The organism is Streptomyces sp. NPDC087263 (genome assembly GCF_044744645.1).
Lineage (GTDB): Bacteria > Actinomycetota > Actinomycetes > Streptomycetales > Streptomycetaceae > Streptomyces.
The window spans coordinates 1-56,985 of the sequence record NZ_JBIUYT010000004.1; the positions used below are offsets into that span (position 1 = coordinate 1).

The 56,985-nt window shown below is 68.9% G+C and carries 51 protein-coding genes, 3 tRNA genes and 2 pseudogenes (1 of these 56 only partly in view); 30 read left to right on the forward strand and 26 right to left on the reverse strand.

The annotated features are described in order from the left end of the window. Positions 1–95: 95 nt before the first annotated feature. The 3 genes and pseudogenes from ACIPC1_RS13285 to ACIPC1_RS13295 all read right to left on the reverse strand — a co-directional run. Positions 96–356: pseudogene (locus ACIPC1_RS13285) on the reverse strand (DDE-type integrase/transposase/recombinase); the annotation flags it as partial. 36 nt (positions 357–392) lie between these two features. Continuing rightward, positions 393–1,199 (reverse strand): RNA polymerase sigma factor WhiG, encoded by an 807-nt coding sequence (gene whiG / locus ACIPC1_RS13290; protein WP_402517603.1) that lies wholly within the window; start codon positions 1,197–1,199, stop codon positions 393–395. 256 nt (positions 1,200–1,455) lie between these two features. Continuing rightward, complete coding sequence (locus ACIPC1_RS13295; RefSeq protein WP_402516336.1) at positions 1,456–2,220, reverse strand: hypothetical protein; 765 nt, start codon at positions 2,218–2,220, stop codon at positions 1,456–1,458. 171 nt (positions 2,221–2,391) lie between these two features. Between ACIPC1_RS13295 and ACIPC1_RS13300 the strand changes: the two genes are divergently transcribed. The 9 genes from ACIPC1_RS13300 to ACIPC1_RS13340 all read left to right on the forward strand — a co-directional run bounded on the left by ACIPC1_RS13300 (position 2,392) and on the right by ACIPC1_RS13340 (position 12,409). Then, entirely contained in the window at positions 2,392–2,601 is a 210-nt protein-coding gene (locus ACIPC1_RS13300) for a hypothetical protein (RefSeq protein ID WP_402516338.1), read from the forward strand. Between the two features lie 97 nt (positions 2,602–2,698). Then, positions 2,699–2,974, forward strand: a complete 276-nt coding sequence (locus ACIPC1_RS13305; protein ID WP_402516340.1) for a hypothetical protein — start codon at positions 2,699–2,701, stop codon at positions 2,972–2,974. 471 nt (positions 2,975–3,445) lie between these two features. Further along, a complete protein-coding gene (locus tag ACIPC1_RS13310) occupies positions 3,446–3,811 on the forward strand; it encodes a trypco2 family protein (protein WP_402516342.1) in 366 nt (121 codons plus the stop codon). Positions 3,812–3,824: 13 nt separating this feature from the next. After that, positions 3,825–7,967 (forward strand): tetratricopeptide repeat protein, encoded by a 4,143-nt coding sequence (locus tag ACIPC1_RS13315; RefSeq protein ID WP_402516344.1) that lies wholly within the window; start codon positions 3,825–3,827, stop codon positions 7,965–7,967. 770 nt (positions 7,968–8,737) lie between these two features. Continuing rightward, complete coding sequence (locus ACIPC1_RS13320) at positions 8,738–8,917, forward strand: hypothetical protein (protein ID WP_402517605.1); 180 nt, start codon at positions 8,738–8,740, stop codon at positions 8,915–8,917. Between the two features lie 29 nt (positions 8,918–8,946). Next, a complete protein-coding gene (locus ACIPC1_RS13325; protein WP_402516346.1) occupies positions 8,947–9,240 on the forward strand; it encodes a Dabb family protein in 294 nt (97 codons plus the stop codon). A gap of 213 nt (positions 9,241–9,453) precedes the next feature. Next, entirely contained in the window at positions 9,454–10,422 is a 969-nt protein-coding gene (locus tag ACIPC1_RS13330) for an RNA polymerase sigma factor SigF (protein ID WP_402516347.1), read from the forward strand. Between the two features lie 244 nt (positions 10,423–10,666). Beyond that, the gene (locus tag ACIPC1_RS13335) at positions 10,667–11,572 is read left to right on the forward strand and encodes an RNA polymerase sigma factor SigF (RefSeq protein ID WP_402516350.1); all 906 of its coding nucleotides are present in this window, start codon (positions 10,667–10,669) and stop codon (positions 11,570–11,572) included. 135 nt (positions 11,573–11,707) lie between these two features. After that, positions 11,708–12,409, forward strand: a complete 702-nt coding sequence (locus tag ACIPC1_RS13340) for a hypothetical protein (RefSeq protein WP_402516352.1) — start codon at positions 11,708–11,710, stop codon at positions 12,407–12,409. A gap of 129 nt (positions 12,410–12,538) precedes the next feature. Here ACIPC1_RS13340 and ACIPC1_RS13345 read toward each other — a convergent pair whose 3' ends face one another. Further along, complete coding sequence (locus tag ACIPC1_RS13345) at positions 12,539–12,739, reverse strand: hypothetical protein (RefSeq protein ID WP_365440558.1); 201 nt, start codon at positions 12,737–12,739, stop codon at positions 12,539–12,541. Between the two features lie 236 nt (positions 12,740–12,975). On the opposite strand from ACIPC1_RS13345, the gene ACIPC1_RS13350 reads away from it, so the two are divergent. The 4 genes from ACIPC1_RS13350 (at position 12,976) to ACIPC1_RS13365 (ending at position 17,456) form a co-directional block, all read left to right on the forward strand. After that, positions 12,976–13,482: a MarR family winged helix-turn-helix transcriptional regulator gene (locus ACIPC1_RS13350; protein WP_402516354.1), complete on the forward strand. Its 507-nt coding sequence runs from the start codon at positions 12,976–12,978 to the stop codon at positions 13,480–13,482. 29 nt (positions 13,483–13,511) lie between these two features. Beyond that, positions 13,512–16,013: an MFS transporter gene (locus tag ACIPC1_RS13355; protein ID WP_402516356.1), complete on the forward strand. Its 2,502-nt coding sequence runs from the start codon at positions 13,512–13,514 to the stop codon at positions 16,011–16,013. Positions 16,014–16,105: 92 nt separating this feature from the next. Next, complete coding sequence (locus ACIPC1_RS13360; RefSeq protein WP_402516359.1) at positions 16,106–16,927, forward strand: YceI family protein; 822 nt, start codon at positions 16,106–16,108, stop codon at positions 16,925–16,927. A gap of 49 nt (positions 16,928–16,976) precedes the next feature. After that, positions 16,977–17,456: a PPOX class F420-dependent oxidoreductase gene (locus ACIPC1_RS13365; RefSeq protein ID WP_402516361.1), complete on the forward strand. Its 480-nt coding sequence runs from the start codon at positions 16,977–16,979 to the stop codon at positions 17,454–17,456. A gap of 184 nt (positions 17,457–17,640) precedes the next feature. Here the strand turns inward: ACIPC1_RS13365 and ACIPC1_RS13370 are convergent, their stop codons facing one another. The 9 genes and pseudogenes from ACIPC1_RS13370 to ACIPC1_RS13410 form a co-directional block, all read right to left on the reverse strand. Then, on the reverse strand, positions 17,641–18,420 hold the full coding sequence (locus tag ACIPC1_RS13370) for a TetR/AcrR family transcriptional regulator (RefSeq protein ID WP_402516364.1): 780 nt from the start codon (positions 18,418–18,420) through the stop codon (positions 17,641–17,643). A gap of 140 nt (positions 18,421–18,560) precedes the next feature. Beyond that, positions 18,561–18,745 (reverse strand): annotated as a pseudogene (locus tag ACIPC1_RS13375) (MFS transporter); the annotation flags it as partial. A gap of 180 nt (positions 18,746–18,925) precedes the next feature. Beyond that, the gene (locus ACIPC1_RS13380) at positions 18,926–21,127 is read right to left on the reverse strand and encodes an ArnT family glycosyltransferase (protein WP_402516367.1); all 2,202 of its coding nucleotides are present in this window, start codon (positions 21,125–21,127) and stop codon (positions 18,926–18,928) included. Continuing rightward, positions 21,124–22,620: a glycosyltransferase gene (locus ACIPC1_RS13385; RefSeq protein WP_402516370.1), complete on the reverse strand. Its 1,497-nt coding sequence runs from the start codon at positions 22,618–22,620 to the stop codon at positions 21,124–21,126. The genes ACIPC1_RS13380 and ACIPC1_RS13385 overlap by 4 nt, the downstream gene beginning before the upstream one ends. 14 nt (positions 22,621–22,634) lie before the next feature. Next, a complete protein-coding gene (locus ACIPC1_RS13390; protein WP_402516372.1) occupies positions 22,635–24,266 on the reverse strand; it encodes an ATP-binding protein in 1,632 nt (543 codons plus the stop codon). After that, a complete protein-coding gene (locus tag ACIPC1_RS13395) occupies positions 24,263–25,003 on the reverse strand; it encodes a response regulator transcription factor (RefSeq protein WP_365440575.1) in 741 nt (246 codons plus the stop codon). The genes ACIPC1_RS13390 and ACIPC1_RS13395 overlap by 4 nt, the downstream gene beginning before the upstream one ends. 213 nt (positions 25,004–25,216) lie before the next feature. Next, positions 25,217–26,227 (reverse strand): amidohydrolase family protein, encoded by a 1,011-nt coding sequence (locus tag ACIPC1_RS13400; RefSeq protein ID WP_402516375.1) that lies wholly within the window; start codon positions 26,225–26,227, stop codon positions 25,217–25,219. Then, positions 26,224–26,622 (reverse strand): antibiotic biosynthesis monooxygenase family protein, encoded by a 399-nt coding sequence (locus tag ACIPC1_RS13405; RefSeq protein ID WP_402516377.1) that lies wholly within the window; start codon positions 26,620–26,622, stop codon positions 26,224–26,226. The genes ACIPC1_RS13400 and ACIPC1_RS13405 overlap by 4 nt, the downstream gene beginning before the upstream one ends. A gap of 91 nt (positions 26,623–26,713) precedes the next feature. Further along, a complete protein-coding gene (locus tag ACIPC1_RS13410; protein ID WP_402516379.1) occupies positions 26,714–27,730 on the reverse strand; it encodes a DUF2797 domain-containing protein in 1,017 nt (338 codons plus the stop codon). 135 nt (positions 27,731–27,865) lie between these two features. On the opposite strand from ACIPC1_RS13410, the gene ACIPC1_RS13415 reads away from it, so the two are divergent. After that, the gene (locus tag ACIPC1_RS13415; protein WP_402516381.1) at positions 27,866–28,495 is read left to right on the forward strand and encodes a DUF6461 domain-containing protein; all 630 of its coding nucleotides are present in this window, start codon (positions 27,866–27,868) and stop codon (positions 28,493–28,495) included. Between the two features lie 422 nt (positions 28,496–28,917). On the opposite strand, the gene ACIPC1_RS13420 is transcribed toward ACIPC1_RS13415, so the two are convergent. The 3 genes from ACIPC1_RS13420 to ACIPC1_RS13430 all read right to left on the reverse strand — a co-directional run bounded on the left by ACIPC1_RS13420 (position 28,918) and on the right by ACIPC1_RS13430 (position 30,590). Then, positions 28,918–29,811 carry a hypothetical protein gene (locus tag ACIPC1_RS13420; RefSeq protein WP_402516384.1) on the reverse strand — a complete coding sequence of 298 codons (894 nt, stop codon included), beginning with the start codon at positions 29,809–29,811 and terminating at the stop codon, positions 28,918–28,920. A 429-nt stretch (positions 29,812–30,240) separates the two neighbouring features. Then, a tRNA-Arg gene (locus ACIPC1_RS13425) sits at positions 30,241–30,313 on the reverse strand. A gap of 186 nt (positions 30,314–30,499) precedes the next feature. Beyond that, a tRNA-Ser gene (locus ACIPC1_RS13430) sits at positions 30,500–30,590 on the reverse strand. 283 nt (positions 30,591–30,873) lie between these two features. On the opposite strand from ACIPC1_RS13430, the gene ACIPC1_RS13435 reads away from it, so the two are divergent. Both ACIPC1_RS13435 and ACIPC1_RS13440 read left to right on the forward strand, forming a co-directional pair. Beyond that, positions 30,874–31,437 (forward strand): SSI family serine proteinase inhibitor, encoded by a 564-nt coding sequence (locus tag ACIPC1_RS13435; RefSeq protein WP_402516387.1) that lies wholly within the window; start codon positions 30,874–30,876, stop codon positions 31,435–31,437. A 290-nt stretch (positions 31,438–31,727) separates the two neighbouring features. After that, on the forward strand, positions 31,728–35,822 hold the full coding sequence (locus tag ACIPC1_RS13440; RefSeq protein WP_402516390.1) for a PAS domain-containing protein: 4,095 nt from the start codon (positions 31,728–31,730) through the stop codon (positions 35,820–35,822). Between the two features lie 177 nt (positions 35,823–35,999). On the opposite strand, the gene ACIPC1_RS13445 is transcribed toward ACIPC1_RS13440, so the two are convergent. The 8 genes from ACIPC1_RS13445 to ACIPC1_RS13480 all read right to left on the reverse strand — a co-directional run bounded on the left by ACIPC1_RS13445 (position 36,000) and on the right by ACIPC1_RS13480 (position 44,664). After that, a complete protein-coding gene (locus ACIPC1_RS13445) occupies positions 36,000–37,652 on the reverse strand; it encodes a long-chain fatty acid--CoA ligase (protein WP_402516393.1) in 1,653 nt (550 codons plus the stop codon). A 295-nt stretch (positions 37,653–37,947) separates the two neighbouring features. Beyond that, positions 37,948–38,502, reverse strand: a complete 555-nt coding sequence (locus ACIPC1_RS13450; RefSeq protein ID WP_402516396.1) for a SigE family RNA polymerase sigma factor — start codon at positions 38,500–38,502, stop codon at positions 37,948–37,950. 219 nt (positions 38,503–38,721) lie between these two features. Further along, on the reverse strand, positions 38,722–39,906 hold the full coding sequence (locus tag ACIPC1_RS13455) for a lipid-transfer protein (RefSeq protein ID WP_402516399.1): 1,185 nt from the start codon (positions 39,904–39,906) through the stop codon (positions 38,722–38,724). After that, positions 39,903–40,298, reverse strand: coding sequence for a MaoC family dehydratase (locus ACIPC1_RS13460; RefSeq protein ID WP_402517608.1), 396 nt, complete (start codon positions 40,296–40,298; stop codon positions 39,903–39,905). Before ACIPC1_RS13460 ends, ACIPC1_RS13455 begins: the two co-directional genes overlap by 4 nt. Before the next feature lie 146 nt (positions 40,299–40,444). Continuing rightward, on the reverse strand, positions 40,445–41,626 hold the full coding sequence (locus tag ACIPC1_RS13465; RefSeq protein WP_402516400.1) for an acyl-CoA dehydrogenase family protein: 1,182 nt from the start codon (positions 41,624–41,626) through the stop codon (positions 40,445–40,447). 1 nt (position 41,627) lies between these two features. Further along, positions 41,628–42,587, reverse strand: a complete 960-nt coding sequence (locus tag ACIPC1_RS13470; RefSeq protein WP_402516402.1) for a bifunctional MaoC family dehydratase N-terminal/OB-fold nucleic acid binding domain-containing protein — start codon at positions 42,585–42,587, stop codon at positions 41,628–41,630. Further along, positions 42,584–43,969, reverse strand: a complete 1,386-nt coding sequence (locus ACIPC1_RS13475) for an acyl-CoA dehydrogenase family protein (protein WP_402516403.1) — start codon at positions 43,967–43,969, stop codon at positions 42,584–42,586. The genes ACIPC1_RS13470 and ACIPC1_RS13475 overlap by 4 nt, the downstream gene beginning before the upstream one ends. A gap of 389 nt (positions 43,970–44,358) precedes the next feature. Continuing rightward, positions 44,359–44,664 carry a hypothetical protein gene (locus ACIPC1_RS13480; RefSeq protein WP_365440626.1) on the reverse strand — a complete coding sequence of 102 codons (306 nt, stop codon included), beginning with the start codon at positions 44,662–44,664 and terminating at the stop codon, positions 44,359–44,361. A gap of 397 nt (positions 44,665–45,061) precedes the next feature. Here ACIPC1_RS13480 and ACIPC1_RS13485 point away from each other — a divergent pair, with 397 nt between their 5' ends. Then, positions 45,062–45,946 carry a bifunctional DNA primase/polymerase gene (locus ACIPC1_RS13485; protein WP_402516404.1) on the forward strand — a complete coding sequence of 295 codons (885 nt, stop codon included), beginning with the start codon at positions 45,062–45,064 and terminating at the stop codon, positions 45,944–45,946. Positions 45,947–46,038: 92 nt separating this feature from the next. Here the strand turns inward: ACIPC1_RS13485 and ACIPC1_RS13490 are convergent. Continuing rightward, positions 46,039–46,125 (reverse strand) — tRNA-Ser (locus ACIPC1_RS13490). Positions 46,126–47,087: 962 nt separating this feature from the next. Continuing rightward, positions 47,088–47,906, reverse strand: a complete 819-nt coding sequence (locus ACIPC1_RS13495; protein WP_402516405.1) for a class I SAM-dependent methyltransferase — start codon at positions 47,904–47,906, stop codon at positions 47,088–47,090. A gap of 59 nt (positions 47,907–47,965) precedes the next feature. Between ACIPC1_RS13495 and ACIPC1_RS13500 the strand changes: the two genes are divergently transcribed. The 13 genes from ACIPC1_RS13500 to ACIPC1_RS13560 all read left to right on the forward strand — a co-directional run. Continuing rightward, positions 47,966–48,682, forward strand: coding sequence for a GntR family transcriptional regulator (locus ACIPC1_RS13500; protein WP_402516407.1), 717 nt, complete (start codon positions 47,966–47,968; stop codon positions 48,680–48,682). Between the two features lie 831 nt (positions 48,683–49,513). After that, positions 49,514–49,780: a DUF6284 family protein gene (locus ACIPC1_RS13505; protein WP_402516408.1), complete on the forward strand. Its 267-nt coding sequence runs from the start codon at positions 49,514–49,516 to the stop codon at positions 49,778–49,780. Then, on the forward strand, positions 49,777–49,968 hold the full coding sequence (locus ACIPC1_RS13510) for a hypothetical protein (RefSeq protein ID WP_402516409.1): 192 nt from the start codon (positions 49,777–49,779) through the stop codon (positions 49,966–49,968). Before ACIPC1_RS13505 ends, ACIPC1_RS13510 begins: the two co-directional genes overlap by 4 nt. Before the next feature lie 20 nt (positions 49,969–49,988). Next, entirely contained in the window at positions 49,989–50,216 is a 228-nt protein-coding gene (locus tag ACIPC1_RS13515) for a hypothetical protein (protein WP_402516411.1), read from the forward strand. After that, positions 50,213–51,103: a DUF2637 domain-containing protein gene (locus ACIPC1_RS13520; protein ID WP_402516412.1), complete on the forward strand. Its 891-nt coding sequence runs from the start codon at positions 50,213–50,215 to the stop codon at positions 51,101–51,103. The genes ACIPC1_RS13515 and ACIPC1_RS13520 overlap by 4 nt, the downstream gene beginning before the upstream one ends. After that, positions 51,103–51,492 (forward strand): RRQRL motif-containing zinc-binding protein, encoded by a 390-nt coding sequence (locus ACIPC1_RS13525; protein ID WP_402516413.1) that lies wholly within the window; start codon positions 51,103–51,105, stop codon positions 51,490–51,492. Before ACIPC1_RS13520 ends, ACIPC1_RS13525 begins: the two co-directional genes overlap by 1 nt. Positions 51,493–51,504: 12 nt before the next feature. Continuing rightward, positions 51,505–51,822 carry a hypothetical protein gene (locus ACIPC1_RS13530; RefSeq protein WP_402516414.1) on the forward strand — a complete coding sequence of 106 codons (318 nt, stop codon included), beginning with the start codon at positions 51,505–51,507 and terminating at the stop codon, positions 51,820–51,822. A 2-nt stretch (positions 51,823–51,824) separates the two neighbouring features. Next, positions 51,825–52,124 carry a hypothetical protein gene (locus ACIPC1_RS13535; RefSeq protein WP_402516415.1) on the forward strand — a complete coding sequence of 100 codons (300 nt, stop codon included), beginning with the start codon at positions 51,825–51,827 and terminating at the stop codon, positions 52,122–52,124. Between the two features lie 97 nt (positions 52,125–52,221). Beyond that, the gene (locus ACIPC1_RS13540) at positions 52,222–54,333 is read left to right on the forward strand and encodes an FtsK/SpoIIIE domain-containing protein (protein WP_402516417.1); all 2,112 of its coding nucleotides are present in this window, start codon (positions 52,222–52,224) and stop codon (positions 54,331–54,333) included. Positions 54,334–54,539: 206 nt separating this feature from the next. Then, positions 54,540–55,004, forward strand: coding sequence for a hypothetical protein (locus ACIPC1_RS13545; RefSeq protein WP_402516420.1), 465 nt, complete (start codon positions 54,540–54,542; stop codon positions 55,002–55,004). A gap of 90 nt (positions 55,005–55,094) precedes the next feature. After that, a complete protein-coding gene (locus tag ACIPC1_RS13550; protein WP_402516422.1) occupies positions 55,095–56,378 on the forward strand; it encodes a DNA cytosine methyltransferase in 1,284 nt (427 codons plus the stop codon). A gap of 89 nt (positions 56,379–56,467) precedes the next feature. Beyond that, positions 56,468–56,815 (forward strand): hypothetical protein, encoded by a 348-nt coding sequence (locus ACIPC1_RS13555; protein WP_402516425.1) that lies wholly within the window; start codon positions 56,468–56,470, stop codon positions 56,813–56,815. After that, a protein-coding gene (locus tag ACIPC1_RS13560) for a DNA primase (RefSeq protein WP_402516428.1) crosses the window boundary here: on the forward strand, positions 56,812–56,985 show its 5' end (the start). 705 nt of this gene lie beyond the right edge of the window; only the first 174 of its 879 coding nucleotides appear in the window; its start codon is at positions 56,812–56,814; its stop codon lies beyond the right edge, outside the window. Before ACIPC1_RS13555 ends, ACIPC1_RS13560 begins: the two co-directional genes overlap by 4 nt.

Below are 56,985 nucleotides of genomic sequence, written 5' to 3' on the forward strand. Positions count from 1 at the left end.
CCTCCGGAACATCGCTGGTCTTCAAACTCCAGTCCGCCGTGGCCACGTCGCACACCTCCGAGATCAAAGTGTTGCGACGACCAGTTGAATCCGCCTTGCGACCCACGATCGCTGTGCAGGACACAGCCAGCAACGTTGTCGCGTCGGGAAACAGCGTTGTTCAGGGCCGCGACGGCCAGAGAGGACTTCATCCGCGAGTCAATGGAGTAGCCCACGATCCGCTTGCTGAAAACATCCTTGACCGCACAGAGATACAACTTTCCTTCCGCAGTGGGATGTTCGGTGATGTCGGTGAGCCACAGCCGGTTAGGGCCGGCCGCGGTGAAGTCCCGGGGGACCAGGTCATCATGCACCGGAGTGGGCCGAGGACCTGTGGGTGTGCTGGTAGATGGCTAACGCCCGACGTCGGTCAGTTTCGCCCGCAGCTGGAGGACCGACTTCGTGTGGATCTGGCTGACCCGACTCTCGGTCACGCCGAGCACGTTGCCGATCTCGGCCAGGGTGAGGCCCTCGTAGTAGTAGAGGGTGACGACGGTCTTCTCCCGGTCGGGGAGGGTGTTGATGGCCCGGGCGAGCAGTCGCCGCAGCTCGTGGTCCTCGGCGGCCTCCACCGGGTCGTCCGCGTGGTGGTCCTCCAGGGTGTCCATCAGGCTTAGCCGGTCGCCGTCCTCGCCGCCGACGTGCAGCAGCTCGTCGAGGGCAACGACGTTCGCCAGCGACAACTGGCTGAAGGCGGCGTGCAGTTCCTCTACCTTGATGCCCATCTCCGCGGCGACTTCGCCTTCGGAGGGCGTGCGGCACAGTTGCGCCTCCAGCGTGGCGTACGCGCGCTCGACGGCCCGCGCCTTCTGCCGTACCGAGCGGGGGATCCAGTCCAGCGCCCGCAATTCGTCGATCATCGCGCCGCGGATACGGGTGATCGCATAGGTCTCGAACTTGATGGACCGCTCGATGTCGAACTTCTCGATGGCGTCGATGAGCCCGAAGACCCCCGACGCGACGAAGTCCGCCTGCTCGACATTGGGCGGCAGCCCCACGCTGACCCGGCCCGCGACGTACTTGACCAGGGGCGAGTAGTGCAGGATCAGCTGATCCCGCAGCTTGCCATCTCCCGTGGTCTTGTACGACCGCCACAGCTCATCGAGGGCGGATAGGGCCGGAGGCCTGCCGCTGGAGCCGCGAGCGATGTTGTGGCGCAGCGCCGGGGGCGGTGTGTCGTCAGTGAGGACCGCGGTTGCCAGCGCCGTGTGCCCGTCCTCGGCCGCGACGCCCTCCCGCTGGACGCGCTGGGATTGTGCGGAGCTGCGCGGGGCGCTGGACAGGCCCCGCGCGTTCAGCTCGTCGACGGGTTCGGCGGTCACTGCGGCGATGGCTGCGGATGTACGCTGCCGCAGTTGATGTGCTCCGGGAGTGCCTAGGGACGACTGCTCGAGGAGTTCTTCGAAGGTCCGGTTGTCATCCATTACGCCAATCCCCCTCGGTGCGTCGGGTCGTTTTCCTCCATCGGTGCAGGATCCCCTCGACCACCCGCACGGATGGGGCGTCGAACAGCTCTTGGATCTCCGCGTGGGTGTATCCAGCCAATACGATTGCGCCCACGGCTGTACGGGTGCGGGGGTTTCGGATGCCCTTGAGGTGATCCAGCACCCGCTGGAGGCTGATGGCCTCGTCCTCGGCACTGGGGGCAGCGAGTTGTGGAACCCCAACTGTCTGTTGGCGTTGCGCGGCGCGGCGGTAGCGCTCCTCGCCGGCTCGATGGCCCCGGAACTCGTTCGGAAAGGCCCGCAGGCAGGCGCCCATGAAGTAGGTGGTGACACTCGCCCCGCCGTCGTAGGACCAGCCGCCCTCGACCAACTCCTTCTGCCGGAAGCGGGGCAGCGCACGGGCCACGGTTATGCCAGCCAGTTCCTCCCTCAGATCGCTGTCACGACGCAGTTCTTCGAGCTCTGCCTCAGTAGGGCCGAGGGCGAGCCCCTGACGCGCGACCAAGTGGAAGATGTACCCAGAATGCAGCCACGCGCCCAGGACCGACAGGGCGTATCGCACGAGCTCGTTTTGGAAGTACTCGTAGTCCCGCCCCTCAAATCCGTCCCGAGCCAGGTACTTGAGCAACTGTTCGTCGGCTGCCCGGCGTTCGTCGCTGTCCCGGCCCTCGGGCGGGCCCGGCGCAGGTGACGGGCGCCGAGCATGCGCAGGGTCCTGCGTCTCTTCCCCCTGCATCGCCTTCCTTTCCGGTCGTTTCCCGGCGTACGGCGCCGTCTTATGTGCGGGTTGCGCCCCCACCCCACGGAATCCATCGACGTCGGTGTGACGCGGAAAACCACCCGTGGGGTTCTGGGGCGGGTGTGACTTATGAGCGGCATCGCAACTTCAACACCTCCAGGAGGAAACGTGAGTTCATCCGCTCCTACGCCGCCCGGCGAGCCCGCCCCGTTCCTGACGTTGCACGCCGCACTCGTACTCTTGACGGCTGCCGTCATCGGGCTCTTCATCGGCGGTCTGACCTTCCTCGGCGGTGCTTCCGTCGCCGGATCGGTCCTCGCGGGGATGGTGGGTGGCGGGGGCAGCGTCCCGGTGCTGCGCTCCCTCATCGGGAGCTGAAGGTGTCGTCTGTTCCAAGACCGGTGGGGCCTCGAACTCCGCGACCCGGGCCTCGGCGGCATCCGCGTTGGCGTCCGTGTAGGCATGGCGGAGTTCCTTGGCGATCTGCGACCAGTACTTGGTGGCGGTCCACTTCCCATGTCGGCATGTTCTGAGTGGCACCACTGGGCGGGACGGATTCCCGGCCGCGTACGAACACATCGACCAGGGCGCCCGCGCCGCCGCTGTCAGCGCCACCATGCTCTACGGCGACCCGAGGTTCTTCACGGATGAGGACTGGCGGCACCGGATGCTGGCGGCCACCGCCGCACCGAGCGTCCTGGGTTCCGTCACCTCGGACACGGACTCGACAGCCCGCGCAGCGACCGCGTAGCGGCTTGGACTGGACTCCGTGTCGGGGGACTGTGAGACGGGGCTTCGCGCCCCTGTACGTATCGGACATTAGATCCCGTTTCCATCCCCTGCATCCTGCTCGATCAGGCTCGATCGGGCCTGCGTGTTGACGTGCCAACACGGGGGTGAAAGTGGTTGCTGCAGGAAATCAGGCCGGTTGAGACAAGACGCTTCTCCCATAAGTACGCAGGCGTGCGGGTGCTGGTCCGGTAGAACGTTTGCGCAAATCGCTGCGGCGCTGCCGGTGATCTTGCCGAGTCGTCGAAGGACTTCAACGGAACCCCGACGCCATGGATCCGCAACATCGCTGGGCGGGCGGGGCATGTCGGGTTCTCCGAAAAATACGACGCCCTCGGCATGGTTTCCACTGGTTCGTGCCGGGAGAATCTGTGTGTGCAGATATGCCCCTGCCGTAATGCAGGAGGTGGAGGCGACGTAGAGGGGGGTCACCATGGGACACGCAAGCGGTCCGGAACCGGAATGGATGGACCTGGCAGACGCCATCGCACTGCTGCGGGACCAGGTTGCCGAAGCGCAGGCCCGAGTCTCCGACCCTGAGGGCGCCGGCCACCGGGGGGTGCTGTTCAGCCTGGGAGAGATCACGCTGGAACTGGGCCTTGAGTTGACCGGCACCAAAGGCGTCAACGGTGGGCTGCGATGGAGCGTGATCAGTCTGGGAGGGAAGAAGGAATTCGGCAGTAAGGCCACCCACATGGTGAACGTGAAGCTGACCCCGCACCAGCCCGATGGTGGTGACCTCGACATCGGCGACGGGGAGGACGCCCGCCGGAGGCGTGCCGTGGACAGCCGCGAGTGAGCAGGAGCACCTGGTGGAGTTCGACCGGCGTGTGCAGATCTGGGTGGACCAGTTGGAAGGGAGAACGGGCTTCGCCTCGGGTTACCTCGTCGCGCCGCGGCTGGTCCTGACCGCCGCGCACGTCTTGGACCGCGTGGACCCGAATACCGACAGCCCGGTGACGGTGACCCTGCCCGACACCAGTGACCAGGAGTTTCCCACTGTTGTGCGCTGGCAACGCAAGGACGACTACGTGGACGCCGCGTTGATCGAGATCGCCAACGGCCGCGCCTGGCCGATACCGCAGTCGCTCGGTGACCTGCTCACACGGCCGCCCCAGCGCTACGGTCTCATCATCGGAAGTCGTCCCCATCCAGTGACGTCGATCGGCTTCCCCCGTATGCAGAAGGAGACCACCGACGGACGGCGGCTGGACGAGCAATTCACCGGTCATATTGCCCCGGGCACCGGCGCCCTGGCCGGACGCTACGAACTCATCGGCTCCGATCCCATCCCTGTCGCAGCCACCGCCACCCGCGATAGAACCCGCTGGTCAGGTATGTCAGGCGCCGCAGTCCTCACCGAGGACGGCTTCGGCGGAGACCTTCTATGCGGCGTCATACGTCGCGACCGCCGAGCCGACGGCGGCGGCACCCGCCTGACCGCCACGCCTGCTGCCCGCCTCTTGGCCGACGAGGACTTCCGCACACTCATCACCGAGCAAACCGGCTGGCACCCCGTCCTGGAGGCGGTTGAACCAGCCTCTCTGCTCGCCCCCGCCGCCATCGACCGCAACCTCCGCTCCCCCGCCGCCCTTCTGCGTGCCACCACCGAGGCCGTCGCCTTCCACGGCCGCGACAGCGAACTCGCCAGCTTGCAGGCGTGGTGTGAGAGCGGCACACCCGCCATCCAGCTTCGTGTGCTGACCGGTCCTGGGGGACAGGGCAAGACCCGACTCGCTCGCCGGCTCACCGAGATGCTGGGCTGGCGCGGCTGGGCCACGGGACATCTGGCCCCCCACCTCACCGACACCCCCACCCTGACCACCTCCCTGCCCGACTTCACCGCCCTGACCACATCCCTGCCCCTGCTCCTGGTCGTCGACTACGCCGAGACCCGCCCCCGTCTGCTCCGACACCTGATCACCCACCTTCACCGCTCCCGCCACCGAGTACGCGTGCTTCTACTCGCCCGATCTGACGGACAGTGGCGCACTCAGTCCCTCCAAACTCTGACCGCCGTGGAGGACCTTCTTGAGGAAGCTGAGGTCATCCCGCTCGCTCCGCTGATCCCTACCAGCCGGCCCACAAGAGTCCGACGCGACGCCTTCTGCCGCGCCGCCCGCGATCTGGCCCGCTTACTCCCACTGTTTCCCGTCCTGCCCGCGTACGACTGGGCTTCCCTGGCTGCGGCGCTGCCAGCTCCCGCGGACCTGCACGACCACCGTTACGACAACATCCTTACCCTCCACATGGCTGCCCTGATCGCCCTCCTGCAGCACGGACCCCGGCCCGTCGACACGCCCGCCGGCACCCCACCGGAGCGCACCCTCCTCAAACACGAGGAACGATTCTGGGAGGCCAGCGCGAAAACGCCCGCCTATGAACTCGATTTGCCCACCTCGACACTGGGCGTGGTCGTGGCAGTGGCCGCCCTGTGCGGAGCCGGCACACGAGACGAAGCTCTCAAAGTCCTCACGCCCCTGCCCGGCCTGCCCACCCACCAGACGGCCACCGCCGCCGAGTGGCTCGCCTCCCTGTACCCGCCTGACGGCGACCGCTTCTGGGGTTCCCTTCAGCCCGACCGCATTGCCGAATACCTCGTCTCATACGCTGTCGTGAACAGCGACATCCCGCTGGCCGAGCTTGTATCGAGGGCGGCTCCGGGACAGCAGGCCCAGCTCATCATCGTTCTCGCCCGTGCGGCGACAGCTCACTTCAACGCTGACAGGGCTACGGACAGTACGGACGTTCTGAACGCGCTGGATACCGCCCTCACCGCCGTCTCTCTCGACTATCACGCCGTCAAGACCGCAGCAGCGGCGCTCCCGTACCCCTCCCGAATCACCGCGCCCCTGTCCCTGCGACTCACCAGCGCCCTCACTCAAGTCCAGCGGCAGCTGGCGGCGGATTCAAGCGCTTACGAGCCCGCCCTCGCTGTCACGCTCAACAACTACGGCACCTGGCTGGCGGAGATGGGGCGGCACCCTGAAGCCCTTGCCGCGACATATGAGGCGGTGGAAATCTGCCACCGCCTGGCGGCAGATGATCTGGCCACTCGTGGCCTCGCCCTCGGTGCCTCGCTGCTTAATCTAGGCGCTCATCTGGCCGTGCTGGGGCACCATTCTTTAGCTCTTGCCTCCAGCCGCGATGCGGTGAAGGTCTATCGGCGACTGGCCGCAGACTATCCGGATCGTGGGACGATCCTCGCCAGCGCACTGATAAACCTCGGCACTCAACTGTCCACGCTTGGGCAACACTCAGAGGCCCTTGCCGTGGTCTACGAGGCAGTTAAAATATATCGACACCTGGTAACGGACATTTCGATAGCCCACGAACCGGTCCTGGCAACTGCGCTGAATAACCTGAGCAATCGACTGGCGTCGGCGGGAAGGAACTCAGAAGCCCTGATCACCAGCTATGAAGCGATGGCGATTTGCCGTCGAATTACAGCAGGAAACCGGTCGGCGCACGAATCCTCATTGGCCATGACCCTGGCCGGCCTCGGCAGCCATCTGTCCACCGCCGGGCGGCACTTGGAAGCCCTTGCGGTAACGCAGGATGCGGTGAATATTCGGCGGCGTCTGGCAGCGGAGAATCCGGTTGCTTGCGAACCGCAATTCGCCATCGTGCTGACCAATCTTGCTGTGCGGCTAGCAGGGGCGGGACAGGCCGGCGAAGCCCTGGCTGTCGCCGAGAGGGCGGTGGGGATTCTCCGGCGGTTAGTAAAGAGCAGTTCGGGAGTTCATGAATCCGATCTTGCCAGCGCGCTGTCCAATCTCAGCAATCATTATTCAAGTGTGGCGCGACACCGAGAAGCCCTCGCCGCCGCAGAGGAGGCAGTCAGCGCCGGGCGGCGACTTGTGGCAGACAATCCGGATGCTTACACGCCCGGCCTCGCCGGCTCACTGTCCAACCTCGGCATCCGGATGGCGGCAGTGGGCCGGCACCTGGATGCCCTCGCCGCGACGGAGGAGGCGGTAGATATTCGGAGGCGGCTGGTAGCGGACTCTCCAGCCGCTCACACGCCCGACCTCGCTACGTCCCTGAGCAACCTTTGCCTCTCGCTCATGGCAGTGGGGCGGCACCCGGAGGCGCTCGCCACCGCGAATGAGGCGGTGACGACATACCGCCAGCTCGTGGCAGAAGATCCGGCCGCCCACAAACCCGGTCTTGCCATCGCACTCACCGACCTCGGAAAAGCACTGGGCGAGACAGGACTGCCCTGGGAAGCGCTTGAGGTTACCGAAGAGGCGGTAGATATACGGCGCCAACTGGTCGCGAAAAACCCGGCGGCGCACGAACCCGACCTCGCGTTGACCCTGTCCAATCTAGGCCCTTGGTTAGGGGGCTTAGGACGGCACTCGGAGGCCCTTGTTGCCACGATGCAGGCGATAGACATTCGGCGAAGACTGGTCGCGGCCAATCCGGCGGCTCACAAACCTAGCCTTGCTTACTCACTGCATAACTCGAGCAGCCTGCTTGGGAGAATGAAACGGTATCCGGAGGCCCTTGCCGCCATAGAGGAGGCGGTGTACATCCGGCGCCGACTGATAGCAGAGATGCAAGCCGCCTACGAACCTGACCTTGCCACGTCACTCTGCACCCTCGGCAGCTTGCAAGCAGCCACGGGACGTTACCCCGAAGCTCTTACCGCAACTGGTGAAGCGGTAGAAATTTATCGGAGACTGGCTGCAGGAATACCGGCAGTGTACGAAACCACTCTTGCCGAAGTTCTGAGCGCTCGGGCTGCCATGCTCATCATGCACCGAGACTATTCCAAGGCATTACGAGCCACAGGGGAAGCCGTATCAATTTACAAAATGCTTGCCGTCTCAAGCCCTTCTACCACCCAGGGCCTCCACGACGTTCTATCTCTGCAAGCCGAATTACTTGACATCCTTGGTCGCGAATGGGAAGCACGTCAAGTACGCCGTTGGCTGGCCGAGAACCAGTAAAGGTTGAACCCTTGCCTCGATCATTCACGTCCGCGCGCCGGCTTGAGGTGACTGGCCGAGGGGCGTGATTCATCCCTGTTTGCTCTCTGGGTAGTGGTGACGTTCCGTCCGCGTTGCGTCGCGGATGGTCGTCGACTTTCGATGGCGCCGGACGGTAGCCGACCGGGAGTCGAATCAACATCGCCAAGGACCTACTCATCGAGGAGGCGATCATCCGCGAGGCCGCCGAGACGTCCCGCCTGACGATCTACCCCGGCAACGGCCCCTCGATGACCCCCAAGCCCATCGCTTTCCTCCTGGCCACTCTCTGTAGCCACCACCACCCAGATTCCGCCGCTTCCCCCGTCGCCGATCAACTACGCTCACGAGACTCCGCTACACCACACCCGCCCGCACTCAGCGGCATTCTCAGGCGTCCCCCGCCACCGAGTACAGCTCTCGCCCAGCCGCCATAGCTGCTCTGCGCGCCGTGAGGCACGTGCCTCACGAGAACCGTCACAGGCCGATCGAGCGGGACTCAGCAGGACAGAAACACGGTGGTATGTCCCACTCTCAGGAAAAACCGCAGGTGAGACGGGTCACGTAAGCGGGTTCAAATCCCTCCGCTACCGCTTGAGAAGGGCCCCGTCGAGAGACGGGGCCCTTCGTGCGTTCGCGCCGGGCAAAGGGCCACGACCAGCGGGCCGTTGGCCCCTAAAGGGGGTGTGAAGGCTACACTCGCGGCCGTCAACAGGGCCCCACCGGGCGCAGCAGTCACAGGGGAGGCCGCGATGGCGGTGAATTCGAAGAAGATCGCCATCTTTATACTCGTGGTCTTCGCGGTCTACGTGATCATCACGGACCCGGCGAAGGCTGCCGACTACGTCCAGATAGGGTTCGAGGGCATATCGAGCGCCGCTCAGGGCGTCGGTGACTTCATGACGTGGATCGCCAACGGGGCCCAGGACTGAGCCAGGAACCGCACCACCAGGGAGTGCCCGTGATCCGCCATCTGGTCCTCTTCAAGCTCAACGAGGGTGTCGAGCGCGACGACCCGAAAGTCGTCGCGGGCGTCGCCGCGTTCCGCGCGCTCGGCGAGCAGATCCCGGAGCTGCGCTTCTGGGAATGCGACTGGAACATCACCGAACGGCCCATCGCGTACGACTTCGCGATCAACTCCGCCGTCGACGACATCGACGCGCTGAAGCGGTACTTGGAGCACCCGGCGCACCAGGCGGGCGTCGCGCTGTGGCGCGAGTTCGCGACCTGGGTGATCGCCGACTATCCGTTCTGAGCCGCCCGGCTCGCCCTTCCGAGACGCACCACCCGGAGCTCCTCGCCGCAACCGGCGAGGGGCTCTTTTGCGTCTCGGGTCCCAACTCTCCCTAAATCTCGTTCAACACGGCGTTATGGGGTGCTTGCACACAGTGCACATGTCTTGTGATGCTATGACCGCTTTTGACGGATGAGTTGATGGATCTGACGGATCACAGAGGTGGAGTTGACCGTGCCGGCCAGTACTGCGCCTCAAGCACCGCCGCAAGCACCACTACAGACGCCCCTACAGGCATCCCCGCAGGCCCCGCCACAGACACCCCCGCAGGCTGCTCCGCCGCAGACACCGCCCCAGGTCTCCCAGGTCTCACCCCAAACGCCGCCGCAAGACGTCGTGATCGTGCAGGACCCGCCCCAGGAGGTCGCCCCGGAGCGGCGCCGCGGCGCCGACACCCGGGCCCTCACGCAGGTGCTCTTCGGCCAGCTCAAGGGGCTCCAGCCGGGCACCGCCGAGCACAACCGCGTACGCGGCGCGCTCATCGAGGCCAACCTCCCCCTCGTCCGGTACGCCGCAGCCCGCTTCCGCAGCCGCAACGAGCCGATGGACGACGTCGTCCAGGTCGGCACGATCGGCCTGATCAACGCGATCGACCGCTTCGACCCCGACCGGGGCGTGCAGTTCCCGACCTTCGCGATGCCGACCGTCGTCGGGGAGATCAAGCGGTACTTCCGCGACAACGTCCGCATCGTCCACGTACCGCGTCGGCTGCACGAGCTGTGGGTGCAGGTGAACAGCGCCACGGAGGACCTCACGACGGCCTTCGGGCGCTCGCCCACCACCGCCGAGATCGCCGAGCGGCTGCGGATCACCGAGGAGGAGGTGCTGTCCTGCATCGAGGCCGGGCGCTCGTACCACGCGACCTCCCTCGAAGCCGCCCAAGAGGGCGACGGGCTGCCCGGACTGCTCGACCGGCTCGGCTACGAGGACCCGGCCCTCGACGGGGTCGAACACCGTGACCTCGTACGCCACCTCCTCGTACAACTGCCCGAGCGCGAGCAGAGAATCCTTCTCCTGCGCTACTACAGCAATTTGACGCAGTCACAGATCAGCGCGGAACTGGGAGTCTCCCAGATGCATGTGTCAAGGCTGCTCGCCCGTAGCTTCGCGCGCCTTCGATCCGCAAACAGGATCGAGGCGTAACCAGTAAGAGCGAATCGCTCACCGGCGTCTTTTCCGGCTGTTCGGCGCTGAAAAACCGTCAGACCCCCTCTACCCAGGGCCTATTCACCCCCTTGGTGTCGACATATCGCTTCAGCGTGTTGCCGACATGTGACATTCTGCGGCTACCGCGTTTGCCGCGGCCTCGCCTCCGGTATTCAGGTGGAGGCTGCGTTCCTCCGACGGGAGCGTCCGCCGCGACCGTCCGCGACCCAAAGGGGGTGGCATGTCCGCAGACCAGGGCAGCTCGAAGGTGCTCACGCTCACAAAGAGCGAATCCGCGCCCGACGTGCTTCACGATGTCCCGGCCCTTCCGGCCCCCGATGCCGCTCCGGCCGCAGTGGCCGTCCCGGCACCCGCGACCTCAGGGGCCATCGACACCCGCACTCTGTCCCGCTCCCTGTTCCTGCGGTTCGCCGCACTCGCCGAGAACAGCCCCGAACGTGGCTACGTCCGGGACACCCTCATCGAGCTCAACCTCCCGCTCGTCCGGTACGCGTCAGCACGCTTCCGCTCCCGTAACGAGCCGATGGAGGACATCGTCCAGGTCGGCACGATCGGCCTGATCAAGGCGATCGACCGCTTCGACTGCGAACGCGGCGTGGAGTTCCCCACGTTCGCGATGCCGACGATCGTCGGTGAGATCAAGCGGTTCTTCCGCGACACGTCCTGGTCGGTGCGCGTCCCGCGCCGCCTCCAGGAGCTGCGACTCGCCCTCACCAAGACGAGCGACGAGCTCTCGCAGAAGCTCGACCGCTCGCCCACCGTCGCCGAACTCGCCGTCGCGCTCGGCGTGTCCGAGGAGGACGTCGTCGACGGCCTCGCGGTCGGCAACGCGTACACGGCGTCCTCCCTCGACTCACCCGCCCCCGAGGACGACGGCGGCGAGGGCTCCCTCGCGGACCGCCTCGGCTACGAGGACACCGCTCTGGAGGGCGTCGAGTACCGCGAGTCCCTCAAGCCGCTGCTCGCCAAACTGCCGCCCCGCGAGCGCCGGATCATCATGCTCCGCTTCTTCGCGAACATGACCCAGTCGCAGATCGGCGAGGAGGTCGGCATCTCGCAGATGCACGTCTCCCGGCTCCTGACCCGGACACTCTCGCAGCTCCGGGAAGGGCTGATCTCGGACTGAACCGCCCGCGAGACCGGTGTACCGGCGAACCAGCCAACCGGCCCGAGGGTTCATATTTGACGGAGCGTCAGTCACACTGTCGCGATGCTGCGTCGACCGTGGATCCGTGTGACTCCTGGTCGCCGAGGTGCCCTTGTGGGTGCCTCGGCGGCTGTCGTGTGTCTGGGGAGCGCGCTCGTCGCCTGCGGCGCCGGGGACGGCGGGGGCGGTTACGTCGCCGTGCAGCACCCCGCGTCCGGCCCGGCGGTGGCACCCACGGGGGACGTGGAGTTGATCCCTCTGGACCCCCCGACCTCGGCATCCGAGAGTGCCAAGGGTGCGGCGGGGAACGGGACTTCAGGCGCGGCGGACACCCGGGATGACGGAAGCGGCACGCCCGCACCAGGGGCGGGGACTGCGAGCGACGCCCCCGGAGGCGGACGTACGACATCACCGGGCGACGCGGACTCCGGCCGTACGGACGGGAGTTCCGGCTCCGGAACACCGACCGTCGCACCGTCTGCGACCCCTGCGACGCCCACAGAGCCCGGGCCGGCTGTGCTCACCGTCGGCGCCCCGGCCCGCGAGAGTGCAGATCAGCGGTGGTGCGAGCGGGTCACCGTCTCATTCCGCAACACCGGCGGTACGGCGGTGCGTTCGGGCACGGTGACCTTCGGGACGCACATCATCGGGGCGTTGGGGATCGACTGGGCGACGATCGAGTCCAACGAGGAGTTGCCGACGCCGATCGCCGCGGGTGCGGAGCGGACGAAGACCTGGACGGTGTGCGTCGAGGCGTGGCGGGTGCCGCTGGGCATGCATGTCGAGACGCGGGACGTGTCCGTGGACTGGACGTAGCTGAGCGCCTGCTCCCCCGCGCCCCGTCCCCGTACATCGCCGCGTGAGGTGGATGTCGCCCGGCGGCGCGCGACCCCCGACGCCACGAGCGGCAAGGGCGCCCGCCGCGTCGGCGACCGGAACAGCGGTTTACATGAGTGCGAGCCAGGCCACCGCGGCCACGACCGCGACCGCGAGAACGACTCCGATGATCAGGCCGATGCGGGGGCCCGCCGGAGCGGCCACCGCCTGCTGTTGCCGGCCCTGGGGGGCCTCGTCGACGAATGCGCGGAACATCTGGGTGCTTCCCGCGGGGTCGTGGTTGCCCTCGGGGCCCTGGGTGTTTGCCATGGCCCAGGACACTAGCGAACGCGGGACGGTTGCCCAAGCGCGGGGGTTCCACCCTCGGCCCTCCGCGGCCTGCGCGTCGGCCTGAACGGCCCGCCCTGACCCCCACTCCGGCCTGCGAGTTTACGTTCGCCAACGCTTGCCTTTGCCAAGGTTTTAGAACGTGAATCTCCGATTTAGTTTGCCTGTAGCAACCAACTTATTTATGGTTGCCCCAAGCAACGAATACCGGAGGGGCGATGGCCGAACAGGCGCAGTACGAGGAGTTGGCTCGTCAGCTCAGCGCCATCGGTGCGGTGAAGAGGGACCTGGCGCGAATCCTGCCGCCCGACTGCCCCGCGGGTTCCGCCACCGTGCTGACGCTGCTCGGCCGGTACGGCGAGATGCGCATGAGCAGGCTCGCCGAGCTGCTCGCCGTGGACATGTCGGTGACCAGCCGCCATGTCGCACACGTCGCGGACCGGGGCTGGATCGAACGGTCCCCCGACCCGGCCGACAAACGCTCACGCATCCTGCGCCTCACCCCCGCCGGACACGCACGGCTCGACGACCTGTCCCGGCGCACCTCGCATCTCCTCGCCGACCGGCTGAGCGACTGGTCCGACCACGAGGTCGGGCTCCTCATCCACCTCATGGGCAGGCTGCGCGAGAGCTTCGGCGACTGCCGGGCCACTCCTCACCGGCTCCCTCCGGCACACGAGGCCACAACCGACCGCCCACTGATCACCACCCGCACACCCGCATAGGTACGAAAGTACGCAACAGAAGGAAGCCCATGGTTACCACCACACCGTCCGGTGTGCGGGCGCACGCCAAGCACGGGGGTGGGTCCTCCGGATCCGCCGACGGCGCTCCGATGACACACCGGCAGATCATGGAGGCGCTCTCCGGGCTGTTGCTCGGACTGTTCGTCGCGATCCTGTCGTCGACCATCGTCACCAACGCGCTCCCCGAGATCATCGGCGACCTGGGGGGTGGCCAGTCCGCCTACACCTGGGTCGTCACGGCCTCGCTGCTGGCCATGACCGCGACGACGCCCCTGTGGGGCAAGCTCTCCGACCTGTACAGCAAGAAGACGCTCGTACAGATAGCGCTCATCGTCTACGTGCTCGGCTCGGCCGCCGCCGGACTGTCGCAGAACCCCGGCATGCTGATCGCCTGCCGTGTGGTGCAGGGCGTCGGCGTCGGCGGTCTGTCCGCCCTCGCCCAGATCGTGATGGCCGCGATGATCTCCCCGCGCCAGCGCGGGCGTTACTCCGGCTATCTCGGCGCGACGTTCGCGGTCGCGACCGTCGGCGGTCCGCTGCTGGGCGGTGTCATCACCGACACGTCGTGGCTCGGCTGGCGCTGGTGCTTCTACGTCGGTGTGCCGTTCGCCGTCGTCGCGCTGATCGTGCTGCAGAAGACCCTGCATCTGCCCGTCGTGAAGCGCGAGGTGAAGGTCGACTGGGGTGGCGCGTTCTTCATCTCCGCCGCCGTCTCGCTGCTGCTGGTCTGGGTCACCTTCGCCGGCAACAAGTACGACTGGGTGTCCTGGCAGACGTACGCGATGGTCGGCGGATCGATCCTGCTCGGGCTGCTGTTCGTGCTCGTCGAGTCGAAGGCGAGCGAGCCGATCATCCCGCTGCGGCTGTTCCGCAACCGCACCATCACCCTCTCCTCCATCGCCTCACTCTTCGTGGGCGTCGCGATGTTCACCGGCACGGTCTTCTTCAGCCAGTACTTCCAGCTGGCCCGGGACAAGTCGCCGACGATGTCCGGCGTGATGACCATCCCGATGATCCTCGGCCTGTTCATCTCCTCCACCGTCTCCGGCCAGGTCATCACCAAGACCGGCAGATGGAAGTACTGGCTGGTCAGCGGTGGCATCCTGGTCACCGCGGGGCTCGGCCTGCTGGGCACCATCCGATACGACACGACGTACTGGCACATCGCGATCTTCATGGCACTGATGGGTCTCGGCATCGGCATGATGATGCAGAACCTGGTGCTGTCCACGCAGAACCAGGTGGCCCCCGCGGACCTCGGCTCGGCCAGCTCCACGGTGACGTTCTTCCGTTCCCTCGGCGGCGCGATCGGCGTCTCCGCACTGGGCGCGGTGATGGCCACCCGGATCACCGACTACATCAAGGACGGCCTGGCCGGCCTCGACCCCAAGTACGCCTCCCTGGCTGCCGGTTCCAGCTCCGAGAGCACCATCCCGGACGTCGACAAGCTGCCCGCGCCGCTGCGCACGGTCGTGGAGAGCGCGTACGGCCACGGCATCGCGGACGTCTTCCTGATCGCCGGGGCCATGGCACTGCTCGCCTTCTTCGTGACGCTGTTCATCAAGGAGGTCCCGCTACGGACCTCGGGCGGCCTGGCGCAGGCAGCGGCGGAGCTTTCGCCGGCCGAGGAGAAGGTCCCGAGCTGGGCCGCGGCAGCCCCCGATGACACGCAACAGCCCACGACCTCCGCTACGCCGGAGAGGGAAAGCACCCCCATGGCCATCACCTCCACCCCCTCCACCACACCCAGCGGAATTCCGGTACGCGGGTACGTCCGGGGCACCGAGAGCGCGCCCGTGCCGCAGGCCGCGGTCACGCTGATCTCGCTGGCGGGACGGCAGTTGGGCCGCTCGGTCGCGCAGGCCGACGGCTCCTACGCCGTGGCCGCGCCCGGCGTGGGCAGTTACGTCCTGATCGCCTCCGCCGACGGCTTCCAGCCGCAGGCCTCGACGGTCCTCGTGAACGACGGGCCGGTCACGTACGACATCCTGCTGAGCGGCACGAGCGGCCTGAGCGGTGTCGTACGGGCCGCGGAGACCGGAAGCCCGGTCAAGGACGCCATGGTCATCGTGACCGACGTGCGCGGTGATGTGCTGGCCACCGGAACCAGCGGTGCGCAGGGCGAGTTCACCTTCGCCGAGCTGATCCCGGGCTCCGTGACCGTCGCGGTCAACGCCACCGGACACCGGCCCGTGGCGCTGCCCGTCGAGGTCGGCGGCGCCGGTGTCACCCGGGTCGAGGTCGAGCTCGCCTCCGGCGCCCTGGTCCAGGGTGTCGTACGGGCACAGGGCAGCCCGCTCGGCGACGCCCGGGTCACGCTGGTGGACGCGGCCGGCAACGTGGTCGGCACCTCCAGGACCGGCACGGACGGGGCGTACGCCTTCACCGACCTGGACAGCGGCGAGTACACGGTCATCGCGACGGGTTACCCGCCGGTGGCCACCGCGCTCACCGTCAACGGCGGCGGCGTCGACGCCCACGACATCGAACTCGCCCACCCCGGCGAGTAGTTGGATCCCGGCCCGTGAGGGGCGCGCTCTGAGCGGAGGCGCACCTTCACGGGCCGGTTCTTTTTTGACCGGACTTGCAGGGAGAAAACGGGATGGGACTGACCGCAAGGATCCGTACGCGGGACGGATGGGCCGTGTCGCACGCGGTCGTCACGGTGACCGACGTGACCGGCACACAGGTGCTGCGTACCGAGGCGGACACCGAAGGAGCCGTGCACGACGCGACGCCCCTCGCCCCCGGCGCGTACACGGTGATCGTCACGGCGGTCGGCTACGCGCCCACGGCCTCCAGCGCCCTCGTCACGGCGAGCGGCCGGGCCGAGGTCGGCAGTGTGACCCTCGCCCGCCAGGGTGGCACCGAACTGCCGCCCCCCGGCCTCTGGACCGTCGACCCGGCGCACTCGTCCGTCGGCGCCGTCGCCCAGCACCTGGGCATCTCCAGCGTGCACGGCCGTTTCACCGACTTCGCGGCCCGGATCGAGATCGCCCCGGACGAGCCGGCCAAGTCCCGTGTCGAGGCGGTGATCAAGGCATCCTCCATCGACACCGGCAACGCGATGCGCGACGAACACCTGAAGTCCCCGGACTTCCTGGACGTCCTCACGTACCCCGAGATCACTTACCGATCGACGGGCCTCACCCCCGCCGGCTCCGACCGCTGGACCGTCCACGGCGAACTGACCCTGCACGGCGTCGTACGCCCGGTCGACCTGGACCTGGCCTACCTGGGCACCGGCGCCGACCCCTGGGGCGGCACCCGCGCGGCATTCCGCGCCACGGCCGACCTCCACCGCGAGGACTTCGCGATGAACTACAACCAGATCCTCCAGGCAGGCATCGCGGCCATCGGCACCACGCTGAAGGTGCAACTGGACATCCAGGCCCTACAGGGCGAATCCCTCCCCCAGACATAGGAACACCAGGGGCATCCACACAGCCACCCCAGGCCCTAGGCTGCGAGCCATGGCACCGAACACCGCAACGAACACCCCCGTGTCCCGCGAAGAGCTTCTGGACTTCGTACGTCCCCGCCACCGCGCCATCCTGCTCACCCGCCGCGCCGACGGCAGCCCCCAGGGCTCCCCGCTGGCCTGCGGGGTCGACGACTCCGGCCGCATCGTCGTCTCGACGTACCCCGAACGCGCCAAGACCCGCAACGCCAAGCGGGACGAGCGGGTCAGCCTGATCATCCTGAGCGACGAGTGGAACGGCCCGTGGGTCCAGGTCGACGGCACGGCCGAGGTCCTCGACGTGCCCGAATCCGTCGAGCCCCTCGTCGAGTACTACCGCAACATCGCCGGCGAGCACCCGGACTGGGACGAGTACCGCGAGGCCATGGTCAAGCAGGGCAAGTCGATCATCCGGGTCACCCCTGACCGCTGGAGTCCGGTGGCAACCGGCGGCTTCCCGGCCCGCCTGGCGGCCCCGCAGGACGAGAACTGACCGCACCGGACGACACACCCGCGGCCGCCCACCGGCGGGAGGGCCCGTGCCGGTACATCAAATGCCCGCATCCGAACGGATCCAAGCCCCACGGTCACTGACAAACCCCGGTCGATCCGTTCGGATGCGGGTGGATGTACCGGCGCGGCCCCGACCCACCCACAACCCGTAGGCGGCCCTACGCTCAGCCGCCCCGCGCGACCATCGTCTCGATCCCCGCGATCAGCATCTCCAGCGCGAACCCGAAGTCCCGCTCCCGCATCTCCTCGACCGTGCCACCACCACGCGCCTCCAGGAGATCCGCGGAACGCCCGAAGTGCTCCGCGAACCGGGGCTGTTCGACGATCGTGCTCATGGCCTGGCGGTGGTACTCGTCCTGGCTCATCCCCGCCGAGGCACACCGCTGCACGAAGTGACCCTCGATCGTGCCGAACCCGTACACGAACTGGAAGACCGCCGAGAGCGCGCCCGTCTGCCCGTGCGGGGGCAGCCCCGTCCTGCGGACCAGCTCCTGCACACGGAGCGAGAAGGCCATGGCGTGCGGGCCGATATTCAAAAAGGTCCCGATGAGCGGGGACACCCAGGGATGGCGCACCAGCAGCGCCCGATAGCCGCCGGCAAGGCCACGCAGCTGATCCCGCCAGTCCTCGCCCGACTCCGCTTCCGGCAGCTCCAGTTCACCGAACACCGCGTCGAGGGCCAGTTCGAGCAGGTCGTCCTTGGTGTCGACGTACCAGTACACGGACATCGCGGTGACGTTCAGCGCGGCGGCCAGCCGGCGCATGGAGAACCTCCCCATCCCCTCCGCGTCGAGCAACCGCACCGTGACCTCGGTGATCCGGTCCCGGTCGAGCCCCGAGGGCTGACCGCCACCACGCGGGGCCGCCCCGCCCCGGGGAGCCCTGCCCTCCAGCCAGACACTGGCCCGCGCCGGACGCTCGGCCCGGTCGGCTGCCCTCACCATGGCGCACCTTCCTCGGCACTCGAACTCGATACCTCGAGCAGGGCGGCCGGAACTCTCCGATCCGCCCTCCTTGACGATGCCAAGCGTGCGTTGCACGGAAACCGCCACAGCCGATTCTTCCCTCTCGGCCCGCCGCAGCAACGCCGGCGCCCTTGCGCCGAGCCCGCCGCCGCAAGCACCGCGGGCAGCGAGGTCGCGGCCACCGGGATCAGCGCGGAGAAACGGGAGTTGAGAACCGCGCGCCCGCCCTGGCGTGTGCCATGGCGGGGTTGGCGATCGCGCAGCCCACGCCGATCAGCAGCAGCCCGAGCAGCGTGCCGCCGTAAAGAACGCCCCCACAGCAGGGCGGCCTGAACAAAAGCCAGGCTGTACACCGAACGCCCCCTGTACGGCGTACAACACGGTAGTGATCGCCCGACAACCGAAAAGGGCGGTGGCCCGGAGCAAACGCCCCGGGCCACCGCCCTCCTGAATCAAGCCGTCAGAGACGACTCGGCAGAATCACTCAGCTGCTGCTCGCACCGCTGGTCGGCTGCGTCAGGTCATAGAAGGTGGCCGTACCGACCGTCACCTTCGTGTAGTTGGCCTCGACCCACGTGGTGATCTGGGAGGAGGTGCCCTCACTGCCGCCACCCATGGCGCCACCACCTGTCGAACTGGAGATGAAGTAGTGGATCTTGCCGTCGGCCACGTACTGCTGGAACTGGGCCAGCGTCGGCGACGGGTCGGTGCCGTTGAAGCCGCCGATCGCCATCACCGGGTCACCGGTGGCGAGCTGGTAGTTGGCGGAGTTCTGGGCGCCGATGGCCGCGGCCGCCCAGGTGTAGTCGCCGGCGTTCTTCTCCAGCAGCGACTTCGCCTCGTCGGTGACAGTCGCGCCGTTGAGCAGACCGGCCGCACCGCCACCGCCCATGCCGCCCCCGGCCGCACGGCCACCGGCCGCACCGCCCTGGCCCTGCTGCTGGGTGTTGCCGTTCGCGCCACCGCCGGGGAAGCCACCGCCGCCACCGGTCGGAGGCTGGCCCGTGGTGCCGCCCTGCTGGTTCTGGCCAGGCGCGCCGCCGCGCATGCCACCGCCTGCGCCGCCACCGCCTCCGCCGAACCCGCCCCTGCTCGCGCCCGCGGGACCGGCCGTCACGATGGACCCGGTGTGCCCGGTGTTCACCGTGCTGAGCGTGTACGCGGTCGGACCCGCGATCGCGGCCACGAAGCTCAACGCAGCTGCCGCGAGGGCCAGTTGGCGGCCCAGCTTGGCCACGAAGATCAGACCGAGCGCGCCGACCAGACCGCCGACCAGGACCAGCCACTTGAGCCAGGGCAGGTAGTCGGGGGTGCGGTTGAGGAGGACGTACCCCCAGGCCGCGGTCGCGGTGACCGAGGCGGCGAGGGTGAGCGAGGCCCAGATCTTGGCGCGCTCCGCCCACAGCACCGTCGCGCCCATACCGACCAGGGCGGCGATGTAAGGGGCCAGGGCGATCGTGTAGTACTGGTGGAAGATGCCGGCCATGTAGCTGAAGATCAGCGTGGTGATCAGCAGCGCGCCGCCCCAGGCGAGGAACGAACTGCGCACCAGGTCGGTCCGCTTGGCCTTCCGGCTGAGCACCAGACCCGCGACGAAGAGGATCAGCGCGGCCGGCAGCAGCCACGAGACCTGGCTGCCGACCTCGTCGCTGAACATCCGGTCCCAGCCGGTCACGCCCCACCGCCCGGTGCTACCGGCGGCACCTCCGCCGACACTGCCGGCCTCGTCGCCGCTGATGCGGCCAAGTCCGTTGTAGCCGAAGGTCAGTTCAAGGAAGGAGTTGTTCTGCGAGCCGCCGATGTACGGGCGGGACGACGCCGGCCAGAGCTCGACGATCGCGACCCACCAGCCGCCCGAGACGAGCAGCGCGAGCGTCGACCAGCCCAGCTGCACGAACCGCTTCTTCAGCTTCACCGGCGCGCAGACCGCGTACAGGATGGCGAGCGGCGGCAGGACCAGGAAGGCCTGTAGCGTCTTCGACAGGAAGGCGAAGCCGACCGCGACACCCGCCCAGACCAGCCACTTCGTACGGCCGTCCTCCAGGGCGCGGATCACGCAGTAGACCGTGACGGTCATCAGCAGCGCGAGGATCGCGTCCGGGTTGTTGAACCGGAACATCAGCGCGGCGACGGGGGTGAGCGCGAGCACCGCGCCGGCGATCAGACCCGCTGCCGGGCTGAAGCGCCGCCGCAGGGCCGCGTACAGGACGCCGACCGTGGCGACGCCCATGAGCACCTCGGGAACGAGGATCGCCCACGAGCTGAGACCGAAGATCCGTACCGACAGCTCCATCGGCCACAGCGAGGCCGGCGGCTTGTCGACGGTGATGGCGTTGGAGGAGTCCAGCGAGCCGAAGAAGAAGGCCTTCCAGCTCTCGCTGCCGGCCTGGACGGCCGCGGAGTAGAAGGAGTTGGCGTAGCCGGAGGCGCTCAGGTTGTACAGGTACAGGACGGCGGTGACGACCAGCAGACCGAGGAACGCGGGGCGCGCCCAGCTGGGGTCCTCGGGCCGGCCGCGCCAGACGCGGCGCGCGAAGGGCTGCTTGGGCTCACCGGAGTCGGGGGAGGCGGTGGGCACGACCGGCTCGTGTACGGCCGTCGAGGCCGTCGGCCCCGCGGCGGGATCCGTGGTGCCTGTGGGGGGATTCGCTCCCCCCTGATAGCTCGTATCGGACTGGGTCGTCATCGTGCGTTCCTCGAATTCGGATCGTCGTCGTACGGGCGTACCGCTTCCAACTGCATGGTCGCGTCCCCGTAGGTGCGGTCCGCGGCTTCGCCGGCGCGGAACTGGTCTGTGTCGTACGGAGGTTGGGGCACCGGCAGGTGCTCGTGGCCCTGGTGTCCCTGATAGCTCTGGTGGTGCTGCGGAGCCGGCGCCACCGTCGAGTAGGTGGGGGAGGCAGGGTGGTGACCCGCCACGACGGGGGAGGGCGTCTCGTCGCGCCGGTCGGGGAAGACCCAGGCGCGGAAGAGCAGGAACCGCAGGACCGTCGCCGCGAGGTTGGCGGCGATGAGCACCGCCAGCTCCGTGGAGTGCCCGGGGTCGGTCGTCGCCGCGTCCAGGGCGGCGAGCGAACCGCTGGTGAGGGCGAGGCCGATACCGAACACGACCAGACCCTGGGCCTGGTGACGGACGGCGCCGCCCCGGCCGCGTACGCCGAAGGTCAGACGCCGGTTGGCGGCCGTGTTGGCGACGGCCGAGACCAGCAGGGCGAGCGCGTTGGCGACCTGCGAGCCCGAGAACATCCGGAAGCCGCTGTAGAGCAGCAGGTAGACGAGCGTGGACAGGGCGCCGACCACGCAGAACCCGACGAGCTGGCGGGCGAGGCCCTTGGGTACGTCGATCAGCTCACGGTCGCGAGGGTCGTCCCCGAAGGGCCGGGCGAGCCGGTCGAGCGGCAGCGAACCGGTGGCCAGGGCACGGCCGACCCGCCAGACGCCCTTCAAGTCGTCCGTCGCGGTCTTGACGATGTGGACCGTCGAGTCCGGGTCGTCGACCCAGTCGACCGGCACCTCGTGGATGCGGAGCCCGGCCCGTTCGGCGAGCACCAGCATCTCGGTGTCGAAGAACCAGCCGGTGTCCTCGACCAGCGGCAGCAGCACCTGGGCGACATCACGCCGGATCGCCTTGAAGCCGCACTGGGCGTCGGAGAAGCGCGCTTGCAGCGAACCGCGCAGGATGAGGTTGTACGTACGGCTGATGAGCTCCCGCTTGGCACCGCGCACCACGCGCGAACTCCGCGCGAGCCGGGAGCCGATCGCGAGGTCCGAGTGGCCCGAGATCAGCGGGGCCACCAGCGGCAGCAGGGCGTTGAGGTCGGTGGACAGGTCTACGTCCATGTACGCGAGGATCGGCGCGTCCGAGGCGGACCACACCGTGCGCAGCGCCCGGCCCCGGCCCTTCTGCTCGAGCCGGAAGGCCCTGACCTCCGGAATCTCCGCGTCCAGCCGTGCGGCGACCTGCGGAGTGGTGTCGGTCGACGCGTTGTCCGCGATGGTGATGCGGAACTCGTAGGGGAAGGTGCGCTTGAGGTGCTCGTGCAGTCTCATCACACACGGCTGAAGGTCCTTCTCCTCGTTGTAGACGGGGATCACAACGTCCAGGACAGGCGTACCGGCGGACCCGGCCGGGAGGTGCTCCCGCGCCGGCAGGTTGCCGGGAGAAGAGTCGGTTCGCATGCCAACTACTTTCCTCACGTGCCCTGTTGCGCCCATGTGGTGGCACTGTGCTGAACCTGTGAGTACGTTTGCGAACTTGTTACGGGCGCTTCCACGGGCAGCGCGGGCAGATGCAGGGTGAACACCGTACGTCCAGGAACGCTGTCGACGGTCACCGCGCCCCCGTGCGCGGACGCGACAGCCTGCACGATGGCCAGACCGAGACCGGTCGAACCGGAAGAGCGGGAGCGGGAGGAATCGCCGCGCGCGAAACGCTCGAAGACGTGCGGGAGCAGTTCCGGCGGAATGCCCTGCCCGTCGTCCTGGACGTCCACGCAGATCCACGGTCCCTGCTGGCGGACACGTGCCGTCACCGTCGTGCCCGGCGGTGTGTGCGTGCGTGCATTTGCGAACAGATTGACCATCACCTGTTGCAGCCGGGCCGCGTCCGCGAGGACGAGCGCGGGCTCGTCGGGCAGGTCCAGGCGCCAGTTGTGGTCACGTCCGGCCGCCCGGGCGTCGCTCACGGAGTCGATGACGAGCGGTACGAGATCGGTCTGCTCGTACTGCAGGGGCCGCCCGGCGTCGAGCCGCGCGAGCAGCAGCAGGTCCTCGACAAGGAAGGTCATGCGCCCGGCTTCGGATTCAATCCGGCCCAGCGCGTGCCGGGTGTCGGGCCCGGTCTCCTCGCGGCCGCGTCTGGTCAGCTCGGCGTAGCCGCGGATGGACGCCAGTGGCGTACGCAGCTCATGGCTCGCGTCCGCGACGAACTGCCGTACCCGCGTCTCACTCTGCTGTCTCGCGTGCAGGGCGCCGTGGATGTGGTCGAGCATCCGGTTGAGGGCCGCGCCGACCTGGCCGACCTCGGTGTGTGGGTCGGCCTGGGACTCGGGGACACGGTCGTACAGGGTGACTTCGCCGCTGTGCAGGGGGAGTTCGGAGACGCGGGTGGCGGTGGCGGCGACCTTGCGCAGCGGGCGCAGGGCCACGCCGACGAGCACGCTGCCCGCGATGCCGGCGGCGATCAGACCGGCGCCGGTGACGCACACCTCGACGATGATGAGGGTGCTGATGGTGTTGGTGACGGACTTGGTGGGGATGGCGATGTAGAAGTCGCCCTTGATACCCGACTGGTACTTGACGCGGTACTGGCCGAGGCCGGGGATCTCCACGCTGTGCACGCCGGTCGTGGACACGGAGGCGAGCGCGGCCTGCTGCGCCTCGTTGAGAGGCTGGGTGTCCATCTCCTGGAAGCCGCCGCTGGTGTCGGTCTTCTCCTGGGAGATGACCGCGTCGGAGATCGCGCCGTTCTTCACGACGGCGGCGATGGTGTTCTCCTGGCTCGGCCCCCGGGTGAGGAACTCGAAGGTGTTGTCCTGCGAGGTGGAGTTGCTGTTGGCGCCCGGGAGCTGGTTGTTCGGGATGTTGGCGTCCGGGTTCCCGCCCCCCGGCTTCAGCGGGCCTCCGGTCGCGCGCATCGCGGCTTCGCCGAGCTGGCTGTCCAACTGCTCGTACAGATGATTCTGCAGTGCGATGGTCGTCACGGTGCCGATCACCGCACAGACCACGGCAATGAGCGCCACTCCCGAGACGACGAGCCGCGTCCGCAGGGTGCGCGGCTGTCGTCCTCGCCTCTTCTGCGCTCGCGGCCGTCGTCGTCCGCTCATGACGCCGCGGGCTTGATCAGATAACCGGCTCCGCGCCGCGTGTGGATCATCGGCTCGCGACCGGCGTCGATCTTCCGGCGCAGGTAGGAGATGTACAGCTCGACGACATTGGCCTGGCCACCGAAGTCGTAGGACCACACGCGGTCCAGTATCTGCGCCTTGCTGAGCACCCGGCGCGGGTTGCGCATCAGGAAGCGCAGCAGCTCGAACTCGGTCGCGGTGAGGTGGATGCCCTCGCCGCTGCGCGACACCTCGTGGCTGTCCTCGTCGAGGGTGAGGTCCCCGACGACGAGCGTGGAGTCGCTGCGGCGGTCGGCGGCGCCGGAACGGCGGATCAGCCCGCGCAGTCGGGCCACGACCTCTTCGAGGCTGAAGGGCTTGGTGACGTAGTCGTCGCCGCCGGCGGTGAGCCCGGCGATGCGGTCCTCGACGGCGTCCTTTGCGGTAAGGAACAGAACGGGCACGTCGGGCAGCTCGCGGCGCAGCCGCCCCAGGACGGTCAGCCCGTCCATGTCGGGCAGCATCATGTCGAGGACGACGGCGTCGGGCCGGAAGTCGCGAGCGGTCTGAATCGCCCCCGTCCCGTCACCCGCGCTGCGGATCTGCCAGCCTTCGTAGCGAAGGGCCATGGACAACAGCTCGGTGATCGACAGCTCGTCGTCCACCACAAGCACTCGGACGGGGCTCCCGTCCGGCCTCAGCAGTTCGGTGCGCCCCTGGGGCGAGGTCGTGGTCATAGCCGACACATTGCTCGGCGCCGCTGAGAACATCCTTTCCGGAACCTGTGATTTTCCTGAGAAACGCACAGGCGCCTCTCAGGGAACACCTGGGAGGCACTCAGCACTCACGGTGACGGGTCGGCCCCGCAGGAGTTCGGGATCATGGTGAGCGCGTGATCCGGCAGGGAGGGGCGGGATCACTGTGACGCCCTGACCCCTCAGGGGGCGGGATCACTGTGACGGCCCGACCCCGAAGGAGTGGGGGTTCACGGTGGGACCCGTGGTCCCGGCGGGACCTTTGATCCCGGTGGGACCTGTGATCCCGGTGGGACCTGTGACGGTGGGGTCCGTGATCCCGAACAGTCGTGCCCCGTTCTCGTAGCAAACGGCCCGCAGCCAGTCGTCACCGAGGCCGAGCCGCTCCAGTACGTGCAGCTGATGGACGTACGGGTGCGGGATGTTCGGGAAATCGGTGCCGAGGAGGACCCGGTCGCCCAGGTCGGCGAGCCGGGGCAGCGCCTCGACCGGGAACTGCGAGAAACCGTCGCTGAAGTCGGTGAACGCCATCGTCGTGTCCAGCCGCACCTCCTCGTACCGCTCCGCGAGCCCGAGGAAGTCCTCGTACTCGGGCATCCCGAGATGTGCGACGACCAGCCGCAGCCGGGGATGCCGGGCCAGCACCCCGGCCACCGGTCCTGGCCCGGTGTGCTTGCCCGGCGCCGGCCCGGATCCGCAGTGCGTCACGACCGGGATCCCGGCCTCGGCGAGCAGTCCCCAGACGGGGTCCAGGAGCGGGTCACCCGGGTCGTACGCCCCCACCTGCACGTGCGCCTTGAAGACCCGCGCCCCCGCCTCGACGGCCTCACGCACATACGTCTCGACGCCCGGCTCGGGAAACAGCGTCGCGGTGTGCAGGACGTCCGGGGTCCGCCGGGCGAAGTCGGCGGCCCAGCCGTTGAGCCACTGGGCCATGCCCGGGCGGTGCGGGTACAGCAGGGCCGTGAAGGCCCGCACCCCGAACTCCCGGATCACCGCGAGTCGTTCGTCCTCGTCCCCGCGATAGGTAATCGGCCACTCCACACCGCCGGTCAGCGGCCCGAGCCCGTCGAAGTAGGCCCACACCTTGCGCAGAACGCGCTCGGGCATGAAGTGGGTATGGATGTCGACGAGCCCGGGGAGCCCGAGCCGCGTCCAGAACTGCCGTACGCCGTCCGAGTCATGCCGGCCATCCCTCTCGTTCACGCCCACTCCTGCTCCCACTCCGACTCCTGCTCCTGCTCCCACGCCTGCTTCCGTTCCCGCACGAACCCGTGGCTGTGCTCGACCTTGGCGATGTGGATGCTGTAGCGCTCGTACCAGTGCTCGCGCCCGTACGTCTTCGCCGCCCGGTGCTCCAGATGGTTCCGCCACTCCTCGATGGCGGCCTCGTCCCGGAAGTAGGCGACGGTGATCGCGAGCCCGCCGGGCGTCTGTGCGGAGTCCTCCCCGAGGAACCCGGGAACCTCCTTGACCAGCTCTCCCATGCGCTCGGCGGTCTCGCCGTACCCGTTGTCATCTTCGGTCCGCAGGGACGTGAATACGACGGCGTAGTACGGGGGTTCATGGGCGGCGACAGGTGCAATGAGGTGATCGCTCATGTCAGCCACTCTCGGGCCCTGCGCTCCCCGACGTCCAGCGCCTTTCCGAACGGGGTCCAAAAGGGATCGAGGTCTTGACCATTCCGCCCCTTCAAAAGAGCCCGTCCTGGACGACGGCGTCGTTCGGATTCGTCAACTCTCGTATGGGGACGGTGATTCCGGGGGCGGTGGCGGTGGGGGTGGCGGGGGCGTTCGCCGCGGGGGCGGCGGGGGCCACGGGTGCGGCGGGCACGCCGGGTGCGGCGTCCGCGCCGGGCACGGCGTCCGCGCCGGGTGCGGCGTCCGCGCCGGGCACGGCAGGCACCGCAGGCGCGGTGGTCAGATCCCACCCGGCCATCAGCCGTGTGTCGAGGACGACGACCCCGCGCTCGGTGGCCAGATGCAGATCGGGCCCGGCAGCGGCGACCAGCTCCCCCCTCACCACGCCCCCCGCGACCAGCTCGCTGACGACACCCCAGGCCGGTGGCAACCCGCCGAACCCGAAGGCACCGGCGTGATCGACCGCCTCGAACGGCATCCGCTCCAAGGACTCCGGCCACCCGCCGAGTCCCAGCGCCCGCGCGTGCAGCTCACGGATCTCCGCCGCCCGGGCCTCCGTGTCCGGCAGCGCACTGCGGACGGCCCGTTTGGCGTCGTAGGGAATCCGGTCCGGTACGCCGAGGACCGTACGCAGCAGCTCCTCGCTCCGCCGGGCGGCCATCAACGGCCCCCGCCCCAGCCAGCTGAAGGCAACGGCTCCCTGCTCCAGGAGCCGAGCCGAGCCGCGCTCGACGGCGGTGATCCCGACCTTGACCATCCCGGGCCCGAACCAGGCCAGATAGACGGAGTAGGGCCGATGATCGTCCGCGATGGTGTCCGCGGCGACGGAGTGGGCCCGCTCCAGCCGCCCGCACTCCTCGCACCGGGCTCCGACACTCCGCCCGGGCACCGCGGCCCTCACCGGACACGCGTTCCCCCGCGCCCCCACACACCTCCGCACGCCCCCGTCCACCACGCCGAACGCAACCTGCTTCCCCCAGGTCAACGCACTCCTCCGCCCCCCGTCCCACCCGAGCACGGGGACACCCCCGGCCCACCCCAGCCCCGTACATCTCCACGCCTGTGCCATCACCAAAAGCGTAGAGGCCACCACTGACAACGCAGGCCCGAAAGCGGTCGGGTTTCTCCCTCCCCCACACAGCAACGGACGTGCCGGGCCGGGCTACCTTGCGACCGATGTGGCCAACCGAGGGAGGGGCACGAGATGGAGAACGGACTGCGATGGATAGCGGACGCGTATGACGTCGGCTACACCTTCACGCTGTGTGAGGGAATCACGCCGCAGGAACTGCTGGTGCGGATGGGTGCGGAGCCCTCGCACATCCACGAACTGACCGACCACGCGGTCGCCGAGCTGCACTGCCGGCCGGAGGACGGCCACCTGAGCGATCTGGAGTTCCTGGACCGGGAGGACGAGGACCTCGTGGCACGGCTGGAGGAGGCCGGGTTTCTGTCGCACCCACAGGTGATCGTCCGGGCCGGCGCCGTCCCTGGTTGGGCCTACGCCATCGAGAGCTTCTCGAGCCGCGCCACGAACTACCTGGTGCCGTTGTCACGCGGCACACGGGCCTACACCGTGTTCCGCAGCGGCGCGGGCATGCAGCAGGTCGGCTACGCCCGTGCAGGCGAGGTGGTGGCCTACTACGAACCGCGAGCGTCGGGCCACGACCACGCCACGCCGGAAGCCGAGATACCCGGCTTCACCTACACAGCCGACGAACTACCTGACATCGCCTTCCTCCGCTTCCTGGAACAGGAGCTCGGCATCTGTATCGCCTGGGAGGAAACCCTGACCCCACTACCGACCGCCGCCTTCACGCAAGCCCACCCCTGAACTCCGGGCGGTGGCCGAGGAGTGGATTGCCATCTGGGCCGACACCGCTTGAAAACCCGACACGCTATCCACCTGTTTCGTTGGTGGGCCGGTGCAGCACCCGGCAGGACGGCCCCCGTGCCGAAGACCCTCGGAGTCGATGCGGCACCATCTGCGCCAGCGCCTGAGCCACCACGTCCGCGAGCGGTGGCCGCAGGTGGACGCCATCCCGGTCCGCTGCCGTGCCGGATCCGCTTACGTCGCAGCCGAATTGCTCAGCGAGCACAGCCTCCGACCGTGGCGCCCGCGCTTCACGCTTCACCGGCGTACTGCACACCTGAGGTTTCGCGCTCCACCTGGCCGGCAACCCGGCTACGCGGACAACATCCTGCTCAGCGGAGTACCCGACGGCTCTCCAGAGAAAGCCCCGGCCGCCCCCGGGGTCAGGTCTCGGAGTGTGGAAGCCGCCAGTCGAAGGGCATCAGGTCCCGCTCCCAGCCGGGCGATCCGGCCAGTGCGTCGGCGGCCCCGGGCGTGCGCAGGAGGCAGCGGTGGCGCAACAGCTCGCGCCGGTCGCCGGGCGTCAGGAGCCGCTCCTCGGGGCTGAGATTCTTCGGGTGGTCGGGGTGCAGGTCGCCGCTGCCGTCGATCGGGCGGTTCCCCGCCACGTTGAGCCGATCGCCGGCCGGGCTCCGGTAGTCGAGGCGGAAGTCGGTGCGCCACTGGGAATTGCTGCCCCAGCCCTGGGACAGGTCGACCGTTGGCCGGTGGCGGCGCCGGAAGGTCCAGTACAGCGGCGAGCGGTCCGCGACGCCGCGCTGCGCGTGCTCGACGCCGGCGCGGATCCGCACACCGGCCCGGTTGAACAGCAGCCGGCCCAGCATCAGGCCGGGCCAGCGGACCTCCGTGATCTCGATCGGCGCGTGCGGGTCGTCGGCCTGTTCGACCTCGACTATCTCGTGGAGGAACGGGTCGAACGCGTCGCCGTCCTCGAACGGCGTCATGCCGAGCGAGGTGAACACGTCGAGGTACTCGCGCTCCGAGAGCAGAGGCCGCGGGTCCGGGGAGCCGGGCTCGCCGGAGGGAGGCTGGAAGGTGAGCAACAGCCGGTCGCTGACCCGGTGCAGGGCGTAGAGCTCCCACACGAGTTCCCGGCCGTTCGGCTCCGTTTCCTTCTCGGCCCGCCATGCGCCGTCTTCAGCCGCCGTGGCCAGCCGGCCGCGGTAGCCGTCCCGGGCCCGGTCAAGCCACGGCACGACGATCGTCTCGTACGGCTCCACCCCCTCGTCACACGCCAGGGCCTCGTACAGTTCCCGCGCATCCACCCCGTAAGACATGCCAGGAGCCTACGGAAGGCCCCGGGGGCGGGTGTTCGGACGCCCCACAGGCCCGACGACCGCCGACACGGAGGCATACCGCGAGGTCAGGGCCACTTGATCAACACCCCTCAACGAACTTCCACGGAGCAGCCCAGACAGGAGACTCTTGCCGAGACCTCAGCTCGGGAAGCTGCGCTCATTGCTGGATCTGGTGCGGTCGTGGTGCGCGCCCACGTCATCCACAACCCGACCGTACCCATCGCCTCAGACGACCACGGCGGTTGCATGATCCGAGATCCCACCGAGGGCCCGGCCCGGCGCATCAGAGCCACCGCGCCATGACCACTGACCCCCGAATCCACCCTTGAAGTGACTGCCGTCGAACCCCGCCATCAAGGCAAAAGCCAGGGGCCCCGTGGATTACTCCACGGGGCCCCTGGTCTGCTGTGCACTCGGCAGGATTCGAACCTGCAACCTTCTGATCCGTAGTCAGATGCTCTATCCGTTAAGCTACGAGTGCTTGTTTTGTTTTTGTCCCGTTTCCTGGGCTTTCGGGCCCGCTCGCGGCGACAGGAAGAACATTACATGACTGCCGTCGCCATGTGAAATCCGTTTGCCGCACCCCTTGTGAGCTGCGCAGACATGCTCTGGCCTGGGGTTACACCGAAGCCCCGGACCAGATGGGCCGGGGCTTCGGATCTTGGTGCGGAGGCGGAGGGATTTGAACCCTCGATGGGATTGAAGTCCCAAACCGCATTAGCAGTGCGGCGCCATAGACCGGACTAGGCGACGCCTCCCGCACAACCGCCCACGCGAGCGCGAGTGGTGCGTGCAGATGATGACACAGCCGAGTGGGCTGTCACCAATCGCCTCCCACGGTACTAGGCAGGCGGGCCGCAGAGCAAAGTCCAAATGTGGTGGGAGCGGGCGAAGCGGCAGACGGGATGCACGGCAGGGGCCGGGGACGCGGACAGCGGAGTGAGGGGGTGAGTGAGGGGAAGGGAGGGGCGAGAACCGGCTCGGCGCGCGAGTGACCGGAACTCCGCGCAACTGTGCGCGGTGCGTGGCGTTAGTCAGGTCATGTTGCGTCGTCTCGTTCTCACTGTGGCCGCGTCCGCCGCCGCGCTGTCCGCCGTACCCGCCGGGTCGGCCACCGCACTGCCCGCCGACTCCCTCACCTCCGCCGACTCCCTCAAGTCCCTCGGGCCGGTCATCGCGCACGTCGAACCGATGCTCCTCAGCCCCTCCGCGGGCCCGGCCTCGGCCACCGCCCCGAAGCCGGCCCTGCTGCCCCCGCCCGCCCGCGACGAGGACTCCCGGGACCGGCTGACGGTGACCGTCCACGACACGGGGAGCGATGCGGACGGGACGTACGAGCTGCAGTGTCATCCCGACGGTGGCAGTCACCCCGACGTGAGCGGGGCGTGCGGTGCGCTCGACCGGGGGGCTCGCTGGGGCAAGGATCCGTTCGCCCCGGTGTCGCCGGAGGCCATGTGCACGATGCAGTACGGCGGTCCGGCCACCGCGCATGTCACCGGCACCTGGGCGGGGCGGCCCGTCGACGCCAGGTTCGACCGCGGCGACGGGTGCCAGATCTCGCGGTGGAACGCACTCACGCCTCTCCTTCCCGACCTTCGCTCATAGCCGGGGCAGAGCCAGGACAGGGACAGGGCACGGTGGGGACAGAGTGAGGGCACTGCGGATTCCCCAACGCGTCACGGCCCCACAGGGGGGCGAAGGGGGCGAAATGTACGATCACGGCTTCTGCGTCGCTTCTGCGTGGTTTCTACGTCAGTTCTACGTGCGACCTCCCTCTCATCCGGCGTCGCGAGCGCAACCTCTGCCCGTAGACTCCCTCGCGTGACACGCTGCGGGACGATTGGCAAGATGGCACCCGCGGACGGCAAGGTGCGGTAACAGGGAGGAAGCGTCTCGTGAGCAGCAGGCCATCCCGAGGCGCTGCTCGCCTCGCAGCCATATTGGACGCGCTGCCCGATGCGTTGGTGCTGGTCAACGCCAATGGGACCGTCGTCAACGCGAACACCATCGCCCTGGAGGCCTTCGAGGCCCCGGGTACCGCTCTGGTGGGGCGCGGACTGCTCGATCTGCTGCCCTCGTTCGACTCACGGCTCATCCCCGGCAGCATGCGGCGGCCCGAGTCGATCGACCCGAGCGGGCGGACCAAACCGACCCGGATGATCGCGCGGCGTACCGACGGCAGCGAGTTCCCTGTCGAAGTCACCAGTGCGAATCTCGAGAACGGCCAGCAGGCCTACGACAACTACAGCCCCGCCAACGACGAGCTGCTCATGCTGGTCGTACGGGATCTGTCGGGCGCCGTCGACACCGAGGCCGAACTCGCGCGTTCGCAACGGCAGACCGAGATGATCCTGCGCGCCGCGGCCGAGGGTGTCGTGGGAACGGACACGGACGGCCGGGTTGTTCTCGTCAATCCGGCGGCCGCTCAGATACTCGGATACCGGGCCAGTGATCTGGGTGGGCAGGCCCTACACGCCCTCATCCTCCACTCGCGCGCCGACGGCGAGCCCTTCTCGTACGACGAGTCGCCGCTCGCCGACACCCTGCGCTCCGGGCGAAAGCACCGGGTGCGCGGGCAGGTGCTGTGGTCCAAGTCCGGGGACAAGGTGTCGGTCGACCTCACGACCGCGCCCGTCCGCGACGGGGACCAGCTCGTGGGCGCCGTGATGACGTTCACCGACCGGCGGCCGTACGACAACCTCGCCGAGGAGAAGGACAAGGCCGAGGAGCGCCACGAGCAGGAGCTCGCGCGAGCCGCCGAGGACCACGACAGGGAACTCGCCGAGCTGCGCGAGCAGCATGCCGCCGAGCTGGCCGAACTGCGCGAGCAGCACGAGGAGGAACTGGCCGCGGGCGACGAGCGGTACGCGTCGCTCGGGGAGCGCGAGAAGGACCGGTACGAGGCCCTCGACGCCCGGCACGAGCAGCTGCTCGCCGTCCTCTCGCTGTCCCTGCGCGGTCCCCTGGACCAGCTGCGCGGTGAACTGTCCAAGCTCGCCGCGGACGACGCCGGGCAGCTGTGGCCCGAGGCCAACCAGGTGCTCCACCACCTCGCCGCCGGCTATTCGCGGATCACGACCCTGGTCGACAACGTGCTCGGCTACCAGCGACTCGACTCCGGGGCCGAGCAGATCTCCCGTACGAACGTCATGCTCGACGCGGTCGTCGCGGCCGGTGTCGAAGGCGCCGTCGAACTGATCGGGCCAGGACGCGTGCAGTTCGCCGTACACGCGCCGCCCATCGAGGCCGAGGTCGATCCGCAGCGGCTGGCGAACGCCCTCGCGCATCTCATCGCGGACGTCGCCGGAGTCGACGCCACCGGCAACGCGCCCGTGTCCGCGGGCGGCTACATGGACAACACCGTCGTCGTGGCGGCGGCGCAGCGTGGTGAGGTCGTACGCATCGAGGTGCGCGGGCCGTACGCCGGGGGAGACCCGGTGCACGGGCCGATCGTGCGCGGGACGGTGCGTGCGCACGGTGGCGTGCTGCAGACGCACGAGGTGCCGGGGATGAGCGGCAGTTCGTTCGTGCTGGAGGTGCCGATCGGCGGTGGGGCCGGGGCGGTTCCGGCCGCCGTCGAGACCGGCTCCGGGGTCGGCTCCGAGATCGCCCTTCCCGAGCAGGCCTCCCAGCAGGCTGGTGGCAGGCGGCGGGCGCGGCGGTCCTCCGTGGACGCCTTCCTGGAGAGCGAGGTGGCGGGGGAGTCCGACCCGGACTCCGGCACCGACCCTGCCACTGACGGCGGCTCGACCGCTCCCACCGGGCGTCGGCGGCGGCGTATGGCGGAGGAGCAGGCGGCCGGGTCGGCCGCCGCGGTGTCCGTTCCCGCGCAGGGGGCCGGCATCGAGAGCTCCGGCGATGGTGGGACCTCCGGCGGTACGGGGCGGCGGCGTGGACGACCGAGCCCCGTCGAGAACTCGGCCGGCGATGTGGCCGGGGGCCCTGCGGGGGGTGCCTCCGAAGGCGCGGTCGTCATGGCGGGCGAGCATGGGGCGGGGACCGCGGCGACGGGTACGGGGCTGGGCGGGACGGTGCCTCCGCAGGGCGTACCCGTGTCCGCGCAGGGCGTGGCCGTGCCTTCCGGACGGCGCGCACGTCAGGGCGGCGAACAGCACGCGCTGCCGCCGGCGTTGCCCGCGGCTCCGAGCGCGGCCGGTGCGCAGGGCGCCGCCGACGGTGCGGCTGTGGAGGGGGCGCCCGGGCGGCGTCGGCGCGCGCTGGCCGCCTCGGCCGAGCGTGCCGCCACGCAGGAAGCGGGCGCCCGCACGGTGTTCGCGCTGCCGCCCGCGGACGCGGACCGGTCGCCGGAGTACGTCGAAGCTCAGCAGCAGGCCCAGCGGCAGCGCCTCCAGCAGGCCGACGCTGTCGGCGCTGTCGGCGCTCCTCAGGGCCGGACCGACGACGGCCGCCATGACGCGATGCAGCACGACCCCGCCGACGATCACACTCCGCCTCAGCCGCACCCCGTTTCCAGCCCTACGGGACGGCGGCGTGCGGCACGTGCCGCGGCGCAGCAAGGGGCGGCGGGGACACCTGTACAAGGAGTTCCGGCGCAAGGGGTTCCGGCGCAGGGAGTTCCGCCGCAGGGAGTTCCGGTGGCGGCCGCCACCGGGCGGCCCGTTCCCGCGCAGCCCTCCGCCACGCCGGCACCGTGGCCCGGGAACGCCGAGCCTCCCGCGGGCGTCACACCAACTTCCCAGCCCTGGCCGAACGCGAGCGCCCACGACGCCTCAGGCGCCGGCTCCCCGGCACAGCCCGGAACACCCGCTCAAGCCGCGCCTCCCACCCCCTCCGCCCAACCGCGCGTCGCTCAGCCACTGCCCGCCGAGACCCCGGCCCCTGTCGACCCCAACTCGACGCAGGGCCGCGCGATCAGTGTCCGGGCACTCGGCCAGGGTGTGCCGTTCGGCCGCCAGCCCGCCCCGAACCAGCCGTCGGCCCCACAAGCACAAGCGCCACAGGCCCAGCCGCAGCCCCAGTCCCCGACGCCTCCCCCGCACCAGGCCAACGGCAACGGCGGGCGTCGTCGCAAGCTCGGCACACCCCCCGAGCCTGCCGCCGAGCGCCCGGAGACGGCAGCCCGTCCGCACCCGCAGGGCGGGCACGCCCCCGGGGCGCGGTCGGCCGGAGCCACCGAGGGCGCCGGACGGTCGTACGCCATAGGAGCCCCGGACGAGAACGCCGACGAGGGCCCCGAGCCGCTCGACGGTCCCGGTGGTGCCGTCGAGGTCGCCGACCGGCCACGTCTGCAGCCCCTGGACGACGAGTTGCCGCCGGAGCCGCTGGACAACCCGCGGCGCCTGCTCGTGTGGCCCGCACCCGACGTGACGACCCAGCAGGCGCTGAGCGACCGCGGCTACCGGCCCGTGATCGTGCACTCGCGCGAGGAGGTCAACGCGCAGATCGCCGCCTTCCCTGCCGCGCTCTTCGTCGACCCGCTGACCGGGCCGATCACGCGCACGGCACTCCAGTCTCTGCGCCAGGCCGCTGTCGCCGCCGAGGTGCCCGTCCTGGTGACGGCGGGACTCGGGCAGGCGACGCGCGAGGCGGCGTACGGCGCCGATCCCGCCGTACTCCTGAAGGCCCTGGCTCCCCGGGACTCCGAGCAGCACCCGCCGCGCGTGCTGCTCATCGAGGAGCACGCGGAGATCTCGCTCGCGCTGACGTCGACGCTGGAGCGACGCGGGATGCAGGTCGCGCGGGCGTCGACCGACGCGGACGCGGTGACGCTGGCCTCTCAGATGCGGCCGAACCTGGTGGTGATGGACCTGATGCAGGTACGCCGGCGCCAGGCCGGGATCGTCGACTGGCTGCGCGCGAACGGGCAGTTGAACCGCACACCGCTCGTCGTCTACACCGCCTCCGTCGACCCGGCCGAACTTCCACGGCTGGCCTCGGGGGAGTCGGTCCTGTTCCTGGCGGAACGCTCAACGAGCGCCGAGGTGCAGGAGCGGATCGTGGACCTGCTGGCGCGCATCGGCACGAACTGACCGACCCGCGCCGGGCCAGCGTCACCGATCCAGGCAGGGCCGGCGTCACTGAGCCGCGCAGGGCAGGCATCACTGACCCGCGCAGGGCAGGCATCGGGGTCCGAACTGACTTCGCACATATAAGACTTGGGGCGTTGTTTCACGTGAAACAACGCCCCAAGTCTCCTCCAGGAACTGCTAGATCTGCGTGACGTCCAGCTCGCCCGCGGCGTACTGCCTGCGCAGCACCTTCTTGTCGAACTTGCCGACGCTCGTCTTCGGGACCGACTCGATGATCGTCCAGCGTTCGGGGAGCTGCCACTTGGCGATCTTCCCTTCGTCGGCGAGGAAGGCGCGGAGGGTGTTGAAGTCGGCGGTGGTTCCTTCCCGGAGGACGACGGTGGCGAGGGGACGCTCACCCCACTTGTCGTCGGGGACGGCGACGACCGCGGCCTCGGCGACGTCCGGGTGGGACATCAGGGCGTTCTCCAGGTCGACCGACGAGATCCACTCGCCGCCCGACTTGATGACGTCCTTGGCTCGGTCGGTGAGCGTCAGGAAACCGTCAGGACTGATCGTGCCGACGTCTCCGGTCTTGAGCCAGCCGTCCTCGCTGAACTTGTCGGCGGGGCGCTGGGGTTCGGCGTCCGGACCGCCGTAGTACGCGCCCGCGATCCAGGGGCCGCGGACCTCCAGTTCGCCGGCGGACTCGTTGTCCCAGGGGAGCCGTTCGCCGCCCGGGCCGGTGAGGCGCGCCTCGACACCGGCGGGGAAACGGCCCTGTGTCAGCCGGTACGCGAACTCCTCGTCCGTACCGACGACATGGGCCGGCGCTCGGGCAATCGTGCCCAGCGGGGACGTCTCCGTCATGCCCCAGGCGTGGCAGACACGCATGCCCAGCTTGTCGAAGGCCTCCATGAGCGAGGGCGGACAGGCAGATCCGCCGATGGTGACCTGGGTGAGGGAGGAGACGTCGCGTGGCTTCGCGGTCAGTTCGCCGAGCAGGCCCTGCCAGATGGTGGGGACGGCCGCGGCATGCGTCGGCCTCTCGCTCTCGATCATCTCGGCGAGCGGCGCGGGCTGGAGGAAACGGTCCGGCATCAGCAGGTTGATGCCGGTCATGAAGGTCGCGTGCGGCAGACCCCAGGCGTTGACGTGGAACTGCGGGACGACGACGAGGGTGGTGTCCCGGTCGGTGAGACCCATCGACTGGGCCATGTTGACCTGCATGGAGTGCAGGTAGATGGAACGGTGCGAGTAGACGACGCCCTTGGGGTCGCCCGTCGTGCCGGAGGTGTAGCACATGGCCGCGGCCATGCGCTCGTCCAGCTCGGGCCAGTCGTAGGTGGTCGGCCTGCCCGCGATCAGCTCCTCGTACTCGTGCACCCGCGCCGTCGCCCCGTCGAGCAGCGAACGGTCACCGGGACCCGAGACCACGACGTGCTCGACCGTCGGCAGATGGGGGAGGAGCGGCGCGAGCAGCGGAAGCAGCGAGCCGTTGGCGATGATCACGCGGTCGGCGGCGTGGTTGACGATGTAGACGAGCTGCTCCGCGGGGAGCCGGAGGTTGAGGGTGTGCAGGACCGCGCCCATGGAGGGGATCGCGAAGTACGCCTCCACATGCTCGGCGTTGTTCCACATCAGCGTCCCCGCCGGATGCCCCTCCTCCACTCCGAGGTCACTCAGGGCGTGCGCGAGCTGTGCGGCTCGGGCGCCGACCTCGGCATAGGAACGGCGCTGCGGCTCTCCCTCGCCGGTCCAGGTGATCACCTGTGACGTTCCGTGGATCGCCGATCCGTGGGTCAGGATCCTCGAAATCAGCAGCGGTACGTCCTGCATCGTGCTCAGCACGGCGTTCCTCCCGGGGGCGACATTGCCTACGCGGTGGCAAGGGTTGGGCTGATTCTGCGCACATACCGCGCGGTATGTCACTAGTAGCCGGGATGATCGATCAGCTCGCGGCGGTCCTTCGGGGGGCGTGAAGGCGAGAGGCCGGGAGCCTGGAAGCTGGGGAGCTGGGAGGCCGAGGAGGCGGGAGGCGGGGGCCGAGAGGCGAGAGGTCAGGGGGCGGGGAGCTAGGGGGCGGGGCGGAGCTGATGTCGGCGGATGACCAGTGGCGTCGGTCACACCGTCCTGGGAGCGGTCTCTACCGGACGGGCTCCAACTCGGGGTCCTCGCGCAGCTTGCTCAGCGCACGCGACACCGCCGACTTCACCGTCCCGACGGAGACACCGAGCACCTCCGCCGTCTGCACCTCGCTCAGGTCCTCGTAGTACCGCAGGACGACCATCGCCCGCTGCCGCGCCGGCAGCTTCATGATCGCCCGCCACATCGCGTCGTGCAGGGCCTGCTCCTCGGCGGGGTCCCCGACGGGCGCCCCCTCCGGCTCCGGCAGGTCCTCGCACGCGAACTCGTCGACCTTGCGCTTGCGCCACTGCGATGTCCGCGTGTTCAGCAGCGCCCGCCGTACGTAACCGTCGAGCGCCCGGTGGTCCTCGATCCGCTCCCACGCGACGTATGTCTTGGTGAGCGCGGTCTGCAACAGGTCCTCGGCATCGCACGGGTTCGCGGTCAACGACCGGGCGGTACGCAGCAGCACCGGCTGGCGAGCCTTCACGTACGACGCGAACGACGGGTAGGGCGCGTACGGAAGGGTCCGCGTCGCGGCGTTCGAAGCGCTGGTGCAGACGGGTGTGGTCATGGCTCCACGCTAGGATCGACCCCTACTCCTGCGGATCGGCCGCAGGTCCCGAAGCGTTGTCCGCCTCAGGTTGTAGGAGGGGGGCTTTCCCCACCTCCTGAAGGTGGACGAGCAGGTCCTGCCCTCTGAGGGTTCACCCCTGAGGGACGAGTACGACGGGAGTACGCGGGCCACGGACCCCCGGTCCCCGCAGCTCACCTCCGGCCATGCCCGAACGGGCTAGGAACCCGCACCGGCATCCGCGTCGACCCCCAGGATCAACCCCGACGTGGGAACCCCCGTACCGGCGGTGACGAGCGTGTGGCGGGCGCGCGGTATCTGGTTCACGGCCGTCCCCCGCAGTTGTCGCACCGCCTCCGCCACACCGTTCATCCCGTGCAGATACGCCTCCCCCAGCTGTCCGCCGTGTGTGTTGAGCGGCAACCGCTCCTCGGCGACGAAGTCCGCGGCCTGCCCCGGCGCGCAGAACCCGAACTCCTCCAGCTGCATCAGCACGAACGGCGTGAAGTGGTCATAGAGGATCGCCACGTCGATGTCCGCCGGAGTCAGCCCGGTCGTCCGCCACAGCTGCCGTGCCACCACGCCCATCTCCGGCAGCCCGGTCAGACCGTCCCGGTAGAAACTGGTCATCTGCTCCTGTCCGCGGCCCGCGCCCTGAGCGGCAGCCATGATCACCGCGGGGGGATGCGGCAGATCGCGGGCCCTCTCCAGCGAGGTGACCACCAGTGCCTGGCCGCCGTCCGTCTCCTGGCAGCAGTCCAGCAGCCGCAGCGGCTCGGCGATCCACCGCGAGGCCGCGTGCTCGGCGAGCGTGATCGGTCTGCCGTGGAAGTAGGCCGCCGGGTTCGTCGCCGCGTACTTCCTGTCCACCACGGCGACCTGGCCGAACACCTCGGGCTTCAGCCCGTACGTGTGCAGATACCGCTGGGCCGCCATCGCCACCCAGGACGCGGGCGTGAGCAGCCCGAACGGCAGGGCCCACCCGAGCGCCGCCCCCTCGGCCGACGGCTCCCGCTGCTGCACCCCGGAACCGAATCTACGTCCCGATCGCTCATTGAACGCCCGATAGCAGACCACGACCTCGGCCACCCCGGTCGCCACCGCGAGCGCCGCCTGCTGGATGGTCGCGCAGGCCGCCCCGCCCCCGTAGTGGACGCGCGAGAAGAAGGACAGCTCCCCCATTCCGGCCGCCTGGGCGACGGTGATCTCCGGGCTGGTGTCCATCGTGAACGTGACCATCCCGTCCACGTCCCCGGGCGTCAGCCCCGCGTCGTCGAGCGCGGCCCGCACCGCCTCGACGGCCAGCCGCAGCTCGCTGCGCCCCGAGTCCTTGGAGAACTCGGTGGCCCCGATCCCGACGATCGCCGCCCGCCCGCCGAGGGTGTCCCGCGTCCGCACGCTCATGAGGCGCCCCCGGGTGGAAGAGTGACCGTCACCGTGCCGGTCACATGTCTGCCGATACCGTTCGCCCCGACGACCCGCACCGTCGCGGTGTCGCCCGCGAGCTCCTCCACCGAGCCGGTCAACACCATGGTGTCGCCCGGGTAGTTGGGCGCTCCGAGCCGTATGGCCACCTTGCGGAGGACCGCGCCCGGTCCGAAGCGGTCCGTGATGTACCTTCCGACCAGCCCGTTGGTGGTCAGGATGTTCATGAAGATGTCGGGGGAACCCTTCTGCCGCGCCAGCTCCGCGTCGTGGTGCACGTCCTGGTAGTCCCGTGACGCGATGGCCCCGGCCACGATCAACGTGCGCGTGACCTCGATCTCCAGCGGCGGCAGTACGTCCCCGACCCTCACTTCCCCAGCCCACACGTTGTCGGCCGCCATGTCGTCGACCGTGACGTCATCGGCCGTCATGTCGTCGACCGTGACGTCGTCGACCGTTGCGCTTCCGGCTTCCGCCTCTCCGGGGCTCGCGCCTCCGCCCTTCGTACCCCCGACCCTCATGTCCCCTCCTCCCCGCTCACGATCAACTCCCCCAGTTCCTGGAGCACTTCGCTCCCGCATCCCAGATACGCGTCCAGTTGCCGCCCCCACAGAAAGTGCCGGTGCACAGGGTGCTCCAGGTCGGCCCCCGTCCCGCCGTGCAGATGCTGGCCCGCGTGCACCACTCGCCGGCCCGCCTCCGACGCCCACCAGGCGGCGGTCAGGGCTTGGGTCGCGTACGCCAGGCCCTCGTCACGCCGCCACGCCGCCTCGTACGCCGTCACCCGTATCGCCTCGGTGTCCATGTACGCGTCGGCCGCCAGGATTTGGACCCCTTGCTTGGCGGCGAGCGGGCGCCCGAACTGCTCGCGCGCGTTGGTGTGTTCCACCGCCCGGGCCAGCGATCCCGCGCAGACCCCGGCCTGCAGCCCCGCGAAGGCGGTACGCGCGGTGGCGAGCACGTCGTCGTACGCGCCGTCGCCGCCGAGCCGCTCGCCGGGTGTCCCGTCCAGCGTCAGTCGCCCCGCAGACCAGGGCGCCGTCAGCTCCACCGGTTCGCACGCAGCCTCTGCGGTCCGCACCAGCCACAGCCGACGCCGGTCGTCCGCGACAAGCACATGGGTGGCGTCCCGCAACCAGGGCACCACGGGAACGGTGCCGCTCAACAGCCCCTGAGGCGCCGTACGTACAGCTCCAGGGCCGCCTGTCCGCACGGCTCCGGACCCTCCCATCCGCACGGGTTCGGGCCTTCCCGTCCGCACACCCCCAGGCGCGCCCGTCCGTACGTCGCCCCCAGCCGCGCCCCCACCTATCGCATCCGGCCCTTCTGCCGTTACTGCCAGGCCCGACCCGAAGATCGCCCCGCTGACCACCACCGTCCCGCCGCCGATCCCTGGCAGCAGCCGCTCCCGCTGCTCCGGTGAACCATGGGCCGCCACCGCCAGCAGCCCGTACGCACAGCTCGCCGCGAACGGCACCTGGGCGGTGGTGCGTCCCTGCTCCTCCAGGAGGAGCACCAGGCCGAGCAGTCCGATGTCCGTCACGGCCGCCACCAGCCCGGCCGCGCATATTGCCTTCCACAACTCGGCGTCGCTCCCGGTCCCGGCCGCGGCGAGCCGCTCGTGCGTGGAGAGGTCGCCGAGGATCCGCGCGGCGAGGTCCCGGGCGGCCGTCTGCTCTTCGGTGAGCGTGAAGTCCATGTCAGCCTCCACCGCCGCCCGCGCCGACCTCGTCGGCCCGGAAGACCGGTAGCTCCAACTCATCGTCGTACCGCTGGAATTCGAGCCGCACGGGCATGCCGATCCGCACCTTGTCGTACGGCACCCCCACCACGTTGCTCACCATCCGCACGCCCTCTGCGAGTTCGATCAGGCCGACCGCGTAGGGAGGGTCGAAGGCCGGGAAGGGCGGGTGGTGCATGACGACGTACGAGTAGACCGTGCCGTCCCCGCTCGCCTCGACCGTGTCCCACTCCGGGCAGCCGCATGCGTTGCACCCCGGCAGCCAGGGGAACCGCAGCGCGCCGCAGCCGCCACACCGCTGGATCAGCAACTCATGCCGACCCACGCCCTCCCAGAAACCCGCGTTGTCCCGGTTGATCACCGGACGCGGGCGTCGCGCCTTCGGTTCCCGCTGCTTCCGGAGCCCGGCCGGTGCGTACTTGAGGATCCGGAAGCGGTGCGTCCCCGCCGGCTCGCCGCCCGCCTGTACATCCATCCGTGTCGTGACGAAGTACCCCCTCCCCAGCTTGGTCGTCTTGGGCTCAGAGACCGACTCGATCACTGCGTCGAAGGTGATCTCGGCCCCGGGCCGCAGTGGACGCAGATACTCCTGCTCGCAGTCGGTGGCAACCACCGAGGTGTAACCGGCCTCGTCGAGGAGTTCCAGCAGCTCGTCGTACGCCTGGGTACGCCCCGTGTGTCCGGAGAGGCCGCCCATGGTCCACGCCTGGAGCATGGTGGGCGGCGCGACGGCGTCCGGCCCCTCGTACGCCGGATTCGCGTCCCCCATCGCCTCGCACCAGTGCCTGATCATCGGTGCGTTGACCGGATCCCGGCCCGCGCCGGCGACGGCGGCCGGCCGGCCCTCGTACGCCTTGAGCCGCCCGGACAGCACGCTTGCCCCGTCCACTTCGTCCACCCGGTCCACTTCGTCGCTCACCGCCGCCCCCTCCGCATCCCGAGCCGCATCGTCGCCACGATCTCCCGCTGCACCTCGCTCACCCCGCCCCCGAACGTGTTGATCTGCGCCGCCCTGTTCATCCGCTCCAGCTCGCCGTCCCCGAACACCCCCGGTGAACCGGAGCGGACCAGGGCTTCCGCTCCGACAATTTGCTGACATATTCGGTACACCGCGACCGCCGATTCGGTTCCCACCACTTTCACGCCGCTCGCGTCGCCCGGCGCCAGCCGACCGGCCCCGACATCCCCCACCAAACGCCAGTTGAGCAGGCGTGATGCCGCCAGCCGGGCATGCGCCTCGGCCAGTTGGAACCTCACCCACGGCTCGTCAACCCGGCGCCGACCGGTCACCGGATCGGGGTTGCGCGCCGCTTTCAGCGCGGCCGCATAGAAGTCCTCGGCCTGCATGCCGATCGCGGCGAGCGCGACCCGTTCGTGGTTGAGCTGGTTGGTGATGAGATTCCAGCCGCCGTTCTCCTCTCCGACGAGGTTCGCGGCCGGGACGCGGATCCCGTCGTAGTACGTGGCCGTCGTCGTCTGCCCGCCCACCGTCTCGATCGGTGTCCACGAGAAGCCGGGCGCGTCCGTGGGCACGAGGATGATCGAGATGCCCTGGTGTTTGGGCGCTTCCGGGTCGGTCCGGCAGGCGAGCCAGATCCAGTCGGCGTTCTGGGCGTTGGAGGTGAAGATCTTCTGCCCGTCGATCAGCCAGTCTCCGCCGGCACCGCCATCGACGCCTGCGCCGGTGCCGGTGCCGGTGCTGCCTCCATCGGCTCCGGATTCACCCGCGCCCCGAGCCGCACTCTCAGCCGCGCGCGAGTCGGAGCCCAAGCCAGGGCTCGAAGCAGGACCCGAGCCAGGACCAGGACTCGAGCGGGGGCCCGCCCCAGGGCCAGGACCCGAAGCAGGGCCCGAGCCGAAGGCATCCCCGCACTCCCGCACCGCCCGCACCGCCCGCGTCCGCAGCGACGCCAGGTCCGTCCCCGCCTCGGGCTCCGAGTACCCGATCGCGAAGACGAGGTCACCGCTCAGGATGCGGGGCAGGAAGAAGTCCTTCTGTTCCTCGCTCCCGTACTTCATGAGCGTCGGTCCGACGGTGTTCAGCGTGACCATCGACACAGGCGCACCGGCCCGGTACGCCTCGTCGAAGAACACGAACTGCTCATCGGCGCCGCGCCCTTGGCCCCCGTACGCGACGGGCCAGCCGAGCCCGAGGAGCCCGTCGGCGCCGATGCGACGCAGCAACGCGCGCTGCCTGCCGGGGTCATCGTGCGGCGGAGGCCCGTCCGGCATCAGATCGCGGAAATACGTACGGAGCTCGGCGCGCAGCCGCTGGTGGCGTTCGGTGGGGGCGAGGTGCACGGCGGCGGCCTCCCGGACCTCGTACGAACAAGGGTTTCTGACTGTCCGTCAGACAATGCGGACTGTCAAGGTCACCGGAGCCCGCACCAGGCACCTTCGCCGGACGCTCCAGGCGCCCCTCCCGAACATCCCGAGCGCAGAAACTCTGCGCACGAATCTCTGCGGACGGACCCGAGGCACGCACCCCTGATGCACACGTACTCGATACGCGCGGACCCCGCCGCGCACGCCGCACACGCACCCGATGTGCATGGGCACGCACACGCGTGGACACACAAAAACGTCTGCGCGACAGCACCGAAGCACCGCCGCGCAGACGCGTTAGAACCCCACAGAGCACAACCCCGCACGGGAGTTTCCGGGCCGATGAGGGCGCATCGGCCCGCGGCTCACCAGAGGTTGGTGAAGTTGACGACGGTGTTCGACTGGTCGATGGCCGTGAACGCGGAACCGTTCACCTGGGCCGTGTTGTTCTGGTTGGAGGCGCCGGAGCCGACCGCCTGCTGCTGCGTGGTGGACGAGTTGCCGTGGTTGTTGCCACCGACACCGCTGCCGCTGATGGTCGCCACCGCCGCGTTCGATCCGTCGTCCGCGAAGGCGCCGTTGTCTGCCGCCGCGACACCCGTGAAGAGGGTGGCCGCGAGGGGCAGGGCCGCGACGGCGGCGAAGACGCGGGCGGTACGGATGCTTGCCATGTGAATTCCTCCAGAAGAACCGGATGTACGCACCGGGGTGAACCGGGAAGTACGGCTTGTCCCAAGGCAGTTGGCCGACCGCCTCGGTGATGTGCACGACGTCGCGACTCCAGAGTTGCCCACCGAATCCCCGGCGAACCACCCCGGAAGCACCGATTCCCCCTGAAGCGTGAGGACAAGTCGATAAACTCCTTTCGCGACCTTTCACCCATCGACTCTGGCTCAAAGTCGCAGGTCAACGCCGCAAGGTGGGCTCGGACGACAGGCACCGCACGAGATGAAGCGTTCCGGCACCTTTTCGGCCAATCTCTCCCACACCCCCTGAAACGCCCGCCGCCGATCCTGTGCCTCGCCGAACCCTCTTCCCTTTTTCGAACACTCGTACGAACATAGAGGCATGGCCACCACCATCGACCGGCAGGCCACGACCATGGCCCTGGCCCACGCACTGTCCGCCGCCGAGCGCGGCCTCGCGGTCATTCCGCTGTCCCGTACGAAGCTCCCCGCCCTCCGCTCCCCTCACCGCACCGACCCCGCCGGCCTGCCCGTCTGCCACGGCGAGTGCGGCCGCTTCGGGCACGGCGTGTACGACGCCTCGACCGACCCACGCCGCATTCGCACGCTCTTCACCGCCGCCCCCTGGGCCACCGGCTACGGCATCGCCTGTGGCCTGCCGCCGTACCACCTGATCGGCATCGACCTGGACACCAAGTCCGGTACGGAGTCGTCGGCGGCCCTGCGCGAACTGGCCCTGCGCCACCTGTTCACCATCCCGGAGACAGTGGTCGTCCTCACCCCGAGCGGCGGCCGCCACCTGTGGCTGAGCGGTCCGCCGGACGTGGCCGTCCCCAACTCGGCGAGCCGACTGGCCCCCGGCATCGACGTCCGCGGCGCCGGCGGCTACCTCGTCGGCCCCGGCTCCCGTACCGAACAGGGCGTCTACAGCACCGCGCCGGGCACCGCGCAACTGGCTCCCGCACCCTGCCCACCGGCCCTGCTACGACTACTTCTGCCGGCACCACGGCACGCCAAGCCGACTTCGTCCTCGACACCGGCGGACGTCCACGGGCAGGGCCAGGGCCTGATCCAGTTCGTCCTGGCGGCCCACGCAGGCCAACGCAACACCCGTCTCTTCTGGGCGGCCTGCCGCGCCTACGAGAACGGCATCGGCCCGGCCCTGACCCCCGCCCTGATCGACGCGGCCGTCCACACCGGCCTCACACTCCGCGAGGCCCGCTCGACGGTGGCCTCGGCGGCACGCATGACAGGAAACCGGACCTGAAGGGCAACGCAGACGCAGAAGGAGAGCAACACAGAAGGGGTGCCCCCGTTCTCAGGGGCACCCCTTCTGACCTGCAACACGTCTGACCTGCGCGGTGGGTGTGGGATTTGAACCCACGGTGACATCGCTGCCACGACGGTTTTCAAGACCGCTTCGTCAGGCGGCTCGGACAACCCACCTCCCGCCCGCCCACCAGGGGCGGAGCCGCTACGGCCTACCGGTAGCGCTGCACGATCCCGCCCCCCTGGCCAGAGGTTGGCCACAAGGTCTAGGAATCGCCCGTACGGCCCCCCTCAGCCGGAGGCCGTACGTCTCGACGAATCAGGGACACAACCGCAGCGACAACAGTCACGGCCGTGCCGATGGACGCGGCGAGCGCAGGCACGAAGATTCCCAGAAGGATCACCGCAAGAGCGATGCCGCCAAGGCCGCACAGCACGATTCCAGGCCGCCGGTACAGCGGTGGGCGCGATGCCCGGACAACCGGCCGATCAGAGGGATCGTCCCCCTCCGGACTTGAGCCTTCGGAATCAGTCGGTAGTGTCATTACTGACCTTTCTCATGCGTGGGACTAGGTCAGGGCGGCTCCCGTTCCAGCGGGGGCCGCCTTCCTTTTGCGGCCACGCCACCTGACAGAGACATGGTGGCAGGGAGTAACCCGAGCGCAAATCTGGTTATCCACAGCCCATGTGGACGGCGGCCGTTTTCCTGTGCATAAACCCGGGAAACCTGTGCACAAACCTGTGGAGATGAGTATGGATAAAATCCCAGATCTAAAGGCGGCGACTCTCTGACCTGCTGATATACAGTCCACGGCCTGTGCAGAAGAAAAAATTTCGAGGATTACACGCAGTAATGTGGAACGAAAAACTCTGCCTTTGAATCTATTCGCGTAGATATCCAGAAAATCCCTCAGAGGGCCGCGCATTATATCGGGTGACTCTGACACGCCACCCCCTTCAAACCATGCAGAGAATTCAGGCGCCGAAAAAGCGCGGACTATACAGCAGAGCACTGACAGCGAGAGGCCGGGGCAACGCGAGCGCCTTGTTTGCCACTGTCATCTCGCAGAAGGGAGGCAGGTCACAGATGGCCACCGCCCTCGAAGGTTCGGGCGGTGGCCAGTGGAAGGGGAGGGAAGTCAGCCGTTGGCGTCGGCGGGCGCCCGCCCCACCGCGAGCAGATGAGAGCTTGCGGCGAGCAATTCCGGGTACGGCTCAGCCATCCGCGCGGCAGTCATGGCGGACGCGATCAGGTCGTCCGTGGGCCCGTCGCCCGGCTGCTGTTCAACTGCCTTCACGAGCGACCATGCCGGCCCCTCAATCCCGAACACCTGCACGTCACTGAGTCCCGATTCTCGAAACTCGTCAGCAAGCTCCTCGCCACGGTGGAAGTACGCCAGGGTGAAGTGATCGCCGTCGTGTACCGCAGTACGGAGGATCTTTGAGATTGCCTCCTGCATGCGCTCCGTGTGGAGGTGCGCGTATGTGACGTGCTCGAAGAGCGAGGCATAGCGGTTGATCGCCGCTGCGACCACCAACCCTCCCGGCTTCACGACGCGTCGGGCCTCCGAGAGTGCCAAACGGCGGTCGTCGGCGTCGGGCAAGTGATAAAGCGGGCCGAGTAGCTGCACGACGTCGTAGCTGTTATCAGCCGCGTCCAGGTCTCGCGCGTCTCCGAGTGACGCCGGGCAGACAGTGGACGCCTGCTCGACATGGCGAGGGACGGGGTCCACCAAAGACACCTCGTATCCATCCTTCACCAGCCACTCCGCATGCACTCCCGTGCCACCCCCTACGTCCAGCACGCGCGCTGGGGCCGGCGGTAGGAAGCGATGCAGGAGTTCCTTGGTTCGGGCCAGTTCGAGACGACCGTCTGCCGAGTGACGCAGGCGGCTGCCTTCGTTCACGGTCTTGCCGTAAAAGCGCAGGACAGAGGGGGCCAGTTCGTGACTCGACATAGCAGCAGTATGGTGTGTACCGGTGGACCAGTCCACCCTGAAGTGTCGGAAGGGAAGTCATGGCCCTCCTGAAGTATGAGGAGATCGCGGAATCGCTACGTGCGCGTATCGCCGCCGGCGAGTTCGAGCCGGATGAGCCTTTGCCCTCCGGACGTGACCTCGCGGAACAGTGGTCGGTGTCGCGTGCGACCGCCATCAAAGCAATGGACGTGCTACGTAGCGACGGTGTTGTCGTGGCCAAGCAGGGAACGGGGTTCGTTGTGACGAACACACCCGTCGCGCGGCCTGCGGGCGCTCGACGGGCGGGTTCCGCCCGTATCTCTGGAGGCATGCCCTTCGAGCGGGTCGGTGAGCCGGATTGGGCAGCGCCCCCGGTGCACGTGGCCGCCGCGCTGCGCATGGATTCGGGAGTCGTCGCGTTGCGACGCACTCGAATCCACCGGCTCCCGGACGGGAGCCCACACAGCTACGCGGAAGCGTGGTTCCCGCCGGAGATCGCGGAAGCCTCCCCTCGGCTTGCAGAGACCGCTCCCATTGCCGAAGGAACGACTCGTTACGTTCGTCGGCAGACCGGCTGCTATCCGGTAGAGGGGGTGGACGTGACCACTGTGCGCCTCGCAACCGAGCATGAGTCCCACCACTTGGCGCTGTCCGAGGCGACGGCGGTTGCCGTCATCCTGCACACCGCGTACGACCAACAAGGGCGCCCGCTCGTATGTGAAGAGGGGGTCACTCCCTCCCCCCACTACGAGCAGGTGGAGACCTATGCGATGTAGGCCTGAGTTACCCATAGAAAGAGCTGGACCGGTCCGCCGGTCCAGCTTTTTTGATGCTCTTTCAGCTCTCCGGCCAGCAGTGATGCTTCGCGTGTCGACAAAGTAGATACCCCATCACTTGACTGGACCGGTCCACCGGTCCAGTCTTTGGATGTGCCCGGAGGAAAGCCCCGCAGGGGGTGAGTACGAAGGAAGCACCGATTGGTTGAGAACTGAACAGTGATCGTGCGGGGCTGACGCGGGAGCGGCGGTCACGGCAGGTGCCTAGGGCGAGGGTCCGGGTGGCAAACCGTCGTGATGAACGCAGCTCTCCCCCTATGCGCCTGGCAGGCGCCACCCGGTTACGGGTGTGGGGAGGTACAGCGGGCTCCAATGCACGTGGCGGGATGAGAAGACCGCCCCCGAGACGACCGGGTGACGTCGTCGGCGGCACGCCACCTTGCACGTTTCGCGCAAGCCGCCCTGCTGGCGTCAGAGCAGTGACGAAGACGCACCCGATTCCCCCGGCTCGGGACCGGTCCGCCGCGCAACGGCGGACCGGTGAAGCCGTGTCCCTGCCCTCTGCGGGAGGTCGGTGTGAACCGACGACATCTGTAGGCGCCGCCGCTCGGACCCGCGGCCGGCGCCGGAACGACTTGGGTCCCCTTCCTGGCCTCGCGGCGCCTCATGCCGCGGCCGGCTGCCTCTCCCACCCGTCCGGGACCGCTTGCTGCGGTGGCCGTACGGATGGGGGCGCGGGGAGCCGGAAGTCGCTCCAACGGCAAGTGGTCCCCGGGTGGCACCCCGGGGACCACGTTCGGGCCGTACCACCTGTGAGAGGAACCACGACCCATGAAGCACATCGGTACTGATCAGGCAGTTGTTACCGCCGACGCTTTCGACCGCGAGCCGACGTTCGCGGAGCTGGACGCGATCGACCGCGAGATGCCCGTCATCCGGGCGGACGTCGACCTGTTGGACGCGCAGATCATCATGTTGGACCGCGCGTCGACCGAGCTGGACACGCGCCGGGTCCGCAGGGCCCACCGCCGCGTACTGGCGGCCCGCCGCTCCCTGGCGAACACGGCCGCTCCGGTCCTTCCGGAGGTGGGCGCATGAGCGCGACCACTTCCCCCAAAAGCCTGGCCCTGCTGCTGATCACACTCGGTTTGTTGGCCTCGATCACGGCCACCGTGGCCGCGATCGTGACGCATGAGCAGGCCTGGCGGTACGCCATCTCGCTCGGCTGCCTGCTGCAGCTCGTCGGCTGGGTACTACACGGCCGGCAGCTTCGGGGCGGTGCGTGATGGGCCGCCGGTTCAAGGACATGGAGACCCCAGAGCAGCAGTACGCCCGTGAGGCAGCGGTGCGTCCCCACCGCCCGGCAGTGGAGCCGGAACAGCTCTCCAACCAGGAGTGGCGGCAGATGGACGGCTACGAGCAGGCCGCCTATCTGTCTCGCTGCGACGGTGACGAGACGGCCGCGCGCAAGCACGAGGAAGCCAGGGCTGAACTGATCACCCCGAAGCCGAGGAAGCGGGGGTGGTTCCGGTGAACCGCTGGGGAAAGATCCTCCTGGTGTCCGCGCTGGTCGTGGTCGTCGCCATGGCGTTCCGAGTCTCCTGGAACGCGCTGCGGGACATCGCCGGCGCGGTTGGCGCCGACAACACGGCCGCGACCTTGTACCCGTTCGTGGTCGACGGCCTGATGGCCCTCGCCCTGATCGCCACCCTGGTCCTGACGGACAAGGACCGGACGTTCGCACTGCGGGTGCTGGGCACCTACACGCTCGCCTCACTGGTCCTCAACTACGTCCACGGACTCGTTCCCGAGTTGCACGGTGCGTCGGTCGACTGGGGGCGGCTCGCCGACTGGGACCCCGCCAACTACGCGTTGGTCCTGCTCGCGACATCGCTTCCGGTCGGGTCGATCTACTTCGGCTCGGACCTGGTCGCCAAGGTGCTGCACCATCACCCCGCCCCGATTCCGGCTCCGATCGCGAATGCGGAGGAATCTACCGAGACCAACATGATTCGGTCTACGGCTGACCTCGCGGTATCGACCCCGGCGCCGATCACTGTGGCTCCGGTGCGTATGCCCGATCCGGTCGCGGTCGACTTCGTGAAGTCGGCTCTGCCGTTCAAGACGGTACCGGCCCTCGCCCCGACTCCGGTCAAGGTGACCGGGAAGCGTGCGGTGGCTGCCACATCGACCCGACCGCGTCGGGCGACCGGCAGCGTTCCCACCGTCGCCCGATCGGCACGGCCGAAGCGGACCCCGGCTCAACTGCTTGACGAGGCGCGGACGGTGACGGCTGGTTGGTCGGCCGCAAAGGTGACCGCTGAGGGCATCCGCCGTGAGGTCCACACCTCACCGGCCAACGCCCGGATGCTGCGTGACGCCTTGCTCGCTGAGCGCGCCGCCGCTGTTGGGACGCCGTGATGTCCGCCGCATACGGCAAGTGCTTCGACCCCACCGGTGCGCTCTACGGGATCCCCACGTACCCGTGGAAGTACGCGCCCGACGATGACCAGTTCGCCACCCGTCGGCAGTTGCGGGCCCGGGGCCTGCGTCCGGGCGGACAGCCGATAGCGGCGCAAGTCATGCGCATCAACCGGCGCGCGGGCGGGGTGCGGGTCGCCTACCTGTACCGCATCGACCTGGCCAAGCCGGTACGGCCTATGACCTCGCGGAAGTGGGGCGCGCTCGCGCTGGCGATGCTCGCCCGCCGCACCTGCCCCAAGTGCCAGTTGATCTACAGCTACTGCATGCCGCGCTCGCTCGGCATGTGCGTGCTGTGCGCCTACCCCGACCACTCCGACAGTCCCTGAGGAGTTCTGACCATGGGCAACGCTGACACCCGCCGCCTGGACCGTGCGATTCGCGAGACGAACCGCAAGCTCGAAGCGGTCCGCCAGGGCGAGACATGGCCGCTCACCGGTTCCGAGCGCCGAGCGATGCTCGCCGCCCTCGCCGGCGGCTCCTACCGCACCCTTCGCCACAAGAGCACCACCGGCGCGGACAACCGAATCGACTCCGTCTCCAACTCCGCTGAAACCCGCCTGATCGCGGAACTCACCGCGTTGCAGATCGAACGGCAGCGACTCGTCACCGAAGCCGCACGCGCCAAGGCCGCCAAGAAGTCCTCCGGCTGGTGGTGACCATGACGCCAACGCAGCGCCGTTGCCCCGCCGCTCACCCCGAAGATCCCACCCCTTGTGGCGGCCCGCCCGTGGTGACCGTGCTGGACGTGGTCAATGCGGGTGCCGACGGGTGCGAGCACCACGGCGCCCGGCTGCTGGCCTCGCTCAACCGAGGCCGCGTCTACGCCCTGCCCGACGCCCCGCAGGGTGCCGCGATCCGCGTCTTCAGGGCCGCTGACAGTATCCGCCCGTTCTGCTGGTTCGGCGGTCCCCGCATCGAGTCGTCCCAGCTCAGCCGCGCGGAGAACCGCGCCCGTTGACCCGCGCGACCCCCATCCGTGCCGCCGCCGGGCGGGGTGGCTGTACCCCCCCTCAACTTCCCGCCCCGATCCCGGGGCAGTCAGGAGTCTTCCCGTCATGGGTGACACCGTCATTCACCTGCACAAGAACACCGACCCGCCCGCCGTGACCACACTGACCGTGGTCCCCGACCCGGCACGGACTGCACCCGTGCCGCTGTGGGTGCGCTCGGGACGCGCCGTCAAGACCGCAGTCACGCACGAGACCACCAAGACGACCGCCCGGGCCATTGCCCGCCACACCCTCTACATCGCTGGCGGCGCCCGCATCACGGCCAAGCGGACATGGGACGGCCGCACCGCCTCCCGCTACGAGCGGATGTTCCGTGCGGCGGAAGCCGCGGGGAACTACGAGGTCGCGGCTGAGTGGGAGGAACGCGGGCAGCGTTTCCGCGCGGAGCGCCACCGCCGCCGAATGGACCTCCTTCACTCGCCCGTGGATGCAGCCAAGGGAGTCCTGGTCGGGACCGGGATGGGCATCGGCGCCCTGGTCGCGCTCGGGGTGGTGCTGGCGATCGCCAACAAGGACGTCACCGACGTGATCTCACCGATCATGGCCGTGATCGAGTTCATCCGCCTCATCATCACCATCGTCTCTGTGGTGTGGGGGCCCGCGATCACTATCGGCCCGTTCCTCGCCCTGCTCGCTCTGTGGGCGATCGGCAGCAAGCAGCAAGCCGCACCGGCATGGGCCCTGCCCGACAACGTCCGCAACAGCGAAGGCGAGCCCATCACCCCCTCGATCGTCGTCAAGGCCCTGCGTGACCTCGGAGTGCCCGCGCTCCGCAACGCGATCAAGGAAATGGGTGACGCCGGCGCGTCGATGCTCGGTCCGATCCGCATCGCGGGATGCGGCGTAGAAGTCGACGTCACGCTCCCGTCCGGAGTGGCGACGAACGAGGTGCAGGGCAAGCGGCGCAAGCTCGCCGAGAACCTGACCCGGCACGAGCACGAGGTGTTCATCACGATCCCGGAAGCCGCCCGCACGGTCCGCCTGTGGATCGCGGACTCGGGTGCGCTCGATGAGCCGATCGGGCCGTCTCCGCTGGTCACCGACGCCACGATGACCGCGAACTATAAGACCGGTAAGGCGCCGTGGGGTCAGGACTTGCGCGGCGACGCTGCCGAGCTGAGCGCATATCAGCGCCACCTGCTCATCACCGGCCGCTCCAACCAGGGCAAGACCGCCGCCCTGCGTGCCCTCGCCCTGTGGCTTGCCCTCGACAAGTCGGTGCAGTTCTGGCTTGCCGACCTCAAGGGCGTCGGTGACTGGGCCATGTTCGACGGTATCGCGGACGTGCTGATCGAGGGACCCTCTGACGACCACTGCATCCAGGCCACCGAGATGACCGAGGACGCGGTGAGCGAGATGAACCGGCGGATCGAGGCGCGCCGCGCCGACCCCACCGCGACGTTCCCGCCGCTCATCGTCCTAGTGGACGAAGCACAGAAGGCGTTCATGTGCCCGGCCGTCGACGGCACCAAGCGGCCCTACGGCGGTTCCAAGGCCACCTCCCGGTACTTCATGGCCGTCCGCGAGATCCACAACCAGGGCCGTGCGGTCGACGTGCTGATGTGGCAGGGCACCCAGGACCCCACCGACCAGAACCTTCCCAAGCTGGTCCGTGAAGGCGCCCATACGCGTGCCTCACTCGTCCTCGGTTCCGAGTCGCAGGCCAAGATGGCGCTCGGGGACAAGGCCGTTGAGGACGGCGCGGCCCCGCACCTGCTGAGGCAGGGTCTCGACAAGGGAACCCTGGTCGTCGCTTCGGACGGCATCGACATGCCCAAGGGCCAGTCGTCGATCACGGTGCGCACGCACTTCATCGACGACGAACCGGCCGTCGAGATCGCCGCCCGCGCCAAGGCGATACGCGATGGGGTCACCACGCTGCGGGTCATCGAGCGGGGCGAGGAGCGCGAGCCGCTCGCGGACATCTTCGACGTCATGGGAGACGAGGAGCGCTCGCTGACGCAGGACATCGTCAAGCGGCTGTCGGTCCTGTCCGGGGACGTGTACGGCGGTTGGTCGTTCGTCGACCTCAAGCGCGTGCTGGAGGCCGCCGACGTGGAGCCGTACAAGTCGCACGGCCGGATGAACATCCGCCGTGACGATGTCGCCCGCGCCCTCGCCGACCGCGACACCGACGGTTCCACTTCCGCTTCCTGATCGCGGGGAGGCGAGCCCTCCCGTCGTGGGGAGGCGGGGAGAACTCCCCAACCGCCTCCCCGCCCTGCCTCCCCCGCGCTGATCAGCGGAAACATCACTTTGGGGAGGCGGGGAGGCACCCCATGTCAGACCCCTGACACCCCCTCCACAGCCACCCGGCAGGGGGTGTCCTCGCCTCCCCAACCCAGCACCGGAAGGGATTCCGCATGTACTCCGAACACCCCACCCACTCCCGCCCCGTGACCGCTGTGGAAGTCCACCAGCCCGTGCCGCTCGCCCCCGCCGTGGTGGCGCCGGCGCCGCTCGTGCCCATGCAGCCGGGCAGCGTTCCGGCCGTGGCGAGCATCGTGCTTCCCGACGGGCGGGTCGTCACCGGATACGCGATCAACCCCGTCCAGCCCGAACCGGTCACCGCCAAGCCCGCCGTCTCCCGTGCGGCCGTGAACATCGCCCTCGGGGGCGTCGGGTTCCTCGCCGTGTGCGGCGGCTTGCTCATGCTCACCGCCTTCATCGCCGCCCTGACCGCCCTGATCACCCAGCTCGTCATCCTCGCCGCCGTCATCTTCGGCGGATGGATCGCCGTGCAGGTGTTCAGCGCGAGCGGCCCCAGGCAGGGGACGACGGTCAACATCCGCAAAGCCGTGATCAAGCGGAACAAGTTCTACAGCTAGCTACGCCAAGGGCGGCCCCCCTCATCTCGCCAAAGATCACGGGGCCGCCCTTGTCAGCCAGAACCCGTCAAGGAACTGGAGACAGCCAGCATGACCCATGCTCCCGCCCTGCCGCCGGAGGGCGGCAACATCAGCCTGTGCACCGGCTCCGGTGCACTCGACCAGGCCGTGGAAGCCGCCACCGGACTGCCCACGGTCATGGTCGGCGAGAAAGACCCCGCCGCATCCCGACTGCTGGCCACCCGCCTGCCCTGGGCCCACAACCTCGGGGACATCACCGCGGTCGACTGGGCCGGACTGGCCGCCACTGTGCCGCGTCCAGAGGCGCTGACCGCCGGCTTTCCCTGCCAGGACATCTCCAACGCCGGACCCCGGGGAGGGATCGCAGGTGACCGCTCAGGACTCTGGAAAACCATCGCCCACGGAGCCATTCGCCACCTACGACCCCGCCTCGTCTTCCTGGAAAACGTCGCCGCCCTGCGCAGCAGGGGACTCGATGTCGTCGCCGCCGACCTGGCCGCGATCGGGTACGACGCGCGATGGATGTGCCTACGCGCTGGAGATCCCGAAGTCGGAGCCTGCCACCGCCGAGACCGCTGGTTCGCCGTCGCCTATCCCGCTGCTGAAGACCCCCACCTCACAGTTGGGACGCAACGGGGGTCCCCAGCATCCGGACAAGCGCAAGGCGGGCGGGCACGGGCCCACGCTGGAGGACGAAGTGGTCTTCTTGCTACCCCCGGCGGACATCTGAGGCTGCTGCCCACCCCTGCCGCGGCGGACGGGACCGGTGGCCCTGGCGTCTCTCCCAAGCGTCTGGGCGGGATGAACCTGCGCACCGCCGTGACGCTGCTGCCCACCCCGGCGGCACGTGACTGGAAGTCCGGGGCCTCCAACCTGCTGGGCACCAACTCCCGTCCGCTGAACGAGGTGGTGGTCAACCTGCTGCCCACCCCGACCGCACGCCGCTACGGCCGCAACCGGTCCGCCTCTCCGGGTGCGAGCTCGCGCCCCTCGATCGAGTACCTGGCCCGCGACCTGGCCGACGACCGGCAGTGGGTGGCCACCAACGGCACCGACTACGGACCCGCCATCCACCGCTGGGAGCAAGTCCTGGGACGCCCCGCACCCGAGCCCACCGAACCCGGGACCAAGGGCAACCGCCGTCTGTCCCCGGCCTTCGTGGAATGGATGATGGGCGCCGATCCCGGCTGGGTCACCGGCACGGACCTGGGGCTGTCCCGCTCCGACCAGCTCAAAATCCTCGGCAACGGCGTCGTCATCCACCAAGCCGCCCTCGCCTACCGCACCCTGCTCGCCGTCGCACCCGAAGCGGCGGAACCAGCACCGGCCCAACTCGCCCTGGACATCGCCTAGCTACGCCAAGGGCGGCCCCCTCATCTCGCCAAAGATCACAGGGCCGCCCTTGTCAGCCAGAACCCGTCAAGGAACTGGAGACAACCAGCATGACCGACCACAACGACAAGCCGCGAGTACCGGACGGCACCGACCGCGTCACCCTGGTCCGCACCGAGCCCCGCCCCGACGGCAGCACCGTTCTGGTCCTGCTCACCGTCGGCCCCCCGCTCACCCTGATCGAACACCGCATGACCCTGGACCCCTACCTGACCTGGTCCCTGCTCCACACCCTCACCCGCGACCTGAACGGCATCGAACCCCCCGGACCCAACCCCGAAACCGTCGCGTACCTGGACGCACTGCGCACCGGCGACAAGGAAGCCATCAACGCCGCCCTGAACGGCTACAACCACCGCATCCTCAACCTGTGGACCGACGGGGACGCAGCCGCATGAGCGCGCCGCCCGATCACCTGCGCACCGCGCTCAGCCTCGCGGCAGCCGGTGTGCCGCCGCTGCCACTAAGGGCGGGGAAGGTGCCGTTCGGGAACTGCCGTTCCTGCGTTGATGGCGCCTGTGGCGGCCGGCCGAATATGCGGAACGCGGGCCCCTGCCAGTGCCCCGCC

What these genes read in the sequence shown, in the direction of transcription:
- ACIPC1_RS13420 (WP_402516384.1), bottom strand. Translation starts at nt 29,811, where the DNA reads ATGTCTTACGGGGTGGATGCGCGGGAACTGTACGAGGCCCTGGCGTGT.
- ACIPC1_RS13435 (WP_402516387.1), top strand. Translation starts at nt 30,874, where the DNA reads ATGTTGCGTCGTCTCGTTCTCACTGTGGCCGCGTCCGCCGCCGCGCTG.
- ACIPC1_RS13335 (WP_402516350.1), top strand. Translation starts at nt 10,667, where the DNA reads ATGTCCGCAGACCAGGGCAGCTCGAAGGTGCTCACGCTCACAAAGAGC.
- ACIPC1_RS13355 (WP_402516356.1), top strand. Translation starts at nt 13,512, where the DNA reads ATGGTTACCACCACACCGTCCGGTGTGCGGGCGCACGCCAAGCACGGG.
- ACIPC1_RS13525 (WP_402516413.1), top strand. Translation starts at nt 51,103, where the DNA reads ATGTCCGCCGCATACGGCAAGTGCTTCGACCCCACCGGTGCGCTCTAC.
- ACIPC1_RS13405 (WP_402516377.1), bottom strand. Translation starts at nt 26,622, where the DNA reads ATGAGCGATCACCTCATTGCACCTGTCGCCGCCCATGAACCCCCGTAC.
- ACIPC1_RS13410 (WP_402516379.1), bottom strand. Translation starts at nt 27,730, where the DNA reads ATGGCACAGGCGTGGAGATGTACGGGGCTGGGGTGGGCCGGGGGTGTC.
- ACIPC1_RS13530 (WP_402516414.1), top strand. Translation starts at nt 51,505, where the DNA reads ATGGGCAACGCTGACACCCGCCGCCTGGACCGTGCGATTCGCGAGACG.
- ACIPC1_RS13385 (WP_402516370.1), bottom strand. Translation starts at nt 22,620, where the DNA reads ATGCGAACCGACTCTTCTCCCGGCAACCTGCCGGCGCGGGAGCACCTC.
- ACIPC1_RS13370 (WP_402516364.1), bottom strand. Translation starts at nt 18,420, where the DNA reads ATGGTGAGGGCAGCCGACCGGGCCGAGCGTCCGGCGCGGGCCAGTGTC.
- ACIPC1_RS13345 (WP_365440558.1), bottom strand. Translation starts at nt 12,739, where the DNA reads ATGGCAAACACCCAGGGCCCCGAGGGCAACCACGACCCCGCGGGAAGC.
- ACIPC1_RS13380 (WP_402516367.1), bottom strand. Translation starts at nt 21,127, where the DNA reads ATGACGACCCAGTCCGATACGAGCTATCAGGGGGGAGCGAATCCCCCC.
- ACIPC1_RS13545 (WP_402516420.1), top strand. Translation starts at nt 54,540, where the DNA reads ATGTACTCCGAACACCCCACCCACTCCCGCCCCGTGACCGCTGTGGAA.
- ACIPC1_RS13350 (WP_402516354.1), top strand. Translation starts at nt 12,976, where the DNA reads ATGGCCGAACAGGCGCAGTACGAGGAGTTGGCTCGTCAGCTCAGCGCC.
- ACIPC1_RS13415 (WP_402516381.1), top strand. Translation starts at nt 27,866, where the DNA reads ATGGAGAACGGACTGCGATGGATAGCGGACGCGTATGACGTCGGCTAC.
- ACIPC1_RS13395 (WP_365440575.1), bottom strand. Translation starts at nt 25,003, where the DNA reads ATGACCACGACCTCGCCCCAGGGGCGCACCGAACTGCTGAGGCCGGAC.
- ACIPC1_RS13480 (WP_365440626.1), bottom strand. Translation starts at nt 44,664, where the DNA reads ATGGCAAGCATCCGTACCGCCCGCGTCTTCGCCGCCGTCGCGGCCCTG.
- ACIPC1_RS13390 (WP_402516372.1), bottom strand. Translation starts at nt 24,266, where the DNA reads ATGAGCGGACGACGACGGCCGCGAGCGCAGAAGAGGCGAGGACGACAG.
- ACIPC1_RS13500 (WP_402516407.1), top strand. Translation starts at nt 47,966, where the DNA reads ATGGCCCTCCTGAAGTATGAGGAGATCGCGGAATCGCTACGTGCGCGT.
- ACIPC1_RS13310 (WP_402516342.1), top strand. Translation starts at nt 3,446, where the DNA reads ATGGGACACGCAAGCGGTCCGGAACCGGAATGGATGGACCTGGCAGAC.
- ACIPC1_RS13510 (WP_402516409.1), top strand. Translation starts at nt 49,777, where the DNA reads ATGAGCGCGACCACTTCCCCCAAAAGCCTGGCCCTGCTGCTGATCACA.
- ACIPC1_RS13540 (WP_402516417.1), top strand. Translation starts at nt 52,222, where the DNA reads ATGGGTGACACCGTCATTCACCTGCACAAGAACACCGACCCGCCCGCC.
- ACIPC1_RS13320 (WP_402517605.1), top strand. Translation starts at nt 8,738, where the DNA reads ATGGCGGTGAATTCGAAGAAGATCGCCATCTTTATACTCGTGGTCTTC.
- ACIPC1_RS13555 (WP_402516425.1), top strand. Translation starts at nt 56,468, where the DNA reads ATGACCGACCACAACGACAAGCCGCGAGTACCGGACGGCACCGACCGC.
- ACIPC1_RS13455 (WP_402516399.1), bottom strand. Translation starts at nt 39,906, where the DNA reads ATGAGCGTGCGGACGCGGGACACCCTCGGCGGGCGGGCGGCGATCGTC.
- ACIPC1_RS13495 (WP_402516405.1), bottom strand. Translation starts at nt 47,906, where the DNA reads ATGTCGAGTCACGAACTGGCCCCCTCTGTCCTGCGCTTTTACGGCAAG.
- ACIPC1_RS13450 (WP_402516396.1), bottom strand. Translation starts at nt 38,502, where the DNA reads ATGACCACACCCGTCTGCACCAGCGCTTCGAACGCCGCGACGCGGACC.
- ACIPC1_RS13360 (WP_402516359.1), top strand. Translation starts at nt 16,106, where the DNA reads ATGGGACTGACCGCAAGGATCCGTACGCGGGACGGATGGGCCGTGTCG.
- ACIPC1_RS13465 (WP_402516400.1), bottom strand. Translation starts at nt 41,626, where the DNA reads ATGGACTTCACGCTCACCGAAGAGCAGACGGCCGCCCGGGACCTCGCC.
- ACIPC1_RS13535 (WP_402516415.1), top strand. Translation starts at nt 51,825, where the DNA reads ATGACGCCAACGCAGCGCCGTTGCCCCGCCGCTCACCCCGAAGATCCC.
- ACIPC1_RS13365 (WP_402516361.1), top strand. Translation starts at nt 16,977, where the DNA reads ATGGCACCGAACACCGCAACGAACACCCCCGTGTCCCGCGAAGAGCTT.
- ACIPC1_RS13550 (WP_402516422.1), top strand. Translation starts at nt 55,095, where the DNA reads ATGACCCATGCTCCCGCCCTGCCGCCGGAGGGCGGCAACATCAGCCTG.
- ACIPC1_RS13485 (WP_402516404.1), top strand. Translation starts at nt 45,062, where the DNA reads ATGGCCACCACCATCGACCGGCAGGCCACGACCATGGCCCTGGCCCAC.
- ACIPC1_RS13505 (WP_402516408.1), top strand. Translation starts at nt 49,514, where the DNA reads ATGAAGCACATCGGTACTGATCAGGCAGTTGTTACCGCCGACGCTTTC.
- ACIPC1_RS13295 (WP_402516336.1), bottom strand. Translation starts at nt 2,220, where the DNA reads ATGCAGGGGGAAGAGACGCAGGACCCTGCGCATGCTCGGCGCCCGTCA.
- ACIPC1_RS13515 (WP_402516411.1), top strand. Translation starts at nt 49,989, where the DNA reads ATGGAGACCCCAGAGCAGCAGTACGCCCGTGAGGCAGCGGTGCGTCCC.